Here is a 56,839-nt window from a genome sequence, read left to right as displayed (position 1 = left end):
AACAGGGCTTTCACGCGAAGACGCCTTCCTGCTCTTCGTCCACAACGTCCAGGGCGATCTGGCCGTCAACCGCCTGCTCGGCTGGAGACGAGGCCCCGAGTTCGCCCATGCCCAGGAGCTGCTCAACGCCTATTCCGAAGGGGGCTTACTGGCGGTATCCGCTCTTCGCGATTCCGATAACCCATCGTGACCTGCGATTCAGGAATACCAGCCTCCGAGCCCTCTCGTTCGGAGGCTGCGGCTAAAACCTCATTGCGCGTCTACCGCTCCGCGTTACTCGCCACCTGCCCGCGCCACCGAGAGCAGCGCGCCCAAATCTGCCTGAATCGCCCCTGCCTTGCTTCCGAGCTGCAGCGGAGCCGAGCCGTTCGAGATGTTGACGCTCAACAGGTGCGCATCCGGCAGCTTCGCGGTCATGCTCCAGAACGGGAGCGTGATGATGCCGGGGGTCATCTCGCCCACGCCGAGCTCCAGCAACAGCACGCGGCGATCGCTGCGCTCGCGCACGAAGCGCTCGTATCGTCCGAGGCTCTCGCGCCAGGCCGCACCCTGCAGAAACGTGTCGTCGCGCACCCACGGCACAAGCTGCCAGCCGCAGTGCGGGCATCGGGGGACATCCTCGCTGAGGACCTCGAACCCCGCCATGCCCGCGAGCATGCGCTCGACGTAGGGGCTCGCGTCGAAGAGCTCGTCGCAGCATGGCTGCTTGCACTGAAGGTGCGCGAAGCTTCCCTGATAGTTGCAGATCCTCTCGGTGGGAAACGTCTTCTCGACTTGGGTGTCCACATTGGTGCTCAGGATGAAGTAGTCCTTATGGCCGATGAGGGACCGTAGGTCGAGATAGGGCTGCGAGGTCGGCTCGCGCAGCATGAAGTCGATGTATCGCGCATAGTATGCCCATCGCTGCTCGAGGCTGGGGTAGAGGTGGTAGAAGCCGTCGAAAAGGCTCTTGAAGCCAAAGGCTTGCTGCCAGTCCGTCATTCCGGCGCGCGCCATGCCTGCGCGGTTGTAATGGTTGAACCCGGCGGCGCTTGACATGCCCGAGCCGATGCCGACGATGATGGCGTCGGCATCGTCGATAAGGCTTCGAAGCCTATACGCTTCCCTCTCTAGAGACGGCATTGGGCAATCTCCTCGAAAGCCGGGGCCATATCGCCGTCAACGAGAATCGTCTCGCACGATGCATCGGGCGCCATAGCCTGGCTGTAGTTGAACACGATGTAGGTGGCGTGCTCGCAGACGTTCGCGATCTGGGCGAGCATGTGCTTTATGATGCCGTTGCGCAGTCCCACGCCAAGTTCGAGGATGGCGACCCTGCCGTTGCGATGGGCTTGCACAAGGCGCTCGAGCTCCTCGAGCTGGGCCGTGGCGAGGGCGTCTGGATGGGCGAGACGCCGCTCGTCGATCGACGTGCGTATGCCCCCCTCCGTCTCGAGCACGCGGTTCTCGTCGAACCCGGCGCGCGCGAAGTGCCCGTCGATGTTGCATGTGACCACGAAGGTGTCGGCGTGCTCCGTAAGACGCCGCAGCCCGTTCATGAGCGAGCCGGGCTCATATTCGAGATACTCCTTTTGATGGAACCGCTCGGCCCATCGGCGTCGCACGCTGGCATCCGGGGAAGCGAGCCCCTGCAGTATGCAGCCGATGCCGTCTGCCTGGGCGAGGTCCCCGTACGCCTCTTGGAAATGAGCATCGGCGCAGAAAAGGTTGAGCCCCTCCGCCATGTCGAGTCCGTTGCTAGCGCCGATGATGACAAGATCCGCTTCGGCTAGCGCCCTGCCTATGCGAACTGCTTTCGCCGTCTCCATGCGCTACCTCCCCAGCGTCTTGCGCACGTCGGCAAGCACGTCGGCGATGTCGGCGCGAACGGCGAGCCCCCGATCCTCGATCGCGCGGGGGAGAAACTGCGTCTTGTTGTTTACGGCGATGTAGCTGGCCTGCGGTAACTGCGCCGTGAGGGCCCAGAACGGCTCCTGGATAAACGCGGGCGTCATGCGGCCCACACCCAGCTCGAGGAAGAGGATCCTCTGCCGTGCGTGCGCGTCGAGCCATTCGGACACCTTGCGGTACTGCTCCTCGTAGAGTTCGCCCTGCAGGAAGTTGCCGTAGCCGCGAACCCAGGGGAACGCCTCTGCCCCGCAGTGCGGGCAGCGCGGCACGAGCTCTGTCGGAACCTCAAGGCCGTCTCCCATGGCCTCTACCATGTTGGAGACCGGCTCGACCGCATCCCACACCGCGTCGGTGCAACAGCGGGAGCACTGAAAGAAGCGGTGGTCGCCTTGGATCTCTGCCACTTTCTCCCAGGGATAGAGCTTCACAAACTGCGTGTCCTGGTTGGTGGTGAGCACGAAGAAATCCTTCTCGGCGAGAATGGCGTCGAGGTCCCTGTAGGGCTTGCGCAGCGGGGCGTTGAGCGTGGTGTCGAGGAAGGTGGCGAGGTATCCCCAGCGCGCCTCGGCGGTGGGCCAGCGGTAGAACGACCCCTCGAAAGCGCCCTTGAAACCGTAGCGCTCGGCGAATTTGCCGAAATGCTTGCGATAGGTCGCGTTGTCCTCGTAGTAGAAGTCGCCGCCGCCCGCCGCGGAGAGCCCGGAGGCCCCGCCCACCAGCACGCAATCGGCTTCTTCGATCATACGGGCGAAGTCCTCGATTTGCTGGTCGTAGGGCTCGGGCTCGCGGTCACTCAGCTCATAGGGCGTGCTGCCGCTGCGGTAGGCGGCATGAAGGGAAAACGATCGGTTGGTGAGCTCGATAACGAGCTGCTCGTACAGGGTCACTGGATACCTTCTTTCAGCTATTATAAACAGGTGTCTATAAAAAGTATCCATGTCGATTTGCTTAAGAGCAATGAACAGCTTCGGCCTGCTGTCGATAAACGAGCGTTTGCCGGGCATTGTCGAGCGTTGCAATTGGAGGGGTAATGGAAGCGGGGAAGATCGATCGTCGCCGACGCTATACACTCTCGGTCATACGGGAGGCGTTCTTCGCGCTGCTGGCCGAGGTCGGCTTCGCGAAGATGACGGTAGCGGATATTTGCCGCCGCGCCGATATCAACCGTGGCACGTTCTATCTGCACTACGAGGACAAGTTCGCCCTGCTCGACGCGCTTATCGACGAGGCCTTGGCGGCGGTGCCGCCGCTCGAGGGAACGGAGGCGGGTGCCCTCTGCCAGCGTCCGCCGGCAAACGATGACTATTATCTGCTCTACTCGGATGACGACGCGTACGCCCGGGTGGCACAGCGCGTCGTCGAGCGCGGCGCCGAGCAGATGGTTCCCTCGATCATGGAGGAGACTGGGCTTTCGCGCGAGGACGCCTATCTGCTCTTCGTCCACAACGTCCAGGGAAATCTCGCGGTCAACCGCCTGCTCGGTTGGAGGCGAGGGCCCGAGTTTGCTCACGCTCAGGAGCTGCTCAGCGCCTATTCCGAAGGGGGCATGCGGGCGGTATCGGCTCGTCACGATCCTCGTAGCTCGTCTTGACCGCATGTCATTTCAGGTAGGTGGCGTTGCTATGGGCCCTCTTTGATTTTCGACGTTGTATAAGGCAATCGCAATCGTCTTGAGCTTCTTTAGGGAACTTGAACAAGAGATATGGCCTGCTGGCGATTGATTAACACCATTCGTTTTGGTTACAAGAAAGCATGCTGCGCGCCTGCAGCATGAGGGAGAGGGAATCCTATGAATATCGTTGTATTGAGCGGCAGCCCGCGTAAGGGCGCTAATACCGATACCATGGTCGAGGCGTTTGCCGAGACCGCGCGTGAGGGCGGCCATACGGTCGAGGTCATCCGCGTTGCCAGCAAGAAGATCGCCGGCTGCTTGGGATGCCAGTACTGCTTCGCCCATGAGGGCGTCTGCGTGCAGAAGGATGACATGGCCAACGTGATTGAGTCGCTGAAAGACACCGACATGGTTGTCTTCGCTTCGCCTATCTACTGGTTTGATATCACTGCGCAGGAAAAGACCGCCATCGACCGCCTGTACGCCTTCGGTGCCACGGGATTCCCGTTCACCAAGACGGCCCTTTTACTCGATAGCCACAGCGAGGGTGTCTATGATGCGGCGATCGCTATGTACAAGTCAACCTGCGCGTACTGCAAGTGGGAGGACCAGGGCATTGTCACCATCAGCGGTATGACCGAGCGCGACAGCATGGCATCCTCGCCCAAGTTGAAAGAGGTGCGAGAGCTCGCTCGCAAGCTTGCCTAAGGACAAGAAGAACGCATGGCAATCAGCGTTGGTGGAAATGCTTGCTGTCCTTACCGAGAGATAGGGGCGAATTCCCTCAAGTGCCGTATAGAACAATTTTTAAACGCAGAAAAATAACTGAAAACAAATTAATCCGCGTTAAAATATTGTCAAATAGAAGTTCATGAGGGAAGGTTACGTATGCGTCGCAAGGCAGACGAGCTCCTTAGGGAATGGCGAGACAGAGCTGATAGAAAACCTTTGCTGGTCAAAGGCGTGCGCCAGTGTGGCAAGACCTATTTGCTCAGAACGTACGCCCAGGATCTTTTCGAATCGGTTGTCTACGTTAATCTTGAGAACGACCGGTCGGCGCGAGCGGATTTTTCGGGCGGTCTTGACCCTCATTCGATCGTACGTGCGATCGAGGCTCGTACGGGACAGCGTATCGTGCCTGGCAAAACCTTACTGTTCATTGACGAGATCCAGGCATGCGAGGAAGCGCTCACTTCCCTTAAATACTTTTGCGAAGATGCTCCCGAGTATTACGTTGCGGCTGCCGGGTCGCTTCTTGGGGTTGCCATTAACCATCAGTCGTATTCGTTCCCCGTCGGAAAGACCGACTTGATTGAGATGGCTCCACTCGATTTCGAGGAGTTTCTCTGGGCGATGGGGCACGATCAGCTGGTCGACGAGATACGCTCATCATTCGAGATAATGGGTCCTCTTGCGCCAAGCCTTCATGAAAAGGCGCTTGGGCTCTATCGACAGTATCTTGTTGTTGGCGGAATGCCCGAGGCGGTCCAAACGTACATCGATGATCAGTCAATCATTGATGTGGCCGAAAAGCATCGGATTATTCTCGACGGATATTCCGCCGACACCAATAAATATGCTGATGAACGCTTGAGCACAAAGACGCGTGCGTGCTTCGATTCCATTCCACAGCAGCTTGCCAAAGAGAATCGTAAATTTCAATACAAGGTAGTGCGAGCGGGGGGCAATGCGTCTCTCTTTGGAGATGCTCTCGATTGGCTTGTATTGTCGGGTACGGTGGCGCGCTGCAGCCTAGTCGGGCAGATCGAAAGCCCCTTAGAGGCCTTCGTTAACCCTTCTGCTTTTAAAATCTATCAGGCGGATACAGGGCTGCTGGTCTCCAAGGCCGGTGCTCAACGCGCCGATATTCTTGCCGGTATCGGCGGCACATTCATGGGTGCACTTACCGAAAACTACGTTGCCCAACAGCTTTCAGCCATGGGTTATCCACTGCATTATTGGGCGCGAGATAATCGTGCGGAAATCGACTTTGTAGTAGAGAAGCAGGGATGCTTGTCTGCGATTGAAGTCAAGGCGGGGGAGAACACAAGATCTCGAAGTCTGTCCTCACTTAAAAAGACCCATCCGGGCGTGCGCCTTATCAGGCTATCGACTAAGCCCTTTGGAATGAATGATGGGCTTATGTCTGTTCCGCTTTATGCGGCATTTTGTCTATAGGGATGATGCTGGTGTAATGCATGGGGCCCGGGGCGCAGCGTTTACTGCGCTCCGGGCCCCGCTGCTTTGTAAAACCATGACGGTTTAGTCGCCGTTGTTTTAGTCAAACAAACTCGGCATGTCATTTTCCTTCATGAGGGCGCCGGCGGAGGGCAGGCTCTGCGCGGTGAACTTCTCGGCCGAGACGCCGGCGCCAAGGATTTCCTCGGTCGTGCCGACGGTGGTGACCGAGCGGCCCTTCTTGGCCGTAAAGGCCTGGACGCCCTGCGTGTTGGTGGTCGTCTTGGTCTTGAGCAGCGACGTGTTGAAGTTCATCAGGCGGTAGTCGCTCGAGACCAGCGCGAGGTCGCGGTCCTCCTTGAGCACCTGCGCATACAGCAGCTTGCTGCCGCCGTAGATGGCGTTCTTAAGGCGCTTGCGGTTGGTCTTGGTAGCGTATCCAGAAAGCGCGACACGCACCACGCGGCCGTTCTCAAAGACGAACAGCACGTCGGCCTTGTAGTCCTCGGGGTCGATGACCCAGATGACGCTCTCGTCGGGTTCCATCTCAAGATCGGTCGGAAGGTACGAGCCCAGCTGGGCCGACTTGGTGTCCTCAAACGCCGCGACCTTGCACTTGTACACCTGGCTCTTGTTGGTAAAGACCAGCAGCTCGTGGGTGTTGGAGGACGGGAACTCGATAAAGGGTTTGTCGCCGTCCTTGTACTTGAGCGTGGTCGCCTTCTTGAGCACGCGGTCCGTCATCTTCTTTAGGTAGCCATCGCGCGAGAGCATGATGGTGACCGGGTACTCCTCGACCTCGGGCTCCAAGCTTACCTCGATAACCTCATGGGGCTCGATCCTGCCCGTGCGGCGCGGCATCACGTACTTCTTGTTGACCGCTGCTAGCTCGTCGCTGATGACCTTCTTGACGTTCTCCTCGCTGGAGAGGATCTCCTCAAGCTCGGCAATCTCGCCCTCGAGCTTGGCGATGTCCTTGGTGCGGTTGAGGATGTACTCCTCGTTGATGTTGCGGAGCTTAAGCTCGGCGACAAACTCGGCCTGGGTCTCGTCGATGTCGAAACCCTTCATAAGGTTGGGTACAACCTCTGCCTCGAGCTTAGTGCCGCGGATGATGGCGATGGCCTTGTCGATGTCGAGCAGAATTGCCTCAAGGCCGTGCAGCAGGTGCAGGCGCTCGGACTTTTTGCCCAGGTCAAAGTTAATGCGGCGACGCGTGGACGCAATACGCCACTTGACCCACTCGTGCAGAATCTGGCGCACGCCCATAACACGGGGATAGCCGTCGACGAGCACGTTGAAGTTGCACGAGAACGAATCCTGCAGCGTGGTCGAGCGATAGAGCTTGGCCATGAGCTTGTCGGGGTCGACGCCGCGCTTAAGGTCGATGGCGATGCGCAGACCCGAAAGGTCGGTCTCGTCGCGGATGTCGGCGATCTCCTTGACCTTGCCCTCCTTGGAGAGCTTGACGATGCGTTCGATGATGACATCGGTCTTGGTGGTGTAGGGGATCTCGTACACCTCGATGATGCGCTCTTCGGGAATCCAGCGCCAGCGGGAGCGAATCTGGAAGCTGCCAAGACCGGTCTCGATGATCTTCTCCATCTCCTCGCGGCGGTAGATAATCTCGCCGCCGGTCGAGAAATCGGGCATGGGCATGTACTCGAGCAGGTCGCAGTCGGGGTCCTTCAGGTAGTGCATCGTGGCGGTGCAGACCTCGTTGAGGTTGAAGCCGCAGATATCGGACGCCATAGCGACGCCGATGCCCTTGTTGGCCGAGACGAGGATGTTGGGGAACGTGGTGGGCAGCAGACGCGGCTCCTTCATGGCACCGTCGTAGCTGTCAACGAAGTCGACCGGGTCCTTGTCGATGTCTTTGAAGATCTCGGCGCTGATGGGGGAGAGCTTGGCCTCGGTATAACGCGAGGCGGCGTAGCTCAGGTCGCCCGAATAGTACTTGCCAAAGTTGCCCTTCGACTCCACGAAAGGAGCAAGCAGCGCCTCGTTGCCCGTGGCCAGGCGCACCATCGTCTCGTAGATGGCGGCGTCGCCGTGTGGGTTGAGCTTCATGGTCTGGCCCACGATGTTGGCGCTCTTTTGGCGCTCGCCCTTGAGCAGGCCCATCTTGTACATAGTGTAGAGCAGCTTGCGGTGCGAGGGCTTAAAGCCGTCGATCTCGGGGAATGCACGCGAGACGTTGACGCTCATAGCGTAGGGCATGTAGTTGACCTCGAGCGTCTGCGTAATCGGCTGGTCGGTGACCTCGGAGTGCAGGCCGATGACGTTCTCGGCGTTGACCTGCTTTTTCTTGGGCTGGTTCTTCGTCTTCTTCTTTGCCACGATTTCCTCTTGAACTTCTTATGGGCCGTCGTTATCGATTTGCTGCTACTGCAGGTCCAGCTGGTCCAGGTATTCCTTGCCGTGCTCGGAGATGTGACGCTTGCGGCCCGTCTCGTCGTTGCCCAGCAACAGGTTGAACATGGTCTCCATCTTGGTGACGTCCTCGGGTTCTACCTTGATCAGGCGGCGCGTCTCGGGGTTCATGGTGGTGAGCCACATCATGTCCGGATCGTTCTCACCAAGACCCTTGGAGCGGTTGATCGAGCACTTCTGGTCGCCAATCTCCTTGAGGATGCCGTTCTTCTCGAGCTCGGTGTAGGCAAAGTAGGTCTTCTCTTTGCAGTTGATCTCGTAGAGCGGCGACTCGGCGATATACACGTAGCCCTCGTCGATAAGCGTGGGCACCAGGCGATAGAGCATGGTGAGCACAAGCGTGCGGATGTGATAACCGTCGACGTCGGCGTCCGTACAGATGATGACCTTGTTCCAGTTGAGGTTGTCCAGGTCAAAGGCGCCAAGGTTCTTGATGCGCTTGTCCTTGATCTCCACACCGCAGCCCAGCACGCGCATGAGGTCCATGATGATGTCGGACTTAAAGATGCGCGGGTAGTCCTCTTTCAGACAGTTGAGGATCTTGCCTCGGACGGGCATAACACCCTGGAACTCGGCATCGCGCGAGGTGCGGATGGCGCCTGCTGCCGAGTCGCCCTCTACGATGTAGATCTCGCGACGGCTCTTGTCCTTGGAGCGGCAGTCGATGAACTTCTGCACGCGGTTGGCCATGTCGGTCTTCTGCTGCAGATTGGTCTTGATGCTCTGGCGCGTCTTCTCGGCGTTCTCGCGCGAGCGCTTGTTGATGAGCACCTGCTCCATGATCTTGTTGGCGGCGTCTTTGTTCTCGATCAGATAGGTCGAGAGGCGCTCCTTAAAGAATGCCGTCATCGCCTGCTGGATAAAGCGGTTATTGATGGCCTTCTTAGTCTGGTTTTCGTAGGACGTCTGGGTGGAGAAGCAGTTGGTCACCAGCACCAGACAGTCCTGGACGTCCTGCCACTTAATGCCGCTCTCGTTTTTGTTGTACTTGCCCTGTTGCTTGATGTAGGCATCGATGGCGCTGGTCAGAGCACTACGGGCGGCCTTTTCGGGCGAACCGCCGTTCTCGAGCCATGACGAGTTGTGGTAGTACTCCTGCATCATGAAGGTGCGCGAGAAGCACATGCACGCGGTGATCTTGACGTTGTAATCGGGCAGGTCCTCGCGGTCGCGACCGCGACGGTCAGCCTCGATAAAGAAGGGCTCGGTAAGGTAGTCGGTACCGACCTTCTCGAGCACGTAGTCCTCGATGCCCTTGGGATAGCAAAAATCCTCTTCGGAAAACTCGCCATCGTCGCCCTCAATGCGCAGGCGGAAGGTCACGTTGGCGTTGACCACGGCCTGGCGGCGCATGGTCTCGCGATACCAGTCGTGGGGAATGCTGATCGAGGTAAAGACCTCAAGATCGGGGCGCCACTTGATGGTGGTGCCGGTGCGGTCCTCGTCGCTGGGCTCGATCTCAAGCGCTTTCTTTTTGGCGCCAACGACCTTGCCTTTCTTAAAGTGCAGGGAGTACTTGTTGCCGTCGCGCCAAACCGTGACGTCCATGTACTCGGATGCGTACTGGGTCGCGCACGAGCCCAGGCCGTTGGTACCGAGCGAGAAGTCGTAGTCGCCGCCCTGGTTGTTGTTGTATTTGCCACCTGCGTAGAGCTCGCAAAAGACGAGCTCCCAGTTAAAGCGCTTCTCGGAGGGGTTCCAGTCGAGCGGGCAGCCGCGGCCGTTGTCCTCTACCTGAATGGAACCATCGCGAAAGGCGGTAAGGGTGATGAGCTTGCCGTAGCCCTGGCGCGCCTCGTCAACGGCGTTGGACAGGATCTCGAAGGCGGCATGCGCGCAGCCGTCGAGTCCGTCCGAGCCAAAGATAACGGCGGGGCGCAGGCGTACGCGCTCCTCGTCCTTGAGCTGACGAATACTGTCGTTACCATAGTTTGCGGTGTTTTTTGCCATGCTCGCTCTCTCGATGCTCCTTTGCTGCGTTGTAGTCATATAGATAGTCAAGGTAGCATAGCCCAGGCCTCGGACGATTCCAACTAACACGAATTCCATCGAACGCGCGTTCGGAGTCGGTGACCTTTAGCTTCTGCGGTCATTCCCTGCGCGGCGTGGTGCTCGTGTTAAAACCGTGGCTTATCGGCTGGTAGAATTGCCGCATCAAGACTGCATGTTGTTTGAGGGGGCGCAATGACTGAGAAAGAGAAGATGGAGCGCGGGGAGTGGCATGATGCCAACTTTGACGAGGAGCTCCTGGCGCAACGCGCAAAGGCGGAGGCGCTCTGCTATGACTTTAATATGGCAAAACCCGGAAGCGACGCGCAGCTTGACGCTTTGAAATCCTTGCTCGATACCGATCTTCCGCAAGGGCTGACGGTCCTTTCGCCTGCCTACTTTGACTACGGGAGCAAGACGAGCTTTGGTGAGGGCTGCTTTGTAAACCATGGCTGCTACTTTATGGACGGCGGCTCTATCACCTTTGGTGGCAACGTGTTTATCGGGCCGTTTTGCGGCTTCTACACCGCTTCGCACCCCCTAAAGGCAAAGGACCGCAACTTGGGTCTCGAGAAGGCTCTGCCTATTGTTGTAGGCGATAACTGCTGGTTTGGCGCGAACGTATCCGTGTTGCAGGGGGTTACCATCGGCAGCGGTTGCGTAATTGCCGCGGGCAGCGTCGTGACGGAAGACCTTCCGGACAACGTGGTGGCGGCAGGCGTCCCCGCAGTCGTAAAGAAGGCCATCGAGCAATAACGAAGCCCTTAAACGATAGTGCCCCACTGTCCTCGGTGGAATGCGGGGCGAGGAAGCCGAGCTCGACTCCGCTGGCGACATCTAATGCGCAATGGGCTGGCTCTGGGCATCCAGAACCAGCCCATTTTGATGTTCGATGAGCCGAGTCGGCGCCTCTCACAAAAGTAACTAGGAGCTAGCGAGGCTTATCCGAATTGACCTCATTGGCGGTGTCGGTTTCGAGCGCCGTGCGGCGGGCACTGTAGGCGACGAGGCCGGCGCCTGCCGCGGCGAGTGCTGCAGCGGCTGCCGTAAGGGGAGCGTTGACATCGCCCGTGCCCGCAAGCGCACCCGCTTTTCCGGAGCGCTTGTTATTGCCGTGGTCCTTGCCACTGCCGGAGCTGCTTCCGCCGGAGCCGCCGCCCTCGTCAGCACCGCCGCCACTCGAACCACCATCGCCGTCTGCTGTCATCGGGGCGTCGTGAAGTCCTGTCGTATCCGCGCTGTCGCATACACCGACCTGAGCTTCTGAGCGTTCGCATGCCGCGTCGGGCACATGAAGCTCGTGCAGTACGGCGCCCAGCGCCGAGTTTGCGCCCGGTCGAATTTCCTCGAGCGTTATGGGATCGAGCGCCACCAGATTACGTGCCTTCGCATACAGCGTTACGCGTTTGCCAACTTCGTCGCTCCAACTCTCGGGGATGGCGAAGCTCATGCGGAACTGTGCCGTGCAGCCCGGTGCCAGCACGGCGTTGCCGTTGTCGGCTACCAGCGGGTGCGTCGCAAAACGTGCGCCCAGCGTCTCGAGTGCGTACTTCGCGTGTGCCATGTCGTTGGCCGAAGCGTCCTCGGCAAGCTCCGGATCGTAGATCGATGCCATACGTGCGTTCACTCCGAATCCGATGGATGCGCTGGAGAACGGCTGGCTGGAGCCCTCTCGGTACAGATCGATCGTGCCGGCGGTCAGCAAGGTGTTGCCGTCGTTTCGCACCGTGACCATGAAGGATTCACCTGCTGCTCCGGGCACCACCGCGCCCGAGGTAGCGACCGCCCCCGTCGGAGTGGCACACGCCACCAAGGGCACTTCGATGCCGTGCAGCTCTGCCTCGCTCTGCTCCGCGCTCACAACGTGCGTGGCGAGCGCGGAGAGCATACCTCCCGACGTCAAAAATGTCGTTATCTGATCGACGGGATGGTCCAGCTCGCACATCACGAACGGCTCCGTGAACAGATCACCTGCCAAGGTGCTGGCGAAGATGCGGAAGTGCTTGCCCATCACTGCTACCGGGTTGCCTTCTTCGTCGTAGGTTTGTCCCACCTTGCCATCGGTGTTCTCTACATAGAGCGCGCACCTGCCGTTGTTGCTTACGCTAAACGATGCCGGGCCACAGCCTGCGGCACCCACGGGCTGCGTTGCAAATGCCGATGCGCCTCGCGTCCAAGTAATATGCTGCAGCTGCTCGTTGACGGTGGCCAAAAAGCCCGAATGTTGTGGCCACGGCACCGCATGGGGCACCGTGGCGTCTGGTGGCATAACGCCCCAGCCCGCAATGGACTGGCCGATCACGGCGTACGATGCGCAGCCGCAACCGTCTGCGGTCTCGTACGCAACGGGCACCACCATTTTGCCGTTGATATTCTCGGGCTCGCTCAGCTCGATACTCGACGGTGCCTGCGGAAAGCGAAGAACTTGGCGGAACGTCAGGCTGTCGCCCAAATCATCCGACCACAGGGTAAAGCATTCCAGCGCAACCTCGGCCTCGCTGCCGAGCGCCTTCTCTGCGGTGGTTCCGCGGCGGTGGAGGTAGGCACCCGACAGGCGTCCGTCGACCAGCGTCTTGCCTACCGTGATGCGCGGGCACTGCAGGCAATGGTAGCCATCCTCTTGCAGGCGGCCGCGCGAGATGCTGCGCCATGACGTATGCGACACCACATGAACTCCGTCGTTGCTTATGCGCAGGCGCACAACGGACAGTATGCCGGCTGTGCTTGCCGTATCGAACCGGGTTGCGTCGCCTTCGGGGCGCTCGCCCGAGACCAGCAACACGTAGGCGTCCTGGTTTTCTCTTCCGTTCGTATATTCCACCACGTCGAAGTCGTAATCGTATATGCCGTCGCGCTCCACGTCGTTCTCGCCAAACCCAAGGGGAAAGTCCACGGGCGTGGGAGCGGACCACGTGCCGTTTGCCTTTGTGTGCACCACCAGGCGCGAGCGGCCATTGTCGCCGTAGCGCACCGAGGCGATACGGAACAGGCATTCTGCGCCGGCAATCATCGTTAGCTTCATGTGGGCTTCGCTGAGCACGCCGGAAAACAGCACGTTGTCGCTCGAGGGTTTTATGCCGCCACGCTCGTCCTCCGACACGCCGGCAGAATTGGTGTTGGGGTCCGCAACGGCGTTCGTTGACTGACCGATGTAGGTGTACTCATACATCGGTGCGGCATTTTCGTCGTTCTCCATCAGCGCGTGGACGAAATGTTCGACCTGTCCCGTGTCGTCGCTCTCCGCGTTCGCCTCGAGCTCAATGCGCGTGACCGCTTGATCCCAATCGCGCACAACGGGCGCGGCGTTTACGGCAGTGGCCTTAACCTCGGCGCGTGCGAGCAGCTCGGCGTTGGTGACGATGGTGGCCGATGCGATAAATTGCGGCACGCCGCACGCCTCGATGTTGCCGGGCGTGCCGAAGCGGGCATCCAGCGTGTAAGGCGTATCTCCACCCAATGCCAGCTCAGAGCGTTGGAGCACATACTGGTCGCCATTGTTCACCGACATATTCCACGAATCGATGAGTGTGGGCCACGACCCCGACCAAGCCTTGGTGGTCCACTTGAACATTACGAACTGGAGTATCACGTCGACATCGACGTCTGCACCTACGCGCAGCCGCGGAAGCTGGTGTCCATCTGCCTTCTCGTACCCAATGAACAGCGTGAGGGATGCGGCGCCGCGCACGGCAGACGAAGCGACGCCTGCAACGCCGGCGCCAAAGGTGACGGCAAGTCCGATCTGGATGGTGAACGAGCCCGACGTGTTGGAATAGTCGAGCGAAATGTTTTTAAAAAACGCCGCGCCGCTGCCGTGCGTGTGGGCACCCACGGCGAGCGCCAGCTTCGCCAGCACCCAGGGGTTGACGTTTAGGAAAAATGGCACCGGTCCTAGGGTAAACTGCTCGGTCCAATTGAGGTCGGTTCTTACCTGGAAGAGGGCCTTAATATTGCCGTATGCGGGGTCGTTGTTGTTACCCCAGGTTTTGCCCACCCAATCGTAGGCGAGCGAGCCGTACAGCTGTGTGGCGATATCCATCGTGAACAGCGGCGTGCAATGGTGGCGAAGGAGCTTGGTGTTTCTTGGATCGGTGCCCGAACCGGCACTCATACTCTTGTACTGATTCCACTTCCCCTCCATCTCGTCGAGATAGCGGTTTGCCTGCTTGGTGCCCGACTCGCGTGGCGATTTCTTCCAGTATTCCGGATCAGGGTTGCCCGAATCGTTCATATAGCTGGCTGGTTTGTATCCTCCGCCAAACAGCACGTATCCAGCAAACGAGAAATCGAAGAGGATCGGAAATGTGGGCATCCAACACGTGAACTTATTGCCGCCGATGCCGGGAAACGCCGCGGGGAAATCAAACGGAGTGACCTCTTGGTCCATGGTAGTGGGGACGATAGTGGTCGAGCCCGATTCTGCCTTTGCGGCCGGCGCAGTGACAACGGCCATGGGGGAGGAGAGCGTGTAGGTTTTGCCCTGATAGTCGAGAACAAAGCGCAGCTTGCACCCTTCCTCCAGAAGGCCCGATGCCGCGTCGAGAAACTTGTCTTCGAGTGTGAACGTCGCCAGATTATCCGCGCCTGATGCGCTGGCCTTGATCTGGCCAATCTGCGTGACGGTTTCGGTTGAGCTGCCCGCAGCGGGCATCACTTTATTGATATGCAATGTTGCCTGCCCGCCCTGCGGCAGATGAGTCTGCACGGTAAAGGCGTGCGTATCGGGCTGCTCGTTTGCCGTGTCGTCCTTCGGCAATGCCATGAACGTGGCTTCAGCGTACTGGATGTCCCATTCGTCGAATGTGAGCTGTCGAAAGTACGGCTCGCCATCGGAGAGCGGACGTGTGGGTGCGGTAATGGCGGTGCCGCCCTGGATACGCGCAAGGGGAATCTCGACATCACGGTAGCCCGCCATGCTAATGGAGATGCCGCCGTTAAAGTCGTACGCGTCGAGAAGCGTTGCCTCGTCCACGTAGCCTTCCGAAAGAGGGGCGACCTCAAAGATGGCCGTGCCTTCTTCATCGGTCGTGGCGGCGAGCTGCTTGCCTGCGACGTAGCGCGACGTGAGCGTGACCTGCGCTCCCTTGATGGGCATATTCTTGTTGGCGACGTCGACCACGACCACACCAAACATGGTGCGCGAGAGAACGAGCACCCTGAAGGGATCTTTTTCGTCGGCATAGGCTTCGGTGGGCGCGAACGGCAGCAGGAAGGCATTTTCGCTTCCCGGCACGCGAGGCAACATGATGCTCGCTAGCGAGGACGCTCCGGCAACAAGTAACGAACGGCGATCAAGCATCTTGGGCTCCCATCCCGCAAATATCGGTGGAAATAATCCAATTGTGCGAGAAGGCGCCCCGTGGCGGTAGTGCCGTTCAAGGGTCAAAATGTCCAAATTGATCGAGCGAAGCGTCGGGTTCCGGAACGCGTTCGATGCGCTTGGCAGCCCGGTCGCTAACGCAACATATGCGCGACCAGCTCGGCGCGTGTGCCGATGCCAAGCTTTGCGTATACGCCGGATAGGCGGTTTTTGACGGTGCCCGGCGATACTCCCATATGGCGTGCGATTTCGGCGTTGGTCCACCCACGACAGGCGAGCATGGCCATGGTGAATTCCGTGGTCGTTAAATCGTCAGCAACGTCCTCGCCCGAATCGGGGTTGTGGATGCGCCGCCAGCCGTAGCTGAAGCGGTACGTGATCTCGATGATGTGCGCGAAGTCGTCAGGGTATTGCGTTTTTAGGCACGCCTCGATAAGCCCCTGCAAAAGGCCGTGGTGCTCGCCGATGAGCTCGATAAGGCCGTCGGGGCGCGCAATGTCCCAAGCGGCTCCAAAATGCGCTTTTGCGGCGTCGATGTCCTTGAGGCTCATGCATGCCATGGAAGCTGCCAGGTGCAGGAACAGTTCCGAGATGGGATAGCTTCCCTGTTTCATAATTAGGGCGTTTTCCGCCATGCCCAGGCTGCGGCCGTATTCGCCGCGCAGATACAAGGCGTGCGCCATCACGTAGCTGGCGAACAGTCGCAGGCCTTCGGGTAGGTGCGCCGCAAGTGGATAAAACTCTTCGGCAGAATACGGGGAAGGCAAGTGCAGCAGGACGCTCGCGGCCGAGGCGAACAGGATATGCGTGGCGTGGACGGCGGGCGATTCCTCGTCGGCCGGCGTATCGAGGATGCCCGCAAGGCACCGGCGGGCGTCGGCGATACGGTTGAGCGACAGACTGGCGTATCCGCAGATAAAGCATGCGGAATAGCGCAGCGCGGGATCGGTGACGTCAAGATAGGGGCGCGCCGTCTTGGCAGCGAGGGTGGCCTGTCCGCGAAAGTACAGCGCTTCTGCCGTGGCAATGGCGCGCGAATCGGGGTCGGAAATGCCTGCAACCGCAGCGTCAATCTGCCCCGGCACAAAGGCAGTGCACATCAACGGCATGGGAACGCATGGGTAGCCATCGCAGTCCATCTTCCATCTCCCAACAGCTGACAACAATAGCTGCAATTGTACTCCTGTTGCCCGGAACTGGAATTTGTGGGTATCGCCTGCGATTATGCCGAACGTATAAAGGAAGAGTCTATTGGCGATGCTCCCAAGGTGGCTACCGAAGCCTAGCTGACCTCGACATTAGGAAAAATTGCCACCCTTGCAAAAAGCTCTGTCGCAGCGATGGGAAACGCATCTCGTTCTGCATATAATGAGGTCATATGACGGTGCGTCTGCATACGCGCGGCGCATTTCCATCGAACCGAAAAGGAGCTCTGCATGGATCCCAACAAGCGTCCCGACGACATGGTGCGTATCACCACTCCCGAACTTGCCCAGGTGTTCATCGATGAGCAGGTCGCTGCAATCCGCGAGCAGATTGGCGACAAGAAGGTCCTGCTGGCTCTTTCCGGCGGCGTCGACAGTTCGGTTGTCGCGGCCCTGCTCATCAAGGCCATCGGCAAGCAACTCATCTGCGTGCACGTGAACCACGGCCTGATGCGCAAGGGCGAGAGCGAGCAGGTCGTCGACGTCTTCAAAAATCAGATGGATGCCAACCTGGTTTACGTTGACGCCACCGACCGCTTCCTGGACAAGCTCGTGGACGTCGAGGAGCCCGAGGCCAAGCGTAAGATTATCGGCGCCGAGTTCATTCGCGTGTTCGAGGAGGAGGCTCGCAAGGTTGGCGACGAGGTCAGCTTCCTCGCCCAGGGTACCATCTATCCCGATATTCTTGAGTCCCAAGACGGCGTGAAGGCTCACCACAACGTGGGCGGTCTGCCCGAGGATCTGCAGTTTGAGCTCTGCGAGCCCGTCAAACTGCTGTACAAGGACGAGGTCCGCGTGGTCGGTCGCGAGCTCGGCCTGCCCGAGAACATGGTCGAACGTCAGCCGTTCCCCGGCCCCGGCCTGGGTGTTCGCTGCCTGGGTGCCATCACCCGCGACCGTCTTGAGGCGCTGCGCGAAGCCGACGCCATCGTGCGCGAGGAGATCGACAAGGCAGGTCTTACCATCTGGCAGTACTTTGCCGTGGTACCCGACTTCCGCGCCACCGGTGTGCGCGAGGGCAAGCGCGCCTACGACTGGCCCTGCATCATTCGCTGCATCAACACCGTCGACGTCATGACCGCCGAGGTGCCTGAGCTCGACTGGGCGCTGCTCAAGCGCATTACCGCTCGCGTGACTGCCGAGGTCCCCGGTATTTGCCGCGTTTGCTACGACCTCACGCCGAAGCCCGTCGGCACGGTCGAGTTTGAGTAAACTAACTCACCTAGCCCCCGTTTCCGTTTGGAAGCGGGGGCTTTTTGCTGGCGCTTCGCCTAATTTCGTGCATCTTCAGATGTGACAAAGGGACTGTCCCTTTGTCACATCTTCGATGTTGTGTGCAGGAAGGGTTACGAGCATGGTCGTTCCGCGCTCCGAGCTCTCTTCGACCTCGATGGAGCCGCCGTGGAGTGCGGCAATCTCCCAGACCAGTGCAAGCCCCAGCCCCACGCCGCCATATGCCCTGCTGCGCGATTTGTCGACGCGAAAGAAGGGCTGGAAGATGCTCGTCTGGTATTGCTCGGGAATGCCCGGTCCCTGGTCGCGCACGCGTAGCAGCACGCGGTCGCCTTCGGCGCAGGCGTTGATTTGCACGGTCGAGTTGGGCGCGCTGTAACGTATGGCGTTTTCGGCCAAGTTGAACAGCAGCCGATAGATTAGCGTATCGCTGCCGATCGTTTGCGCGTCGCCCTCACTTGTAAGCGTGATGTCTTTTTGCTCGGCAAGGGGCGCCAGGTCCGTGAGTACTTCTTCGATCATCGGCGCAAGGTCAATCGCATCGTTGCAAGGGACACTGCGCAGCTCGCTCATCTCGAGCAGGGTCTTTGTCATGTGCGTCATTCGCTCGGTCTGCTCCTGCAGCAGCCCGAGCAGGCTCGCTGTATCGGCGTCGACGTCGGGGTGCTCGGCGCAAAACAGCTCAACCTGGGCCTGCATGAGCGCAAGCGGCGTGCGCAGCTCGTGCGCCGCATTGCCCGTAAACTGTCTTTGTGCGGAAAATCCCTCGTCAAGGCGGGCAATCATGTCGTTAAACGACGCGCTGCAGCGCCTGAGTTCAGAGGGCACGTCCTCGCTGATTTTTGTGTCGGCGAGGTTGTCGGGCCGCACGCTCTCGACTTGCGTCGCAAAGAAGCGCAACGGCCGCAGCGCATGTCCGCTTACAAAGTAGGCCAGCACGCCGCCGAGCAGCGTCACCGCCGCAGTTATATACCAGCTCGTCGCGCCAAACGATTCTTGGGCGTCGTTCACGACGATGGTCAGCGCGTCGTCGAGCTCTTTGTTTGTCGGGTCAAATGAGCTGGGCGAGGCCGCCTCCACCTTGCTGTGCGCCGATAGTTCATTGCCGATCGAGTCCATGTAGCGCATGCCGGAGTAGCCAACCAGGCAATTCATAAGTACGCAGGTTGAACATATCAGCAGTGCCGTCATCAGCGTGATGCGCCACTGCAGAGACAGCCGCTTCATTTGCCGTCCTCCATAACGTAGCCTTCGCCGATTCGGTTGCGGATGGGGTCGTGCCCCAACGCGCCGCGCAGCTTTTTGCGCAGCGACGAGATGTGCACGCGGGTCGCGTTGCTAAAGCTGTTGACGCTGCTGTCCCATACATGCTCGATAAGCTCTTCCTGGCTCACCGGCCGCCCCTGGTTAAGCATCAGGTATTCCAAGATGCCGGTCTCCTTGCGCGTGAGGGATAGGGTCTCGCCGCCCACGGAGGCGAGGCGCGCCTTGGTGTCAAAGCTCAACAATCCACAGGCTAGAACAACGTCGTTTTGCGTAAAGCGCCTGAGCGTGAGACTGCGTATGCGTGCCGCCAGCTCGTCAAGATGGAACGGCTTGGTGAGGTAGTCGTTGGCGCCCGCATCGAGCCCCGCTACCTTGTCGGAGACCTCGCCACGTGCCGAGAGCACAAGCACCTTGGTCTCACAATCAGTTGTCCTGAGTTGCCTGAGCACGGTCATGCCGTCAACATGGGGGAGATTGAGGTCGAGCACGACAAGATCAAAGGTCTCGACATCGAGTAGATCGAGGGCCTGCTGCCCGTCGTAGCAGCAGTCGACGCTATAGGCCAAGTTGCGCAGGCTGCGTGCGATCGCATCGCACAGCGCCCGCTCGTCCTCGACGACCAAGATGCGCATAACGTTCTCCTTGCATAGTCATTCACGCTTAACACGGATTTTATAGTCGGTATGGTCCAATGGGTCGCGAAACGAAAGGAGTGGTCAGATTGTTCAAAGCGATTAAGCCTGTGGCGCAGGTGGCTTTGCTGATCGTTGGGGTAGCCATGGTTGGCTTTGGAATTATGCGCGGCGAGGCAGATGCCGTGCTGGCCAAGGCAATCAGGCTGTGCTTGGAGTGTATCGGAATTGGATAAAAGAAAAAACACTGCATCGCATCTTTTAGCGCGATTTCGTGGATTGATTCAGGCGGCGGCGACGCTTGCGACCAATATTCACCTGCCTAACTTTGCCAAGGGCGGTATCTACCAGGGAGCCGGCAAAGCCGTCTGCGTGCCGGGGCTTAACTGCTACTCGTGTCCAGCGGCCTCGGGTGCGTGCCCCATCGGGTCGTTTCAGTCGGTGGTGGGATCGTCTAAGTTCAGCTTTTCGTATTACGTCACCGGAACGCTCATTCTGATCGGCGTGCTACTGGGACGTTTTGTATGCGGCTTTTTGTGTCCGTTTGGATGGCTGCAAGAGCTTCTGCATAAGATTCCCAGCAAAAAGCTCTCCACGAAAAAGCTCAAGCCGCTCACGTACATCAAGTATGCCGTGCTACTGTTTGCCGTGGTGCTGCTGCCCGTCTTGGTGGTTAACGATGTGGGTATGGGCGACCCGTTCTTTTGCAAGTACATCTGCCCGCAGGGTGTGCTCGAGGGCGCGATTCCGCTGTCCATCATGAACGTGGGAATCCGCTCCGCGCTGGGAAAGCTCTTTACCTGGAAGCTCGCGATCCTCATTGCGGTTGCGGTGCTGAGCGTGCTGTTCTACCGCCCCTTCTGCAAATGGATTTGCCCCCTCGGTGCGTTTTATGCGCTCATGAACAAGGTGTCTTTGCTGGGGATCCAGGTTGACCAGTGCAAATGCGTCTCGTGCGGCAAGTGCGCCAAGGTGTGTCAAATGGACGTGGACGTTACGCGTACGCCCAACCATGCCGAATGCATTCGTTGCGGCAAATGCGTGGGCGCGTGCCCCGTCGATGCTATTAGCTTTCGCTATGGGCTGGGTGTGACGGGCGACAAACCCGCGCAGTCCACGCAAGCCTGCGAAAACAAATAGGTACCTATATAAGTTTCGATATAAACGGAGGAACCATGAAACTGTCAAAAATTGCGGCTCTGTTGATGCTGCCCGTGCTGGCGCTGACTCTCGCGGCGTGCTCTGCCCCCAAGGGCGACGCGAAGGATGCTACGAGCGGCGATGCGCAGATTGCCGAGCTCATAGCGCAAAAGCCGTCGAGCGCCGAGGAGGCGGCCAAGCTGTACCAGCAGCTGCTGCAAAAGGAAAACGAGATCTTTGCGAGCGATAACGCCCTATGGGAAAAGGTGTTCCTTGCGGCCAACAAAGACACTCCCATGATTGAGGACGGCAAGAACTACGGTGACTTCTTGCTCGATACCATCGAGGGCGCCAAGGATCAGTTTGCGGCTGACGAGCTTAAGACGCTTAAGGCCGGCGCGCAGCAGGTCAAGGAGATCGAGGACAAGCTCATGGCGCTGGAGAAGGAGTTCCCCGGATGTGGCAGCACGCCCGGCGAGGGGGAGAGCGTTGATGCCTCGACCGCGGGTATGACCAACGGCGAGAGCGGGGAGACGAAGTTCCCCAGCTTTAAGGGCAAGGACTTGGACGGCAACGATGTAAACAGCGACGAGCTGTTCTCCAAGAACAAGGTCACCGTCATGAACTTCTGGTTTACCACCTGCAAGCCGTGCGTGGGAGAGCTGGGCGATCTGGAGAAGCTCAACAAGGAGCTTGCCGAGAAGGGCGGCCAGGTCGTGGGCGTTAATTCCTTTACACTCGATGGCAACAAAGACGCGGTGGCCGATGCTAAGGACGTGCTTTCCAAGAAGGGCGTGACGTATAAGAACATCTGGTTTAAGTCGGACAGCGAGGCCGGAAAGTTCACCTCCAACCTGTACTCGTTCCCGACCACCTACGTGATCGACCAGAACGGTAACATTGTGGGAGAGCCGATTATGGGCGGCATCAACTCCGCTGAGCAGCGCGAGGCGCTCAACAAACTGATCGATCAGGCACTCGCGAAGAGCGAACAGTAAGTCCGTGGGACAGACAACTGAAGGGGAGTCGCTGGAAACAGCGACTCTTTTTTCTGCTTCGGGGTAGCATCATGGGTATACGTCGAAAGGGCACGCAGCTTTTCGTGCATTGCCTGAGCGGTGCGCGAAGCAACCAAGCTGTGAGTTTTCTTAAGCGTTCTGGGTATGGCAATGTCAAGAATATCGGCGGCATAAGCGGCTACACGGGAAAGGTGGTGCGTTAGCTATGAAGGTGGTTATCGTTGGAGGCGTCGCGGGCGGCGCATCGGCGGCGGCACGTTTGCGCAGACTCGACGAGCAGGCCCAAATTGTCATCTTTGAGCGCACGGGTTTTGTATCGTATGCCAACTGTGGGCTTCCGTACTACATTGGCGGCGTGATAGAAGAAGAGAGCGCATTGACGCTGCAGTCTCCCAAGGGCTTTTGGGATCGCTTTCGCATTGCGGTCAAGACGAGTCACGAGGTGTTTGCCATCCATCCCGATTCGCATACGGTCGAGGTTCGCAATATGCTGACGGGCGAGGAATTTGTCGAGACGTATGACAAGCTCATCCTGTCGCCGGGTGCAAAGCCGATCCGCCCTGCGTTGCCGGGCATCGACTCGGATAAAATCTTTAGCCTACGCACCGTTGAGGACACGCTGCGTATTCACAGCTATGTTCGAGAGCGGCGACCGAGCAGTGCCGTCGTGATCGGCGGCGGCTTCATTGGCGTCGAGACGGCGGAGAATCTGTGCGAGCTGGGGCTCCAGGTGACCCTTCTGCAGCGTCCCGTCCAACTTATGAACAACCTGGATTACGACATGGCGACCCTTTTGCATACCGAGGTGCGTGAGCACGGTATCGATCTGCGCCTCAAGGCCGATGTGACAGGTTTTGAGGAAGTTGATGGCCGCGTTGTCACCCATGTTGCGGGCGATGACCCTATCGGAGCCGATATGGTGCTGCTTGCCATTGGCGTGGCACCTGAGAGCCATCTGGCGCAAGAGGCGGGGCTCGAACTGGGCATCAAGGGGGCTATTGTGGTCAACGACCGCATGGAGACCTCTGCTGCCGACGTGTATGCCGTGGGCGATGCCGTGCAGGTCACGCATCAGGTGACCGGCGAGGACGCGGTCATTTCGCTCGCCGGCCCCGCCAACAAGCAGGGGCGTGTCGTCGCCGATGTCATAGCCGGCATGGACAGCTGCTACCGCGGATCGTTGGGCTCATCGGTTATCAAGGTATTCGACTTGACGGCGGCAAGCACGGGGCTATCCGAAAAGGCGGCACACGCGGCAGGAATTGACTGCGACAGCGTGGTCCTGTCGCCCGGTTCGCATGCGGGTTATTATCCGGGTGCAACGCCCATGACCATGAAGGTCGTCTTCGAGAAGCAGGGATTGCGCCTGCTGGGTGCGCAAATCGTGGGCATCGATGGTGTGGACAAGCGTATCGACGTTCTGGCGACTGCCATCCAGGCAGGCATGCGCGGCGATAGGCTTAAGGATTTGGACCTAGCATACGCGCCGCCGTATTCATCGGCGAAGGATCCCGTCAATATGGCGGGCTTTATGATCGAGAACCTCAATCGCGGCATACTGGCGCAGTGGCATTGGGAGGATGAGCCCAACTTGCAACGCGATGGCAGCGTGCAGCTGCTCGATGTTCGTACGGAAGGGGAGTATGAGCGCGGGCATATCGATGGTTTCGTAAACATTCCCGTCGATGATCTGCGCAATCGCCTGGGCGAGCTCGACCGGGCCAAGCCGGTTTACGTGATTTGCCAGAGCGGCATTCGCAGCTACATTGCTTGCCGCATTTTGGCGCAGCATGGCTTTGAGTGCTTTAACTTCTCGGGCGGCTATCGCTTCTTTGCAGCCGTGACTGAGGCTCGCCGCGGCAGCGCTAACGTTATGCCGTGCGGGCTCGAAAAGTAGCGCGCATTGGAATGTGACAAAGTGACAGCCTCTTTGTCGCATCGGGGATGTTATATGCGGGATGGTGCGCCATGCGGCGTGCTGTCCCGTTCGTTTTTTGGCGCGGTTCGTTACATTCCTCACTGGTATCGGCCAAAAATGAGGATAGAGTAGGACAAACGCGCCGAACGTGAACGGCGGGGGAGCGGGCGAGCGCGCCCGCGCGAGAGAGGTTGCCGTCCATGCTGGATCTCAAAGATATTTGCAAAAGGTACGTTACGCAGTCGTTTACGCAGGTGGCGCTCGACAACGTAAGCCTGTCTTTTCGCGATAACGAGTTCGTGGCCATCCTAGGTCCCTCGGGCTCGGGTAAAACTACGATGCTCAACGTCATCGGCGGACTCGACCATTTCGATTCCGGCGACCTGCTGATCGACGGCATCTCGACCAAGGGCTTCAGCGATCGCGATTGGGATGCCTACAGAAACAATCGCATCGGCTTTGTGTTCCAGAGCTACAACCTCATTCCGCATCAGACCATTTTGGAAAACGTGGAGCTGGCGCTTACGCTCACGGGCGTAGGGCGTGCTGAGCGCCGCCAGCGTGCGCGTAAGGCGCTCGAGGCAGTTGGTCTGGGCGAGCACGCTAACAAGCGCCCGAGCCAGCTTTCGGGCGGCCAGATGCAGCGCGTGGCCATTGCTCGCGCCCTGATCAACGATCCCGAGATTGTGCTGGCAGACGAGCCGACCGGCGCCTTGGACTCAACGACATCCGTACAGGTCATGGATTTGCTCAAGGACGTTGCGCGCGACCGTCTGGTCATCATGGTCACGCACAATCCCGAGTTGGCGTACCAGTACGCCACGCGCATCGTTACCCTGGCTGACGGCAAGATCACCGACGATTCCGATCCCTTTGATGTTGCCAAAGCAGCGCGTCGCGAGGCCAAGCCCACGCGCAAAACCTCGATGGGCTTTGTGACGGCGCTGGGGCTTTCTGCCCGCAACCTCATGACCAAGAAGGGCCGTACGGCCATGACGGCCTTTGCGGGCTCGATTGGCATTATCGGTATCGCGGCGATTCTGGCGCTGTCCAACGGCGTAAACGGCTACATCAAAAAGGTCGAGGAGGATACGCTCTCGAGTTACCCGCTTACGATCTCCAAGCAGGACTACGACCTGTCGTCCATGATGGGCGGACATGGGGCTACCGATGAGGAGGTATCCAAGGGCGAGAGCTCGTCCGATGGCGCCACCGGTGGCAAAGCTAAGGGAACCGATAAGATTCCCGTGGTCACGGCCGTAAAAGATATGTTCGCAAGTGTTAAATCTAACGATATGACGAGCTTTAAGGCATGGCTTGACGGCGGCGGCGACGGTATCGACAAAGAGGTCAACGCCATCCAGTACGGCTACGGCGTGACGCCGGTTGTCTATCGTTCGAGCAAGGGCGACGAGAGACCCGTTCGGCTTGTTCCCAACGCTATGACCGAGGCCATGAGCGGAGGCGCGAGCTCGGCGGCAACGGTGAGCATGGATTCCATGGGGACCTCGGTCTTTAACGAGATGATTGACGACCAGAGCCTGCTCGACAGCCAGTACGATGTCGTTGCCGGCCATTGGCCCACGTCCGCCAACGAGGCCGTGATGGTGCTTTCGAGCCGCGGCACGGTGGGCGACTACACCCTCTATAGCATCGGCGCGCTGGATATCGATGAGCTCAACGACCTGGTCAACAGCGCCATGACGGCCGACGGCAAGGTCGAGACGCCCGAGACCGGCACCGACTTTACCTACGACGATGCGCTGTCCACGACGTTTAAGGTGTTGTCGCCGGCCGATGCCTATCGCAAAAACGAAGAGACCGGCATGTGGACTGACATGTCCGGCGATGCCGACTTTATGGCGTCCAAGGTTGCTGACGGTATCGACGTGCGCATTGTGGGCGTGGTACGACCCAACGAGACGGCTAACGCGAGCGCATTGTCCCCGGGCATTGCCTATACGCATGCGCTGACTCGCCAGCTTATGGAGCGCGCTGCCGATTCTCAGATCGTGCAGGAGCAGCTTGCCCACCCCGAGACGGATGTCTTTACGGGCAAAACCTTCGATGAGTTGCAAGGCGAGGCCAAGCAAGGCGTTGATCTGGGTAGCATGTTCAGCGTGGACGAGGCGGCGCTGAAGAGCGCGTTCTCGTTCGATACGTCTGCGCTTTCGGGCGCGGCCAGCGGTATGGACCTTTCCGGTATCGACCTGCCCGGGCTGGACATTGACCTTTCGGGCGTTGGAAAGGATATCGACTTCAGCGACATCATGGCCAAAGCGCCGGCCCCAGATTTCTCGGGCATCTTTGAGGGCCTGGAACTCACACCCGAGCAAATGCAGCAGGTGGGAACGCTTGCCAACCAGCTGTTTGAGGGCTTTATGCGGTCCGATCAGTTTAAGGCGCTGTCGCCCGAAGATCTTAAGAACGCGTCAAAGCTCGCCGCCGCATTCTCGGCGTATCTTGAGCATGATGCTGACGCCCAGCAAATCCTGGCCCAGCTCAAAGCGCTAGGCGGCGATGCCCTGTCCGAGCGCCTGCAGCAGGCGATGACCGACTATGTGCAAAAACAGCTGGCTCCGTATCTGCAGCAGGCTATGGATCAGGTGATGCAGACAATTAGCGAGCAGATTGCGACAACGGTGTCAGCTCAGCTCAAGGCGGGCGCGGCGGGGCTCATGGGCCAGATGGCGATGCAGATGTCTTCGAGTTTTGCCAACCTGGCGAGCGCTATGCGTGTGGATGCGAGTGCCTTTGCTCGCGCCATCCATTTCAACATGGACGCCGAGGACCTGAGCTCGCTCATGATGAGCTATGCCAAGGCGTCAAAGCTCACCTACGACAACAATCTGGCCACGTTGGGCTATGCGGATGAGGCAGACCCTATCTCGGTCAAGATTTTCCCGCGTGACTTTGAGGCCAAGGAGCGCGTACTCGATCACATCGATGCGTACAACAAGCAGGTCAAAGCCGATGGCCGTGATGATCGGGCAATTTCGTACACCGACTACATGGGCATCATCATGGGTTCGGTGACCGATATCGTGAACACCATCAGCTTGGTACTCATCGCATTCGTGAGTATCAGCCTAGTGGTGAGCTCCATCATGATCGGCATCATCACCTACATCAGCGTACTGGAGCGCAAAAAGGAGATTGGCATCCTGCGCGCGATCGGCGCGTCGAAGCGCAACGTGGCCAACGTATTCAATGCCGAGACCTTTATCGAAGGTCTCATTGCCGGCGTCTTTGCCATTGTCGTCGTGGTGGCCGTGAGCTTTCCGGTCAATGCCTGGGCGCTTGCGGCCAAACAGGTACCCAATCTGATGAGCCTGCCCGTGCAGGATGCGCTGATGCTCATTGCAATTTCTGTGTTGCTGACGGTCGTTGCCGGCCTGCTGCCTGCCCGTAGTGCATCCAAAAAGGATCCTGTGGAAGCTCTGCGTTCCGAATAATGCGACAAAGGGACAGTCCCTTTGTCGCATTGGGGGCCCAATTACCGTTCGGCACGTTAAGGGTCCCCGCTCCCCGCTTAACACTTGACGAAGAATCTCCATCTTTATATACCTATCGGTAGGCATATAGGTTGCATTGCCGATAGAAACGGAGTAACCATGACTCTCATCGCACCAGCCGAAAAGGACCGCCCCCGTGAGAGCGGCGCATTTGCTTGGATTGTCGTTATTGCGCTCGGTTTAATGTCTGCGGGAACAACCGGCACCTACAGCATCATTGCCGGCTCATTCATCGCTCCTGTATGTGAAGACCTGGGCTTTGACTACACTTCTTTCTCTTTCTATTTCACCGCGATTCTTCTTGGCCTTGCGCTTGGGCTTCCGCTTTTGAGTCGTTTCATTCCAAAAGTAATCGGCAAACCATGGCATATTTGCGTTGAACTCGTCCTTATTGCCGCCGGCGCCGCAATGGCGTTCTACACCGAGGTCTGGATGTTCATCGTCTCAGCCGCAGTGATCGGCATCTGCTTTTCGTTCACAACGGGTGTCTGCATGTCCGATGTCATTGACCAATGGTTCAGTAAATCGTCTGGTCTTGCCATCGGCCTTGCGTGGGGCGTTAATTCTCTCTGCACGCTGCTATTGAGTCCTGTCATTACACTGGTCATCGAGCAGCAAGGCTGGCGTACGGGTTACATCGTACTTGCGGCCGTTTCTGCAGCCATGATATTGCCCACAAGCGCATTTATCATTCGCCTTAAGCCTTCTGATCGCAATATGCTTCCGTACGGAGAGACTACCTCCGAAACCCATGAGAGCTACAGCGCCGATGAAAAGGAAGATGTCTCTTCGGGCATGGCGCTCCGCGATGCCGCGAAAACGCCATCTTTTATTCTCTGCGCCCTTCTGCTCTGCGTGGCGCAACTCACCTGCTGCATGAACCAGCTGTTCCCGACCTATGCAAGCGAGGTCGGCTTCAATCCCATCGTGGGAAGCCTAATGGTTTCGGCGGCTTCGCTCTCCGATATTTTCCTAAATCCCTTCGTAGGCAAAACATGCGACAAGCTCGGTGCTATTAAAGCAACGGTCGCATGGACGGGAGTCAGCATTCTTTCATTCCTACTTCTCATCTTTGGCGGAAGCAACGAGACCGTTTCCATCATCGCGGCCGGCGTAAACGACGTCATGTTCGCCATCGTTGGAACTGCAATGCCGATGATTCTCCTCTCGCTCTTCGGATCACGCGATTTTGGAAGGATCTATTCGATTATTTGCTCAGCGGGCTATGTTGTCGGAGCTTTCGGAATGCCAGTCATGATGAAGGTTTACGGTATGGCAGGGTCTTTCCAAGGAGTATTCGTCTTCTGTATCATCTGCAACCTTCTGATTGCGACATTTGCTTTAGTTTCCGGTCTCCTCAATAAGACTACCGCGAAATAACCTGACCAACGAACTGCCCTTCAGCCCTGTCATTTGTCTCCGCAAGTTATAACGAAATTGGGGCCGATTCCAACATAGCTGGAATCGGCCCCAATTTCTATTCAACAACTTTTGCAATCATCGCGAACACGGGTTTCGAACCATTCCGCGACCCCGCAAGTCGTCGCATCGCGCTTGCCAAGGTGCCTCTGTTATTACGCGCCTATTTAAACATGAGTTCGACGATCCCTGCCCAAACAGCCTTTTCATCGATGTCTTCATCTTGGGCAACGGTATTGCTCGCTCCCTCAAGTACGGTGTAAAGAATCTGCACGTACAGCATGACGTCTGTTTCATCGGAAAACGCGCCAATTTCTAGGCCATGGAGAAGGATGTCTTTAAGCGCGTCCATAGTTCGGTTGATCGCCGTTGCCTGACGTTCCTGAACTGCAGGGATTCGATTTGCCTGAATACTGACCTCGGCCAGCACGCGACGGCGCTTTTCATCACTACGATAGCCACCTATAACCGAATTGCCGAGCTCGATAAGCGCCGCCTTGAATCCGTCCCTATCGACTATTAGCGAGTAGTCGCGCTGATAGTCGATAGTCGGAAACATACTATCTAAGAGCGTGGTGAAAATATCCTCTTTAGAGGGAAAGTAGTAGTACACCGATGGCTTGGATATACCGACACGGTCGCAGATTTTTCCAATGGACGCCTTGTCGTAACCGACTTCTGCCACAAGATCATACATTGCGTCCAATATTTTTCCCTTTGTGCTCACGCTTCACTTCTCCATTGCAAATCACTTCCGCATTGCCAACATTATTAAGAATGGCAACGGAACATCAATTCGTGTCCAAACACGACCACTATAAACGGTGAACGGTAGGTATCGACAGGCGAATGGCAATTATACAAAAACACCTACCGAACGGTAGGTATAGTAGTACTATAGCTGGTGTAACCCCGTTATTGTCGCGGCCGGACAGCATTGCGGGAAACCCGACGGAAGGACCAACCATGTACGAGAACTATCGTATGCCGGGCGAGTTTGAGAAGCGCTCCAACGTCTATGTGACATGGCTTCCCGATTACATTCGCGCAGAGGGCTTCGATAATCGCCAGCCCTGCGTTGACGTAATTAAAGCTTTGCTTGAGTATGGCGACGTTACGGTCAACCTCAACTGTGGCACCCCCGGCTCCTACGAGGAAGCCTGCTCGCGCCTTAAAGAAGAAGGGGTGGATCTCGACCGTATCCAGATTACGCAGTTCGAAGACTCCAACTTCTACGTTCGCGACAACGGCCCCAGCATCATGGTCGACGACGAAGGCCATTCCTATATGGTCAACCCCGCTTGGACCTATTACGGCGTGTGGGACAAGAACTCCCCAGAGTGCCAGTCCGCACGCAGGGCGGCTGTTCACATGGCGGTTGCGCTCGGGTGCTTCGATATCGTCAATTCCGAAATGGTTTCGGAGGGCGGCGACCGCGAGTTTGACGGTCACGGCACCCTGATCGCCATCGAGGACACGGAATGTCGCAAGCGAAACCCCGAGTTCTCAAAAGAGGAAGTGGAGGCCGAGTACAAGCGTATCTACAACCTCAACAAGGTTATATGGCTGCCGCAGCCTATGCTTGAGGACGACGACTATCGGCTGGGCATCCTCGACGAGAAGGAAGATGGAACTCCTGTCTTCGGCATGAGCTTCGCCGCCCACATCGATGAGATGTGCCGCTTTATCACCCCGAACAAGATTCTTCTTGCCGAGGTATCCGATGAGGAGGCCGCCTCGAGCAAGGCGGGCGCGGAGTCGCGTCGTCGCATCGACGCCGCCTACGAGATCCTGCGCGCCGAGACGGACTGGGAGGGCAAGCCCTTCGAAATCGTCCGCATGCCCACTGCCGAGCCGATCGAGGTTGTCATCGCCCCCGGCGATGAGGACTACGAGCTGTATAAGAGCTTCATTGACGAAATGGGCGGCAAGTTCATGGATGGCACCCCTTGGCCCGAAGGCCCCGTTCACTTTTATGCCGCAGCAAGCTACTGCAACTTCCTCATCTGCAACGGCGTCGTTCTTGGCCAGCGTTATTACCACGAAGGCATGAGCGAAGTCGTGAAGGAGAAGGATGAGCAGGCCAAGGCGGTTCTTGAGAGCTGCTTCCCCGATCGCAAGGTCATCATGATCGACTCTCTCGCGCTTAACCTGTCCGGCGGCGGCGTGCACTGCTGGACCAAGGACGTGGCCGCCAGCTGCTAGCAAGTTCTTAAACTTGCGCTGCCTGATCAAAGCGCCACAGTTACAGTCCCCGAGGGATATCCGTGTTTCCCTCGGGGGCACATTCGACACTTACCCATCAAACAATTGAAAGGAAATAGGCATGAACAACAGCCTTCGCGGTCGCGACTACCTCAACATCCACGATCTTTCCTCTGAGGATTTCCGTTACCTCATCGATCTTGCCTGGAACCTCAAGGCCCAGAAAAAGTCCGGTGTCGACCAGCGCTACTTCCCCGGCAAGAACGTTCTCGCCAACTTTGAGTGGGGCTCGACCCGCACTCGCTGCGCCTTTGAGACCTCTTGCAACGACCTGGGCATGGGCTTCACCTATCTGACCAACTCCCACATGGGTGATTGCGAGACCATCGAGGATGCCATGCGCGTCTTCAACGGCATGTATGATCTCATTGTCTATCGTGCACAAAAGGACGAGCAGTTCCTCTATGATGTCGCCGACTTGGTCGATATTCCAGTCATCAATGCCCTCACCCTCGGCGATCACCCGACCCAGATGCTCGCTGACGCTCTCACGATGGAGGAGCAGTGGGGTGGCCTGCGCACGAGCCGTGGCAAGAAGATGGCCTTCGTTGGCAACTGCGCCGGCGCCCCCGTGTGGTATGGCCGTCTGTGCGCGATGCTCGACATGGACTTCCTCGCTATCGGCCCCGACGACCTCCGTCACCAGATGTGCAAGGAAATGATCGAGGAGGTCGAGGCCTGCTACGCCAAGTACGCGCCCAACAGGACCTTCACCATCACCTCTGACCTTGATGCTCTGGACGGTGTCGACGTAATCGTTACCGAGGAGTGGCGCTACATCAACCCCGAGTGCGGCGATGAGGTTCTGGACCCCGACGACTACAACTCTTGGCTTGGCGACGCCGAGTCCCTGTACCCCTATCGCGTCACCAGTGAGCTGTGCAAGCGCACCAACAACCCCGACATCTTCTGCATGCACGAGCTCCCCTCTGTTCACAACGCAAATCACCGCGTTGGCAAGATGTTGCTCGACCAGTGCGAGAACGACCTGCATCGTGAAATCATCACCGAGGGCTTTGAGATTGCGGACGAGTGCTTTGAGGCCAACGCGTCGGTCATCTTCCGTGAGGCAGAGAACCGTCAGCACACCATCAAGGCCGTTATGTGCGCCCTTCTGGGTCTCTAGGAGCTGTATCAATGGAAAATGCAAAGTTAAAGAGCAGCAAGGTTTACGCATGGGTTCTCGTGATCGCGCTCGGCCTCATGTCTGCCGGTACGACCGGTTCCTATAGCGTAATCGCTGGCTCCTTCGTCGCGCCCGTGTGCGAGGAGTTCGGATTTGACTACTCCATCTTCTCGTATTACTTCACTGCAACGCTCATTGGTCTTGCAGCGGCTCTTCCGTTTGTCGGAAAACTCATCCCCAAGGTTGTTGGCAAGTTTTGGCTCCCCGTCGTCGAGCTTATTCTGCTCGCCGCTGGTGCAGGCATGGCTTTCTACACCGAAGTCTGGATGTTCATCGCAGCTGGCGCCTTGATTGGCGTTTGCTTCGCCTTCACTACCGGTGTTGCCATGTCCGATGTTATTGACCAGTGGTTCAAAAAATCTGGCGGCCTGGCAATTGGTCTCGCTTGGGCAGTGAACTCGATTTACATGCTCATCATGAGCCCCGTCATCACCTCTGTCATTGAGGCTGCTGGCTGGAGGACTGGTTATCTGGTGCTCGCTGGCGTCTCCGCCGTGCTCATTCTCCCCGCTTCCATCCTGATTATCCGCTATAAGCCCCAGGACAAGGGCATGCTGCCATATGGCTATGTCGAAGGCGAGACGGTCGCCGAGACCGAGGAGACGACCGAGGATGGTGCACGTGGCGTCAGCTATGCACGCGCTATTAAGTCGCCTGCATTCTTCTTCTGCATCGGCTTCCTCTGCCTCGTTCAGCTTACTTGCTGCATGAACCAGCTGTTCCCCACCTATGCCGCCGAGGTCGGCTTTAGCCCCATGGTGGGTGGTTTCATGGTTTCCGCCGCATCGCTGTTCGACCTGTTCCTCAATCCGATCGTCGGTACCACCTGCGATAAGTTTGGCAGCACCAAGGCCATTCTGAGCTGGCTCGCCGTCTCGATTCTCTCCTTTGTCATGCTCATGATGAGCAGCGGCAACTCGACGCTCAGCATTCTTGCTGCCGGTGTTAACGACGTCATGTACGTCATCGCCGGCACCGCTCTGACCGTTTTGGTGATGGACGTCTTTGGCTCCCGTGACTTTGGTCGCATCTTCGCGCTCATCTGCTCCGTGGGCTATATCGTCGGCGCCTTTGGCATGCCCGTCATGATGAAGGTGTACGAGCTTGTCGGCTCCTTCCAGGGCGTTTTCATCTTCTGTATTGCATGCAACGTCATCATCGGTCTGTTCTTGCTGCTGGCAAAGAAGACTGGTAAGAGCCTCTCTTGGGACGAGTAGTTCGATTCGTCTTAGTCATACGCTGTAGGAGTTAATCTGTAGCAGCTTTAGGGCATCGGCTAACGCCGGTGCCCTTTTTCATGGAATGTGACAAAGGGACAGTCCCTTTGTCACATTGGGCGCCTAGCTCGTTTTGCCCATCAACGTGATGCGGATGCTTGGATGGGTGTACTCGTCAAATTCATCCTCGGGCTCCGTGTCAAACGAGTAATACGCTTTGATGGGGTCGTCGCTCGTCCTGATAGAGATTCTCTCGTAGAGCGAACCGTTCAAAAAAGCTTGCCTAAACTCTTCGGGGAGCTTTTGCGGTGCTAGGAGCTCGGGGCTCACGGTCTTGACGTCTATGGTATGGACAGCGGAGGAAAGCTCGTCAAGCTCGCGTTCGATGCGGGCAAGGTTATCCTCGAGGCTCGCGCTGGGGTCGACCTCTGCCGCGTAGCTCACTTCCTTGAGCGTCCCCTTGTTGTCAAAGTCCAGATACGTATAGGTCTTCTGGGCGTCGGAGTCGCCTTCGTGCAGATAGCCGCGGACATGATAGCCGTAATCTTGATATCGCTCGTAGGGGTCATCGGCGGACACGTACTCGCATGCGGGCTCTAGCGTCTTGCGGGCGATGGCGATCTGCTCGGCCGCGGCCGCGGCATTCTCCTGCATCTCGATGTTTCCCTGTGCCAGCTGCGGGATATAAGCACCGCACACGATTGCGAGGGGCAGCGCCACAAGTGCGATGATCCACTTTTTTGCACGGGGGATAGGCACGCTATAGGCCTCCGCCATGGCCTTTGCGTTGGCATAGCTTTCGGTAAGTACGTCCGCTGCGGTGGCGACGGCGCCTACGGCAGCGGCGACTTCTGCCGCGCCGCCCAGGTTGCGCGCGGTCTCGTTATCGCTGTTCTTAAGCAGGCGCGCGGCAGCCTGCGTACCGATAACGCCTGCGATTTGTGCCGAGCGGTCTTTCTCGGTCTGCTCGACGACGAGTCGGTGCTGCATTTCCTTCCACTGCTTGCCGCGCATGCCAAAGCGCGGCGCGAGCGCGCAGTAGCAGAATATGACGAGTTCGATGGCAGTGAGCGCCAAGGCGGTCATCATGCCCGTCTCTTGGAAGCCTTCGTGATGGAAGACGATATCGTCGATCATTTCGAAGGGAATGATCAAAAAAGGCAGCACGAACGCCATGGCAAGCGCTGCACCGGCAATCTTGGGATAGATGCAGTATCGCTGGATACGCTTGCGTTCTTGTTCGGAAATTGTTGCCATGGCTGGTCCTTGTTGTCGTGGCGATCGTTGCTGCACGCGGGGGTGCGGGGTGCGACAGTCTAAGCTAGCGCTGGATAAGAACATAGAGCAAGATGCCCACCGCGATGAGCGAGAAACCTGCGATGTTGAACATCAGTGTGGCAAAGTTGCCTACGATAGGGCGTTCGACATAGCTTTTGTCTGGGTTGCTGGGGTTGTAGTACACGGTCATTTGGCTACCGAGGGGCCAAAGCTGCTCCGCGAGGGTGCCTAGGCGGGCGATGGGGGCTGTCTGCACGTGCAGCCAGCCCTTGGCGTCTTCGTAGGCGGTGGCTTGCGTGCGGATGGGGAGTCCCGACAAGCTTTTGATCTTTATGCCACGGAATTGTTTTTTCGCGCGGTATTGCGTGCCGTCGACGGTGTATTCCAAAACGGGATACATCCTGCCTTCGCCCGTAAAACGGTGATCAACGACCGTTCCCCTGGTCGCAGCGGTGCAGGCTTCGGCTTTCCTGCGAGCGGCGGCTTTCATGAGCGCGCTCACTCCGATAAGCAGGATGCCGCTGCCCCCAACCAAGATGAGCGCGAGCAGGGATATCTGCGACGTGGTCATAGCGTTCTCCTTTGGCGCGATACCGTTATATGTGACTCAGTATAGAGAACCCCCGCCCTCGATGGGCGCTCGTTCATACAGCAAAAGTGCGATGACAGGGGCGTATTATGTGACAAAGGGACAGTCCCTTTGTCACATTGATCTGAGAGTGGATGTTGATGTATTTATCGCTGGCCCCTATGGAGGGCATTACCGGGCATGTGTTTCGTCGCGTGCATGCGGAGTGCTTCGGCGCGCTCGATTGTTATTACACGCCGTTTTTGCCGCCGCCGCGGGTGGGCAACCGCTTTGGCGGCAAGGCGTTTAAAGAGGTCGACCCTGCCAATAACCAGGGACTTAACGTGGTGCCCCAGCTGATGTCCAAGAATGCGGACGAGTTTGTGTGGGCGGCGCAGGTGCTTGCCGATATGGGCTACCGCGAGGTCAACCTCAACCTTGGCTGCCCCTCGGGTACGGTTGTCGCCAAAGGCAAGGGTTCGGGCTTTCTGCGCAACCTGGATGAGCTCGAGGTGTTCTTGAGCGACGTGTGCGAACGCTCGCCCTTGCCGGTGTCGGTTAAGACCAGGTTGGGGCTCGAGCACGATGACGAGTACGAGCGCGTGCTCGACCTCTATTGCCGCATGCCGCTGGCAGAGCTGATCGTGCATCCGCGCGTGCAAAAGGACCGCTATACGGGCTCGCCGCGCAAAGAGTTTTACGGCGAGACGCTGGAGCGGGCGCCGTTCCCCGTGGCCTATAACGGCGACATCTTTGATCTTGAGGACATGGATGCGCTGGTGGAAGCCTATCCCGGAACACGCCACGTAATGTTGGGGCGCGGCTTGCTTGCGAATCCCGCGCTGGCTAGCATGGTTAAGGGCGGCCCTGCCGCCACCGCCGCTGAGCTGCAACGCTTCCACGACATGCTGTTTTCGGCTTATACGGACGAGATTGGGGGCAACGCGGTCTTTCGCATGAAAGAGTGGTGGTTCTACGCCAAATGCGCCTTCGCCGATCCCGCGACCGTTCACAAGCTCGTACGCAAGACCAAAAAGATCGATGAATACCGCGCCGCTGTTGAGCGCGTCTTTCGTGAACAGCCGCTTGCGCCCGCTGCCCGCTTTTGCGGCTAAATGTAGTCGCCTGCGACGTTCTTTAGCGACTAGACGCCTGCGACGTTCTTTAGCGACTAGTCATTTAAGAACGTCCCCAATGACTACCTGTGCCGGGCTCATGCAAAAAGCTGTACGCCAGCATCCAAAGATGTCGAAAAATGTCGACTTTGGATGCTGGCGTGCATGTTTGGTTCGGCAGGGGACTAGGCAATCATTGCATCGAGTGTAATGAGTTCCCTGAGTCGCTCCGTGCGCGTTTGCCCATGGCGTTCTGCCTTAGCGTCAAATGCTTCAAGAACTGATTCGCCCACACGTGCCGATAAAACAACGCTTGGTTCATCGGAAATCGGCGGCCTTCCCAACTTGACGGTGTGGCCCTTCGGCCACTCATCTTTTTCGTATGCCGCTGCGACTTTCTCTAGCTCACCGGGAGCAAACCCCATCATCTTTTCGAGCTGCTTAGCGTCCATAGCGCCTCCTATCGATCGATTCCGATTTCCCTGAGCACCTTGCGCGTGGGAGGGACAAGGGCGTGGTAAATGATGTAACCATCTCGGTCGGGGCAACATCGGGCGATGAGCTCCATGAGGCGACTTCTTCCATCAAGTCCAACGAGAACGTAATCGATGCCTCCATTTTCAAGATCACGTCTAAACCATGCGAAAGCGGAGTTCCAGGCGCATATAATATCCGCCTCTGTCAGCCCGTGTTTGAGGGCATGGGGGTGGATTGCGATGAGCTCCATAAGGACCTCTCTTTATGTATACAGTTTTGTAGACAAAAATACAAGCAGTTAATACGGTTAAGCAGCCTGTTTTGGCTAGCATGCCATTGGGGATTCAGGATTGAGAACAGGTGGGTTGATGAATTCTTCAGGAAGCTGGATGGGGTGTTCGCCTCGCATGACACGGCTATAGCTTTGGTTCAGGCTCCTTCTCATGAATATTTCTGCCTTTTTTGCCTCTTCTGGATGGATGATTGCCTCTTGCCGTGGGATATCGAGCGGAAAGTCCTCCATGAGCTCCTCGTATCCTGGATCGGAGATTCCTGCGATGCAGTCGATCCAGAGAAAAGGTTGGTACAGCCTTGCGCCTGCGACGACGGCAAATAGATCCCCAGCCCTTATAATCGGTTCCTCGTTGGGTTTGATGTCGCTAAGGGGGCGAGAACCCATGAAGGTGTTGTCGCAGTAAAGGTCGCCCTTGGCTTTGGCCCCGCAAACGCATATGAGATATTCTAAGGTTTGGAGTTCTTCGGATTCGGCAATGGCCTTCTCTATACCGGCGATTTCTGCCAAGCTGTTTACTCGAATCAGTGATTCCTGGTATCCCATGTCTAATTCCCCTCGTATTGCTCATAATAAAGTGACCGACTGCCTTTTTCGTTGATGTCCTGCGTGTGGTTCTAGGGCGTCGGTGAACTCGTCTTCATCAGTTTTCGATGGCGAGACCAACTCAATTCATGACACGGTGTGTCGAGAATTAGGAATGTCTGATAGAAGAGCCCGTATTGTCCTCATATGCCTCGACCATCGTCGAGTTGGTGGCACGTTCAACGTGGGAACGAGCGTGTTCGAGGACGTCTCTGGCAGACGCACAGACGTATCCTTCGTCTGATGGCGCGGGCTCGATGAGATTTTGGGCTGATAATTGTTTTGCCATAACGATGCACTCCTGTGTGACTCACGGATAACGGGAACGTTTGGTTGTGAGTGTCGTTCTTTGCTGGCGACGACGAACAGGAGCGCGGCCTGTCTGAGATGGACGAGTGCGATAACCACCGATCTTACTTACCGAGCTCGCTCCAGCGTGTCATTGGGGACCTCCGCAGGAACTCTCGACTCATCTCATGCCTTGAAGTGAGTATAGCATAGATCGCAAACATATGTTCTATAAATATGATAACTAGTCATTAGGTAGTCATTTAAGAACGTCCCCGATGACTATGTTGCAAAAAAATGTACGCCAGCATCCAAAGATGTCGAAAAAATGTCGACTTTGGATGCTAGCGTACGTGTTTGGCCGTATGGGTTGGGGTGGTCGGTTGCAATGCGCGTACTAGAGCAGGTTCTTCTGTGCCCACGCGATGATGTCGCTCGACTCGTAGAGTGGTTTGCCGTCGATGAACAGGCAGGGAACCTGGCGCTTTCCGCCGACGGCGATGAGCGTCTGCTCGGCATCGGGGTCGGTCGAGATATCGCGTTCGGGAATGGTCACGCCGTTATCGGCCAAAAAGCGCTTGACCTTTATGCAATACGGGCAGCCGGTCATAACGTACAGCGCGAGCTCATGATCGGTAGTCATAGGTCTCCAATCGGTTGAGGTTTCGATTGAAATACCCAAAGTCGTCGCGGTCTATGCACGCGTCAACGACGACTCGATGGCCTGTACCAGAAACGCCGTGGCTCCGGTGCCGCAGGGCTTGTCGTAGTAGTCAACAAAGCGCTGGTCGGCAAGATAACCATTGGCGAGGCCCAGGTATGCTTCGTCCTGGGGCTCGTGTCCCCAGTTAAGGCCAATCCATCGGCGGTGCATTGCGACAAGCTTGCGGGCTTCGTTACTCTTTGGATCGCCGTCGCCCATGGCAATCGAGAGCTGGCCCAGAATAGCGCGTTCAAGTTCCTTCATGTCGTTCCATGTCTCGGGATCCATATCCAGCAGTGCTTCGTTTGCGGCGTCGATCGCTTCGTCGCCATAGCGCGCCCGCGCCTCGGCACCGTAGCGCTCCTCGTTTTCGTGCACGGAGCGCCAGCGCTCCAGTTGCGGCAGCACGGCGCCCATGAGCGAGACGGCTTCGTCGAGCGACATGCCGGTGTTATGTGCCAGCCGCGGGGCACAATCCTCTATCATCGCCTCCATCGTGGTGTCGTAGGTGTACTTACCATGGTCGTAGCACCACTTGCAGTAATGATCGGTCCTGGCGCCCACGGCATCGGTGCCGCAGTCATCGGGTGTGAGCACCATGCCGCAGCTCTGGCAATAGTGCTCGGGCATTTCGAGCAGGTGGAACAGTGGCTCTCCGGTCACGGCGGCAATGAGCTTCATCATGTCGATGCCTGGGATGACTTCGCCACGCTCCCAGCGACTCACAGCTTGGCGCGTGACGTAGAGCTTGGCGGCGAGCTGCTCTTGGGTAAGGTGATGGGCGCGACGGACAGCAATGAGCTTTTCTGCAAAGGCCATAATGGCTCCTTTCTGCTGGTTGATGGCTTAAGCATACGCGGCGGCAGGCGCCCTTCCAAGCAACCGTTGGTTGCACGACGGGGGACCGCGACAAAGAATTGCGCACAACGCTCCACACCTCCATGCCGTACAATGACCGGCATGGAACCTATTGCACACATACATACCGACCTGCCGCAGAAGTTCGGCATCCCGCGCAACAGCTTTTTGGCGCCCCATCTGCAGGGACGCATCGTCTTTGAGCCGGAATTTGCCTCTAGCGCGGCAGCTGAGGGTCTGGACTCCTTCTCTCACCTGTGGCTGCTCTGGCGCTTTGAAAACGGAACACCCGGCGGCACGGCCGAAGACATCGCCGCCGATGCCAAGGCGCAGGACAGGTCCGGCACCAACGCAAAATGGTCGAAAACCGTGCGCCCGCCGCGCCTGGGTGGAGCCGAGCGCGTGGGCGTATTTGCCACGCGTAGTCCGTTCCGCCCCAATCCCATCGGTCTCACCTGCGTCAAACTCGATCATGTCGAGCTTACCGACGATGGCCCCATCATTCATGTGCTAGGGGCCGATCTGCGCGACGGCACGCCCATCTACGACATTAAGCCCTACATTCCGTTTGCGGATTGCCACCCGGATGCGACCGGCGGCTGGATTGAGGATGCGCCGTGGCAAGAGCTCGACGTTGACTTCCCGCAAGCGCTGCAGGAGATGGTCCCGTCCACAAAGCTCCCCGGGTTGGTTGAGGTTCTTCGCCAAGATCCGCGCCGCGCGGGTAGCAAGCACGAGCCAAACCGCATTTACCACTTGGCTTACGCTGGGCTCGACATATCGTTTACGGTTGACGGATCCAAGTTGACGGTAACCGCCGTCAACGACGCGCGGGGCTAGCCAGCCATTCGATGGCGCTCGCCAAATTCAACGCCAAACCCCGTGCCAAAATCGCCCACGCTGGTGGACAATAACGCCTACCAAAACAATCCGCTTTGCACGGGAGCTCAGCATGAAATACGACTTTACTTCTCTTATCGACCGCCACGGCATGGACGCCATCGCCGTTGACTCCTGGGGCGAGATCCCTGGCATGGCTCCGAACGCGCCCGACGAGGGCTTCGACCGCATCCCCATGTGGGTGGCGGACATGAACTTTGCCACGGTGCCCACGGTCCAGGAGCACATCATTCAGCGCGCCCAGCATCCCATGTTTGGCTATTTCGATCCGCGCGACGAGTACTTCGACCGCATCATCGAATGGCAGAGCCGCCGTAATGGCGTCGAGGGCCTGCTCCCGGAGCATATCGGCTACGAGAACGGCGTGCTGGGCGGTGTCGTGTCGACCCTGCGGGCGTATGTCCAGCCGGGCGATGCGGTGCTGGTCCACAGCCCTACCTACATCGGCTTTACCAAGTCCATCGAAGCCGCGGGCTATCGCATTGTCCACAGCCCGCTTAAGCTCGACGACCGGGGCGTGTGGCGCATGGACTTTGAGGACATGGAACGCAAACTCACCCAAAACCACGTCCATGCCGCGGTGTTCTGCTCGCCACATAACCCCTGCGGCCGCGTATGGGAGCACGATGAGATTGAGCGCGCCATGGACATCTATCGCCAGCACGATTGCGTGGTGATCTCGGACGAGATCTGGTCCGACATTATCTTGCCCGGCCACAAGCATATCCCGACGCAGTCGGTGAGCGAGGATGCCCGCATGCGCACGGTCGCCCTCTATGCGCCGAGCAAGACGTTTAACCTGGCGGGTCTGGTCGGAAGCTACCACATCATCTATAACGAGACGCTGCGCGACCGCGTGTGCGCCGTGTCCAATAAGACCCACTACAACGAGATGAATGTCCTTTCGATGCACGCGCTTATCGGTGCCTACCAGCCGCAGGGCTACGAGTGGCTCGATGAGCTCAACGAGGTTATCGAGGGCAACATTGACTACTTCTGCGATTACGTGGACGAGCATTTTGAGGGCGTGTCCTATTCGCGCCCGCAGGGCACGTACATGGTATTCCTGGACTGCACGGAGTGGTGCCGCGTGCATGGGCGCGATATTCAGTGGCTGCTCGACGAGGGCGCGCGTGTGGGCGTGGGCTATCAGGACGGCCGTCCGTTCCACGGGTCTTGCCACATTCGCGTGAATCTGGCGCTGCCGCTTTCGCGCGTAAGGGAGGCGTGCGACCGCCTGAACCGTTATGTTTTTGGGGCATAGGGGGCAAGCGATTCGGCCGCCGCGGTCTGCGCCCACGCCGTCAGCGTGCGTGGGCGCATTAGAGCACAGAGGGCTGCGAGCACGTTTTCCGCGTTTGCTACTTTTCTTGAATCTGCTTGCCGCAAAGGTGCTCAACCGTAATTTCATATTGCTGGACGCCCCTTATGCTTTGTTTGATTTCCTCTTCGGCCTCCTCGGCGGAAGGGTAGTATTTGAGGGCGAGCTGGCGGATTTTATCTTCGACAAATGCCGGGTTATCGTTCACGAGGCGACAACGGCCAAAAACCACGGTGCTCTGAACATAGGGTGCCCAGTCGTCATCCTCGAACCAAACATTGCCATAGACGGTAAAGCAGACTTTGTCGTTTCGTTTGAGTGCGTCGACCTTGTGTCCTGCCTTGGCACCATGAAAGTAAATTTTGTCGTGTTCGGTGTCAAAGAAGTAGTTGACGGGAATGGCATAGGGATAACCATCGTCGCCGTTGACGGCAAAAACGCCGCGCTTGCAATCGGCGAGCAGCTCTCGCGCCTGTTTATCGGTGATGGCGCGCTTTTTTCTGCGAAGAGGCCTAAACATTGTGGACTCCCTTTCTTTTTGCGTGCTGCGGGCACGGTGGTGGGCGGGATGCCTATATCAAGATACTCGTTCGGGCCGTGAGGCCTGTGGGGATGTCCTATTTGTCGCAGATTGAAACGTATCTCGTTTTGCCACGGGGGCGGTCCTTCATAACCCGTCGTCCAGAAGCGTCCCCGATGACTGGTTCCGTTTGCGGGGAAGGCGTGGGACAATACCGACCAAATGCGATTGCTATTTGCGGAAGGGGCTGCGATGAAAAGACTGAGGACGCTTGCCGACGTGTTGCGCCAAGCTGGCTTTGCGCGCATCACGGGCCTGTTTCTTATCTTCTATCTGCTGTGCTCGACGGCTGTCTGGCTGTCCGAGCCCACGACCCTTACGTTTGGCGATGGCCTCTGGTTTAGCTTTGAGACCGTATCGACGATCGGCTTTGGCGATATTCCGGCCGAAACACCGGTTGTCCGCGCTATTACCGTCGTCTTGAGCGTTATTAGCATCTTCTACATCGCCATGCTCACGGGCGTGGCGGTGAACTACTGCAATACGCTCATTAAACTGCGCCAAAAGGACACCATGGCGCGCTTTATGGACGATCTTGAGCATTTGGAAGAACTCGATCGTGACGAGCTCGCTGACCTGTCGCGCCGCGTGCGCGAATATCGGCGCCGCCAACGCTAGAGCGGGCGCCGCGCGTCACAATGAGGGGGACTGAATATGAATATCACCGTGTACCTGGGTGCCAGCGCCGGCAATGATCCGGCGTTTCTGCCCGCGGTGCAGGAGCTGGGCAACTGGATCGGCGCCAACGGACACGCGCTTGTGTACGGCGGGTCCAAGTCGGGCCTGATGGGCGCGCTTGCCGATAGCGTGCTCGATGCCGGCGGACACGTGACCGGCGTGGAGCCAAGCTTTTTTATCGAGGCGGAGTATCAGCACGATGGTATCGACGACCTTATCGTGACGAGCGACATGGCCGAGCGCAAGGCCAAGATGATCGGGCTCGGCGATGCATTCATCGCCTTTCCGGGCGGTACGGGCACGCTCGAGGAAATTGCCGAGGTCATGTCTGCCGTGTCGCTGGGACATCTGAGCGCGCCGTGCATTTTGTACAACCTGGATGGGTACTACAACGACCTCAAAGCCCTGCTCGGGCACATGATCGAAAAGGGATTGTCGAGTCCGCAGCGCCAGCAAGGCATCTACTTTGCCGATGACATGCACGAGATTGCATCGATTATCGGCAGTTAAGTCTTAGGCTTAGCGCGCGTGCGGCGCCCAACGGCGCCGTTCGCAGCGCAGATGGTTGGCCCGCCCGCGCTGCGCCCGTCTTACAATAAAAGTTATCTTTGTCGCTTTTGACCAACGGGAGGCCCCGATGGATAACCTTGCAAGACCCAAAAACCGTGCGCTGTTTTTAGTGAGCGTGGCTGTGACCGGTGCGTTTGCGGGCGCCGCGGTCTGGCTGTTCTTCTTTGCGATGGAGCACGGCATCGACTATCTATGGACCGAGATTCCGCACGCGCTGGGCGTCGCTTCGCCCGAGCTCGCGAGTGGTCCGTTCGGTTTTTTGCCCTACCCGTTTTTCGTCTGCTTGCTGGGCGGCCTGCTGATCGGTCTGTACGAAAAGCTTACGGGCACCAAGACCGACGACCTCAACCAGGTGATGGCCAAGGTCAAGCAAGATGGACGCTACCCGTACGACAATCTGGGCAAGCTTTCGCTCGCGGCATTGCTACCGTTACTGTTTGGCGGAAGTATTGGACCGGAAGCCGGCCTGACCGGCGTCATCGCGGGCCTGTGCAGCTGGGTCGGTGACCGCATGCGCCGCTTTGGCGCCGAGTTTAGGGAGCTCACGCTGCTGGGTACCCAGGCTGCCCTGACGGCGCTCTTTACCGCGCCCGTCTTTGGCTTTGTGGCGCCGCTTGCCGGTAGCGCCGACGGCCAGGGCGCTAATGACGATGAGTCCGCGTCCGACGAGATCACCATCAGGCTGCCCAAGGCGCAAAAGACCGTGGTCTACGGCATTGCGATTGCCGGCGGCCTGGGCATCTACCTGCTGCTTGGCCAGCTTGTGGGCGGCGGCATGGGTATGCCCAGGTTCGAGGCCGCCGTGGTGGGCAACCTGGAGCTTACCTGGCTCATTCCTCTGTCGCTGATCGGAACAATCTGCGGCTGGCTGTACTTTGTCTCTGAGCACGCGAGCGAGACGCTGTCCCATGCCATAGGGGAGCGTCCTGTCGTCAAGGCCATGCTAGCCGGTCTGGCGCTCGCCATCTGCGGAACGGTCTTGCCCTACACCATGTTTGCCGGTGAGACCCAGGCCGACGTGCTCATGGAAACCTACCTGACCATTCCCGCCGGCGTGCTTATTTTGACCGGTCTGGTCAAGGCCATGCTGACGCCCGCCCTCATCAACCTTGGTTGGCGTGGCGGCCACTTCTTCCCGGTTATCTTCTCGGGTGTGAGCCTGGGCTATGGCCTTGCCATTCTCACCGGCGCCGATCCGGTCTTTTGCGTCGCCGTCTGTACCGCCTCGACGATGGGTGCCGTCATGCGCCAGCCCGTTATGGTCGTGGGCTTGCTGCTCATGTGCTTCCCGCTCAAGGGCATCGTCTGCATGATCATCGCCGCCGTTATCGCTGCTGGCATTCCGCTGCCCAAGCCGCTGCGCAAGTAGCGCGGCGGTGCACGGTCAATACAAACATCTCAAGCCCGGTGTGAGGGTGTTCAACTTGAGCTTGTGCCCCTGACGGGTCGTTATTTCCAAAATGCTGCTGTAACCCACGACACGGGTTGAGCGCCTCCCAAAAAGACCGCGCCAGACCTACGGCGCATGCCCGATGATACCGCGCCTGCCTACAGGTCGCGCGCTCGATAGACCTTGGTGCTGATGGCGCAGCTCAGTGCAAAGAGCACGAGGGCCAGGACGGCAATTCCTGCGCACAGGCAGCCGAGGACGGCGGGATCGGGATTTGCCCCGGCAATCGACATGAGCCAGTTGCTGATGGGGTTGGAGGAGCTCAGCGTGGCTATGGCAAGGCATCCGAGCAAGGCAAACAGACCAACGGACAGGCGCAGCGCCTCCATGTGTCCAAATCGAAAGAACAACGGTTGCGCCAAAAACACCATCATGAGGGAGATGAGCATCGAGGCTGCCGAGGCAATTGTAATCTCAAAGACGGCCTGTCCCGTCGGGGGGATGCCTGCATTATTGAACAGTGGGATGGTGACGATGTTCAACAGTGCAGCCGCACATGCCATGATGGCCGAGAAAGAAACGATACACAGGTAACGTGCGCAGATGATGTCTTTGCGCGAGATGGGCAGCGTTGCCCGATAGCGCTCCCATCCGTTTTGATTGTCGAAGCCGGCCAGCGAGCTCATGACCATGATGGGCGACATGGCGCTGACCGCGCAGGCGCCGGCACTCATGCCGGAATCAACATCCGATGCGTTGGCGAGGGTCAGCACGACGAATATGAATAGGCCGACGCCCGCGATGCTCGGGACGAGCGTGCGAACGATGGCGAGCTCGGACATAAAGGCGCGTTTCATTTCGAAGCCCCTTTCAGCATGAGGCGAAGATAGTTATCAATGGTTGCCCGATCGCAGGGAATCTCGGGGAAGGCCTCGAGCGTTTCGCGACGGTTGGGCACGAGCACGTCCACGCTATAGGCGTGGCGGGCGGCACGGGCGCCTTCGACGCAAGCCATGAGCTCTGCGGCCTGTGCTTGCGTGCAGTGGGCGATGCCGGCGCGGTCGGTAATGTCCTCGCGTGGCAGGTCAAATACAATCGAGCCTTTATCGATGCAGATGACGCGATCGGCGGCGCGATCGAGGTCGGACGTAATGTGGCTCGAGAGCAGTACGCTGCGCTGGCCGTCGGAAACAAAGGCGAGCAGCTCATCGAGTAGTTCCTCACGCGCCATGGGATCGAGGCCCGCGGTGGCTTCGTCCAAAACGAGCAGCTTGGCATTGTGGCTGAGCGCACAGGCGAGCTGCAGCTTCATGCCCATGCCGCGGGAGAGGTCTTTGACCTTGGCTTTGGGGTCAAGGCCAAATCGGCTGATGAGGTCGGCAAAGGTGCCATGGCTCCAGGTGGGGTACGCTGGACTTACGAGTGCTTCAACTTTGGACACCTTAAGTGTGGAAGGGAAGGGGCATGTGTCCAGCACGAGGCCGACACGAGCGCGCAGACAACACTGCGTCTCATCGGGCGCGTCGGCGTCGCAGCGCTGCCCAAACAGGTGCACCTCGCCGGCATCGAGCTTTATGAGCCCGAGCGCGGCGCGAATGGTCGTTGTTTTGCCGGCGCCGTTTGCGCCCACAAAGCCGACGATCTGGCCGGGCTCCACGGTGAGTGTGACATCGCGTAGGGAAAAGCGGTCGCTTACGCGGCGTGAGACGCCTTTGAGTTCTAGTAAGTTTTGCATGGTATAGCCTTTCTTGCAGATGGCTACTGCATGGTTTCGGGGGCTACAAGGTCGAGCATCTCGTGCAATTTGTCGCGCGTGACGCCCAAGGTTTCGGCCTGCGTAGCGGCCTGCGCAAGCAACTCTTCGATATGGCAGAGCTGGTTTTCGCGCAAGAGTTCCCGGTTGCCCTCGGCGACAAAGCAGCCCTTGCCCTGCACGGTGCAGATAAACCCGAGTTGCTCCAGGTCGGCGTAGGCGCGCTTGGTCGTGATGACACTCACGCCCAGGTCGCTCGCGAGTGCGCGGATGCTGGGGAGTTTGGCTCCCGCAGCGAGTGTGCCCGAAAGGATTTGGGCTTTGACCTGCGAGGATATCTGCTCGTAGATGGGCTTGTCGCTCGAATTGGATAGGATGATGTCCACAGCGGCTCCTTAGCTGTTGGGCTACACGTGTATATAACCGGTAAGCACAGTATATATACACTATGTACAGTTCTACAAGAGCTAAATGTGGAATAGCCTGCCGGTGTCGCGCTTATTCCAAAACAATCTCAATCTGTAACACCTAGGTTCGTTTTGGGTCGTTTGCTGTTACAGATTGAGTTGTTATTTGTCCGCCTGCCTATTTGTCTCAAGCTGTAACAGTAAGAGTCGATTTGCGCGGCTAGATGTTACAGAACGAGACATTGGCTGCCTGCCTTTCCGTTTATCTCGATTTGTAACAGTTAGACCCGATTTGGGCGGCTAAATGTTACAGATTGAGATTGTGTTGGCGGGCCTGTCCGTTTGTCTCAATCTGTAACAGGTGGAGCCTCAAAACCCGTCTTTCTGTTACAGATCGAGACAGTCCGTAAGGCGGCTGCCCACTACACAGCGAGCATGGCTGATGAATTTGTCCTGACAGGTGCTCTATGGCGGGATTTCGCGGCTACAATGGTGCGGTTACATCGATGTAATGCACTCAATGCAAGAAAGGATCCGCATGGCAAGCCTGTCGGATGAAATCTCGTCGCGCCGCACATTCGCGATCATCAGCCACCCGGACGCCGGTAAGACCACGCTTACCGAGAAGCTGCTGCTCTATACCGGCAGCATCCAGACTGCCGGCTCGGTTAAGGGCAAGAGCTCGGCCAAGCATGCCGTCTCGGACTGGATGGACATCGAGAAGGAGCGCGGTATCTCCGTTACTTCCTCGGTACTGCAGTTCACCTATAACGGCGCCTGCGTCAACATTCTCGATACCCCCGGCCACCAGGACTTCTCGGAGGATACCTACCGTACCCTTATGGCCGCCGACGCCGCAGTCATGGTCATCGACGGCGCTAAGGGCGTCGAGGCCCAGACCAAAAAGCTCTTTAAGGTCTGTACGCTGCGCCATATTCCCATCTTTACCTTTGTGAACAAGCTCGACCACGAGGCTCGCGATCCCTTTGAGCTCATGGAAGAGATCGAGAATGTTCTGGGGATCAATACGTATCCCATGAACTGGCCGATCGGCAGCGGGCGCAACTTCCGCGGCGTGTTCGATCGTCAGACCCGTCGCGTCATTGCCTTTGAAGGCGACGGCCACGCCAACGCCACCAAGAAGGTCGCCGAGGTCGAGGCCGAGCTGGGCGATCCGGCCATGGATGAGCTTATTGGCGAAGAGAACCACAAGAACCTGATGGACGACATCGAGCTGCTCGATGGCGCCGGCGACGAGCTCGACTTGGATGCCGTGGCCTGCGGCAAGCTGAGCCCGGCGTTCTTTGGCTCGGCGCTCACCAACTTTGGCGTGGAGCCCTTCCTTAAAGAGTTCCTGCGTCTGGCCCCGACGCCGCGTGCCTATACCGATACGCTCACCAGCGAGCCGGTCGCGCCCGCCGAGAACGACTTTAGCGGCTTCGTGTTTAAGATCCAGGCCAACATGGACAAGAACCACCGCGACCGCATCGCCTTTGTGCGCATTTGTTCGGGCAAGTTCGAGCGCGGCATGGACGCCTTCCATATGCAGGGCAACCGCAAGCTCAAGCTGGCGACGGGCACCTCGATGATGGCCGACGACCGCGCCATCGTGGACGAGGCCTATGCGGGCGATATCGTGGGCCTGTTCGACCCGGGCATCTTTAGCATCGGCGACACCGTGTGCTCCGGCAAGCGCCACGTGCAGTATCCGCAGATCCCGACGTTTGCCCCCGAGATGTTCGCCCGTATCACGCAGGTCGACACGCTCAAGCGCAAGCAGTTCGTAAAGGGCATGGAGGAGCTTGCCCAGGAGGGTGCCATCCAGATCTTCCGCGAGCTGGGCGCCGGTATGGAGAGCGTCATCGTGGGCGTGGTCGGCGTACTGCAGTTTGAGGTGCTCGAGCGCCGCCTCAAGGCCGAATACCGTGTTGAGGTTCGTCGCCAGCCGCTGCCCTATACGGACATCCGCTGGATTCAGAACGACCCCGACACCATCGACATCCCGGGCCTTTCGCTCACGCGCGACACGCTGCGCGTCGAGGACATGCGCGGCGGTAAGCTGTTGCTGTTCACGAGCCCGTGGAACGTGGACTGGGCAACCGACCACAATCCCGACCTTATCCTGTCGGAGTTTGGCAACGTAGCGTTTTAGTGTGCCGGCGCGGCAGCCTGGCGGGGCTGCCGCGCCGTTTGCTTGCCTGATGCCGTGTGAGCGGCTATCATACCCACCGTCGTCTCAAGACCGGGGCGTCCGAGCAGTTCGGGTCCGATATCCTGCTCGTTAAACCTAAAACCAAAGGAGTACATAATGATCAAGAAGGTCATGGAGGACTACAAGGTCCTGTTGCGGAGCATTCCCGCGGCAACGGTTTCGCTGTTTTTCGTGAGCGTCATCATGATGAACCTGCTGGCCAACAAAGAGCTTATCAGCCTGCCGTATCTGGCACTCGATTGCGGCTTTGTGGTGAGCTGGGTTTCGTTTTTGTGCCAGGACATGATTTGCAAGCGCTTTGGCGCCAAGGCATCCATCAAAATCTCTATCCTCGCGCTGCTGGTCAATCTGGCCGTGAGCCTGTGCTTTTGGGCATGCTCGCTCACGCCCGGCATGTGGGGCGCCTACTACGACACGGGTATGATCGAGGTCAACACCGCCCTTAACGCCACCATCGGCGGCACCTGGTACGTGGTGCTTGGCTCTTCGCTGGCAATGCTCGTCTCTGCCGTGGTTAACTCCACGCTCAACCAGTCGCTCGGCCGTATGCTCAAAAAGAATAACTTTGCGAGCTTTGCCTTCCGCTCCTATGTGTCCACGGGTGTTGGCCAGTTTATCGACAACCTGGTTTTTGCCATTGTGGTGAGCCACACGTTCTTTGGTTGGACCTGGGTGCAGGTTCTTATGTGCTCGCTGACCGGCGCTGTCGCCGAGCTGCTGTGCGAGGTCTTCCTGAGCCCCGTGGGCTACAAGGTCGTGCGTGGCTGGGAGCGTGAGAATGTGGGCGCCGAGTACCTCGAGCGCCACGCAACCGCCTAAGGAGCAAGTATGCGGGTTTTGATCACGGGCACTTCGGGCGGTATCGGAGCCGCGTGCGTGCAGCGCTTTTTGGACGAGGGCCACGAGGTCGTGGGCTTTGATCTGCTATCGGCGGCGATCGAACACGAGCGATACCGCCATCTGATCGTTGATGTCCGCGAGCCTAACTCGTTTCCAGGCGACCTTGAGCCACAGGTAATCGTGAACGTTGCCGGTGTGCAGGATTCGGCCGACGATATTGCCGCCAACCTGCGTGGCACCATCAACGTGACCGAGCGCTATGCCTTTGTGGGGGAGGGGCTTGCCGCCAAGCCGACACCGGCTATCAATTCCGTGGTCAATGTGGGGTCGGCAAGCGGGCATACGGGATCGGAGTTTCCCGACTATGCCGCCAGCAAGGGCGGCGTTATCGCCTACACCAAGAACCTTGCAAACCGCCTGGCGCCGCAGGCTATCGCCAACAGTGTGGACCCGGGTGGCGTTATTACGCCGCTCAACCGTTGCGTGATGGAAGACGAACACCTGTGGAGCCAGATTATGGAACTCACGCCGCTTAAGCGCTGGGCCACCGCCCAAGAGATCGCCGAGTGGATCTACTTTGTGGGCGTGACCAACCGGTTTATGACCGGGCAGAGCCTGCTGATCGATGGCGGCGAGGCCGGCCGCACGCAATTTATTTGGCCCGAATAGGAAACGCGCCCGATGGAAAGCTGTCGGGCGCGTTTTTGATGTATCGATTTTTAGCAGAGGCAAGTCCAGTTGACAGGGGTCGAGCCGTGCTGTTCGAGTAACCGATTGGCAGCGGAGAAGGGATGCGACCCCATAAAAGCGGCAAGTTCTGCCGTGGCACGGTTGGCCGAAAGCGGCGAGGGGTGCGTAGAGGCCAGGCAGAACTTGCCGCTTTCCTTGCCCGCGCCGGTCGCGGCGAGCTTGCCCTCGACCATCTGCTGGGCAAAGCGGCCCCATGCCAAAAAGACAACCGGCTGGGGCAGCTGACAGCAGCGTTCGATAACATAGTCGGTGAGCGTGCTCCAGCCCAGCTTGGCGTGCGAGTTCGCGGCATGCTCGCGCACGGTGAGCGTCGTGTTGAGAAGTAGGACGCCCTGTTGTGCCCAGGGGGTTAGATCTCCCGTGGCGGGAATGGGGCAGCCCAGATCGGCGTTGAGCTCCTTGTAGATGTTGCGCAGGCTCGGCGGCAACTTGGTTTGCGTCGCAGGTACCGAGAACGACAGACCCATGGCCTGGTTGGGTCCGTGATAGGGGTCTTGGCCCAAGATGACAGCCTTGACCTGGTCGGCCGGCGTGTAGGCGAGGGCATTGAGGATGTCGTCTTGTGCCGGGTAGATGGTCTGCTCGGCACGCAGAAGGGCGATGCGCTCGAGCAGCTGGTTCGTAGTGTCACGTACCGGTTGCGGCGCATCGTCCAACCAAGTTGCTATGTTGCGGTCGCGGGTTGCGGTGTCCATGGGGCTCCTTTATGGCAGATGCTCTGTTGGCATCTATTGTAAAGGAGCACCGGTTGCCTTTATGCCGCGGCTGTATGAGGAGTGGGGCCTACGAGACGTGCTCGGGCACTCCTGCCATACGAGCGTGTCCGTGTGCGCGAAGGCGCGGAAGCTCGACGGTTGCCACCATGACGCCGGTGAGGATGAGGGCGGCGCCAAAGAAGGCGATGGGGCTCAGGACCTCGCCGACCAGGAAGAACGAGAAGACGGCGGAGCAGACCGGCTCGAGCGAGAAGGCGAAGCCGGTGGTCTCGGCAGGTACGTGGGGCTGCACGAGTGTCTGGGTGATAAAGCCGTAGGCAGAGCAGATGAGTGCGAGCGCAACGATAACGACGATCTCGTTCGGTGTGCTGGGAAGCGTAAAGCCGCCAAAGGTGCATGCGGCGATGCCCGAGAACAGGCCGCCGAAGCCCAGCTGCCAAACGCCCAGAGCCAGCGGATCGACTTCCTCGACAAAGCGCTTGGCTACGATAATGTGGCCGGCATAGATAAAGGCCGAGAGCAGCATGATGATCGCGCCGGGATTCAGGCTGGTAAAGTCGGCGCCCGAGAGCAAAAGCATGCCGCAGGTGACGATGGCGGTGCCGATGAGCACCTTGCGCTCGGGGGCGCGACGCAGCAGGGCCGCGTTGGCAAACGGTGCGATCACGACCGTCAGGCTCTGCAAAAAGCCGGCGGTGGAGGCCGAGGTGAGGCTGGAGCCCAGGCACATGCAGGTGAGCTCGGTTGCCATGATGGCGCCGATGATGGCGGAACGAATCATCACGTCGCGGTTGATGCGCAGCGCGTGCTTGTGGAAGAGCAGCAGGCACGCTGCAAAGGCGATGATGCAGCGCAGCGCAACGATACTCGTGGCGTTCATGCTATCCATGCCGATCTTCATGAGGGGGTACGAAAAGCCCCATGCGACGGGAACGGAAAATGAGAGCGCGATTGCTTTTTTGCGATCCATGGGATTCCTTTTGTTACAAAACGGTTTCGCAAAAAGGATTCTGCGCCCAGATATGGATGTAGTAAAGCGAATGTATCTTCAGTATGATTAAGAAATACTAATGTAAGCAGAAAAGGTCCTGGCAAAACGTTTTACGGCTACATCGATGTGGAGGCACGATGGCATCGCGATATCAGATTGTATGTATGGTGGTCGATTGCGGCAGTCTTAAGGGCGCGGCCGACGAGCTGGGCTATACGCAAAGCGCGGTGAGCCAAGCCGTCAAGGCGCTCGAGCGCGAGCTGGGCACCACGCTTATCGAGCGCGGCAAGCAGGGCGTCTCGCTTACGCGCGACGGCAAACAGTATCTGCCGTATCTGCGCCAGATCGTAACGGCTGAGGCCGAGCTCGAGGGCAAGCGTCAGGAGTTGCTGGGGCTTTCGTCGACTGACATTCGCATCGCGACGTTTACCAACGTGAGTCGTACCGTGTTGCCGCGCGTGATCCGCGACTTTGGCGCCCTGCATCCGGGCGTGCGCTTTACCCTCAAGCAGGGCGATTACACGCGCAACGCCCAGTGGGTGCACGATGGCGTGGTTGACTTTTGCTTTACGGCGCGTGGATTTACCACAGGGCTCGAGAAGCGCGTGGTCTATCACGACGAGTTGGTGGCGCTGTTGCCGTCCGCCCATCCGCTGACGGCAAAGGAAAAGGTGACGCTTGCCGACCTGGCGTCCGAACCGTTTGTGCTGCTGGATGAGGGCGAGCAGAGCCTGGTGCTTGATGCATTCGCGACGCACGGGCTGTCGCCGCACGTGACAAGTGAGGTTACCGACGACTACACCATTATGGCGATGGTGGAGGAGGGCCTGGGCGTGAGCATGCTCTACCGTCGTACGGTCGAGGGCATGCAGGCCGATATTCGGGTGCGTCCCATCGTGCACGCTCCTTCGCGGGACGTGGTGGCGGCCTGGCGCAGCTGGGACACCATGCCTATCGCCACGAGGCGCTTTATCGACTATATGAGCTCGCATATCGTCAATTAGCTGCCGATGCGCCACCTTGTTGGATGTGTCTAGCGCGTCCCGGTCTTGGCTTGCGCAAGACGGTAGGTGCGTGCCGGGTGGCAGAACAATACCGCCACGACCATAAAGAACGCCGTGGTGCCCAGGCTGATGGGATAGACCATCATGATGTTCGCAAAGGTGCGGAAGTGCGGGAACACGCAGAATACCCAGTAGAAGCGGATGCCACAGACGCAGATCATGGTAATGAGGGCGGGCATGAGCGAGATGCCAAAGCCGCGCAGGTAGCCGGACATGTTTTCGTAGAACATGCTAAAGGCGTACGCCGGGAAGATCGAGCACACGCGGATATAGCCGATTGAGACGATGTTGGGATCGCTGTTGAACAGCGACAAGATTTCGCGCCCCAGGCCGACAATAACGATAATCGTGGTGAGCGCAACGATACCGCCTTCGACTAGACAGACCTTGAGTGTCTTGGTGCAGCGGTCAATCTGGCGGGCACCGTGGTTTTGTCCCACAAAGGTGGTGCAAGCCTGGCTAAAACTGTTGAGCAGGTTGTAGCACACGTACTCCAGGCTCATGGCGGCGCTGGATGCCGCCATGACCTCGGTGCCCAAGCTGTTGATGGCGGACTGGATGATGATGTTGGCGACGGCAAAGACGGCGCTTTGGATGCCGGCGGGCAGGCCGATCTTGACGATGCGCTTGAGGGCAACGGGGTCGATAGCCAAGTCGCGTGGGGTGACGCGGACGACGGAGTCGGTCTTGAGCAAGCGGATAAAGAGCGTCGCGGCGCTGACGGTGTAGGCGATGGCGGTGGCGATGGCGACGCCCGCGACGCCCCAGTGGAGTACGGGGACAAAGACGAGGTCCAGGCATATGTTGAGGACGGTGGACACGGCGAGCGCCTGCAGCGGCATGCGGGTGATGCCGACGGAGCGGAAGATTGCGGCCTCAAAGTTGTAGAGCAAGATCGAGGGCATGCTCAGCAAAAAGACGCGTAGGTAGAGTGAGGCGAGCGGCATGGTCTCGGCGGGAACGTTGAGCGCGGCGAGCATGGGCTCGGCAAAGATCTCGCCCAGGGCGATGACGACAAAGCCCACGAGCGCCATTAAAATCGAGGTATGGACGGCGCGTTTGACCATGTTCTGATCGTTGCGGCCGATAGCGTTGGCAATGACCACGTTGGAGCCAAGCGACATGCCGATAAACAGGTTGAGCATAAGACTGGTAAGCGGAACATTGGAGCCGACCGCCGCCATGGCGAGGGTTCCCTGGTCGCCCGAGAAGTTACCGATGATGACCGTGGCGATGAGGTTCGATAGCTGCTCCAAGATGCTCGTGGCGGCCACGGGGAAGGCGAACAGGGGAATATTGCGCCACAGTGAGCCGGTGGTCATGTCAATGTGCTTGGACGCGGTATCAGTCATACGCTCTCAATCTCTAATGTGCTTTTCTGTGCTTATTTGCGCAGACGATGATACTCCTAATCGACTAGTCGTTGGGGACGTTCTTAAACGACTAGTCATTCAAGAACGTCCCCAATGACTAGGTGGGGAAGGCGTGCGACAATGGTGGGCGTTGTGTTGTTCGCGCTAAGGAGTTGCCATGTTGTTGTGTCCCGTTTGCCATGAGCCGTTGGTGGACGACGAGCGCGGTGCTGCATGCGCGGGCGGACACCGGTTTGACCGTGCGCGCGAGGGCTATCTATATCTACTGCGTTCGTCCAAGAGCGGCGACTCCATGGGCGATCCCAAGTCACAGGCACGCAGCCGTCGCGACTTTTTGAACCGCGGTTACTATGCGCCGTTGCGCGATGCAATGGTCGAGTTGGTGCGCGCGCGGGCGGCAGAGCACGGGGTGTCTACGGACAAGCAGCTGACCTTGCTCGATATTTGCTGTGGCGAGGGCTATTACACGAGTGCCATGGGTGCGGTGCCGGGCGTGGATGTTTACGGGTTCGACTTGGGCAAAGAGATGGTGCGCCTGGCCGCCAAGCGCGGCGATGCGACCTACTTCGTGGCCAACATGAAGGACATCCCCGTGGCCGATGACGCCTTCGATATGGTGACCGAACTCTTTGCTCCCTTTAACGAGCGCGAGTTTGCCCGCGTGCTGGCACCCGAGGGCTCGCTCTACACCGTGGTGCCGGGTGCCCGTCATCTCTTTGGGCTTAAGGAAGTGCTCTACGATACGCCGTACCTTAACGACGAGAAGCTGCCGAAGACGACCGAACTCGAGTTGGTCGGAACGCAGCGGGTGTCTGCGAATATTACGCTTCGGACCCAGGCCGACATCGAGGCGGTGTTCCAGATGACGCCCTACTACTACCGCACGCGCCCTGCCGACAAAGAGCGCCTGGCAAACCTCGATACCCTTCAGACTGACATTGACTTCATCATCGTCGAGTACCGCCACGGCTAACAACCTGCCAAAAAGGGACAGGTTTATTTTGGCAGGTTTTATCTGGGCAAACGCAAAGGGCCGACCGCGGAGATGCGCGATCGGCCCTTTTAGTTACTTGGCTGCAGAGGCTATAAGAAGTGAGCGCTTACAGGCGGTCCTTGTTTTCGGCCTTAACGGCGTGTGCCTGCTGAACAAAGAACAGGTCGTACACCACGAGGACAAAGGCACCGATGTTGACGGCGCTGCCGCCGAGCGCGGGAAGCGTGAGCACCGCCTTGGCAAGCGTGGCGACCGCGGCAACAATACCGAGCTTAAACGCGCCGTCTACCTGAGAAGGTTTGTTGGCACCCTTGATGCCCGCAACGCCGGCGACCAGATCGACAACGCCCTTGGCGATAATCACGGCCGCGGCGAGCATGGCGTTCGATCCGTAGGTGGACTCGAGCTTGCCGGTCGCGATGCCGGCGATTCCCATGATGAGACTGGCGATGCCCAGAACAAAATAAATCAGGGCAAGGATTTTGAGTGTCTTGCGAGCGGCGCTCATAGCTGGTCCTTTCGATGCGGGCGCGGAGAATCTGTCGCACCCAGGTTGCGGCACATATCGTGAAGCACATTGTAGTTCAACGGGGCGATGCATGCGTTTGAAAGCGTTTCTTACCTGCACGGTCCAACCTTTCAAAAAGGAAAGCTGGGCGTAAGCCAAATCGATGGCAGCTCATGTACGGCGCTGCGATG

51 protein-coding genes (1 of these 51 only partly in view) are annotated in these 56,839 nt (G+C 58.3%); 26 read left to right on the top strand and 25 right to left on the bottom strand.

Features of this window, described 5'->3' with window-relative positions:
* A protein-coding gene (locus DXD48_RS00755; protein ID WP_117563598.1) for a TetR/AcrR family transcriptional regulator crosses the window boundary here: on the top strand, positions 1-190 show its 3' portion. The gene continues 371 nt to the left of window position 1, outside the view; 190 of the gene's 561 nt are visible here — the last part of the coding sequence; the start codon falls outside the window, past its left edge; the stop codon is at positions 188-190.
* 83 nt (positions 191-273) lie between these two features.
* Here the strand turns inward: DXD48_RS00755 and DXD48_RS00750 are convergent, their stop codons facing one another.
* The 3 genes from DXD48_RS00750 to DXD48_RS00740 are packed head-to-tail and all read right to left on the bottom strand — an operon-like array spanning position 274 to position 2,777.
* Entirely contained in the window at positions 274-1,122 is an 849-nt protein-coding gene (locus DXD48_RS00750) for an NAD-dependent protein deacetylase, SIR2 family (RefSeq protein WP_117563597.1), read from the bottom strand.
* Positions 1,110-1,808, bottom strand: coding sequence for a hypothetical protein (locus DXD48_RS00745; protein ID WP_055252414.1), 699 nt, complete (start codon positions 1,806-1,808; stop codon positions 1,110-1,112). Before DXD48_RS00745 ends, DXD48_RS00750 begins: the two co-directional genes overlap by 13 nt.
* A gap of 3 nt (positions 1,809-1,811) precedes the next feature.
* Positions 1,812-2,777: a Sir2 silent information regulator family NAD-dependent deacetylase gene (locus DXD48_RS00740; RefSeq protein WP_197032824.1), complete on the bottom strand. Its 966-nt coding sequence runs from the start codon at positions 2,775-2,777 to the stop codon at positions 1,812-1,814.
* 143 nt (positions 2,778-2,920) lie between these two features.
* On the opposite strand from DXD48_RS00740, the gene DXD48_RS00735 reads away from it, so the two are divergent.
* From DXD48_RS00735 to DXD48_RS00725, 3 genes are all read left to right on the top strand, one after another.
* Complete coding sequence (locus DXD48_RS00735; protein ID WP_089572815.1) at positions 2,921-3,481, top strand: TetR/AcrR family transcriptional regulator; 561 nt, start codon at positions 2,921-2,923, stop codon at positions 3,479-3,481.
* Positions 3,482-3,679: 198 nt separating this feature from the next.
* Positions 3,680-4,210, top strand: a complete 531-nt coding sequence (locus DXD48_RS00730; protein ID WP_055252412.1) for a flavodoxin family protein — start codon at positions 3,680-3,682, stop codon at positions 4,208-4,210.
* A gap of 180 nt (positions 4,211-4,390) precedes the next feature.
* A complete protein-coding gene (locus tag DXD48_RS00725) occupies positions 4,391-5,680 on the top strand; it encodes an ATP-binding protein (RefSeq protein WP_117563596.1) in 1,290 nt (429 codons plus the stop codon).
* 99 nt (positions 5,681-5,779) lie between these two features.
* On the opposite strand, the gene DXD48_RS00720 is transcribed toward DXD48_RS00725, so the two are convergent.
* Complete coding sequence (locus DXD48_RS00720; protein WP_117563595.1) at positions 5,780-8,020, bottom strand: DNA gyrase subunit A; 2,241 nt, start codon at positions 8,018-8,020, stop codon at positions 5,780-5,782.
* A 45-nt stretch (positions 8,021-8,065) separates the two neighbouring features.
* A complete protein-coding gene (locus DXD48_RS00715; RefSeq protein ID WP_055252409.1) occupies positions 8,066-10,063 on the bottom strand; it encodes a type IIA DNA topoisomerase subunit B in 1,998 nt (665 codons plus the stop codon).
* A gap of 234 nt (positions 10,064-10,297) precedes the next feature.
* Between DXD48_RS00715 and DXD48_RS00710 the strand changes: the two genes are divergently transcribed.
* A complete protein-coding gene (locus DXD48_RS00710; protein WP_117563594.1) occupies positions 10,298-10,858 on the top strand; it encodes a sugar O-acetyltransferase in 561 nt (186 codons plus the stop codon).
* Between the two features lie 175 nt (positions 10,859-11,033).
* On the opposite strand, the gene DXD48_RS00705 is transcribed toward DXD48_RS00710, so the two are convergent.
* Entirely contained in the window at positions 11,034-15,401 is a 4,368-nt protein-coding gene (locus tag DXD48_RS00705) for a hypothetical protein (RefSeq protein ID WP_117563593.1), read from the bottom strand.
* 155 nt (positions 15,402-15,556) lie between these two features.
* A complete protein-coding gene (locus tag DXD48_RS10145; protein WP_199407862.1) occupies positions 15,557-16,561 on the bottom strand; it encodes a helix-turn-helix transcriptional regulator in 1,005 nt (334 codons plus the stop codon).
* Positions 16,562-16,858: 297 nt separating this feature from the next.
* Here DXD48_RS10145 and guaA point away from each other — a divergent pair, with 297 nt between their 5' ends.
* Positions 16,859-17,839: a glutamine-hydrolyzing GMP synthase gene (gene guaA / locus DXD48_RS00695; RefSeq protein ID WP_117563592.1), complete on the top strand. Its 981-nt coding sequence runs from the start codon at positions 16,859-16,861 to the stop codon at positions 17,837-17,839.
* Between the two features lie 75 nt (positions 17,840-17,914).
* Here the strand turns inward: guaA and DXD48_RS00690 are convergent, their stop codons facing one another.
* On the bottom strand, positions 17,915-19,087 hold the full coding sequence (locus tag DXD48_RS00690) for a cell wall metabolism sensor histidine kinase WalK (RefSeq protein WP_117563591.1): 1,173 nt from the start codon (positions 19,085-19,087) through the stop codon (positions 17,915-17,917).
* Entirely contained in the window at positions 19,084-19,758 is a 675-nt protein-coding gene (locus tag DXD48_RS00685; RefSeq protein ID WP_117563590.1) for a response regulator transcription factor, read from the bottom strand. Before DXD48_RS00685 ends, DXD48_RS00690 begins: the two co-directional genes overlap by 4 nt.
* An 89-nt stretch (positions 19,759-19,847) precedes the next feature.
* Between DXD48_RS00685 and DXD48_RS00680 the strand changes: the two genes are divergently transcribed.
* The 6 genes from DXD48_RS00680 (at position 19,848) to DXD48_RS00655 (ending at position 28,730) form a co-directional block, all read left to right on the top strand.
* Entirely contained in the window at positions 19,848-19,994 is a 147-nt protein-coding gene (locus tag DXD48_RS00680) for a CD1871A family CXXC motif-containing protein (protein ID WP_197032826.1), read from the top strand.
* Positions 19,987-20,898, top strand: a complete 912-nt coding sequence (locus DXD48_RS00675; RefSeq protein WP_117563589.1) for a 4Fe-4S binding protein — start codon at positions 19,987-19,989, stop codon at positions 20,896-20,898. The genes DXD48_RS00680 and DXD48_RS00675 overlap by 8 nt, the downstream gene beginning before the upstream one ends.
* Before the next feature lie 35 nt (positions 20,899-20,933).
* Entirely contained in the window at positions 20,934-21,896 is a 963-nt protein-coding gene (locus DXD48_RS00670; protein ID WP_117563588.1) for a redoxin domain-containing protein, read from the top strand.
* Positions 21,897-22,122: 226 nt separating this feature from the next.
* Positions 22,123-23,814, top strand: coding sequence for an FAD-dependent oxidoreductase (locus DXD48_RS00665; protein ID WP_117563587.1), 1,692 nt, complete (start codon positions 22,123-22,125; stop codon positions 23,812-23,814).
* Between the two features lie 221 nt (positions 23,815-24,035).
* Positions 24,036-27,290, top strand: a complete 3,255-nt coding sequence (locus DXD48_RS00660; RefSeq protein ID WP_117563586.1) for an ATP-binding cassette domain-containing protein — start codon at positions 24,036-24,038, stop codon at positions 27,288-27,290.
* Positions 27,291-27,449: 159 nt separating this feature from the next.
* Positions 27,450-28,730: an MFS transporter gene (locus DXD48_RS00655; RefSeq protein WP_117563585.1), complete on the top strand. Its 1,281-nt coding sequence runs from the start codon at positions 27,450-27,452 to the stop codon at positions 28,728-28,730.
* Between the two features lie 202 nt (positions 28,731-28,932).
* Here the strand turns inward: DXD48_RS00655 and DXD48_RS00650 are convergent, their stop codons facing one another.
* The gene (locus tag DXD48_RS00650) at positions 28,933-29,496 is read right to left on the bottom strand and encodes a TetR/AcrR family transcriptional regulator (RefSeq protein WP_117563584.1); all 564 of its coding nucleotides are present in this window, start codon (positions 29,494-29,496) and stop codon (positions 28,933-28,935) included.
* A 239-nt stretch (positions 29,497-29,735) separates the two neighbouring features.
* On the opposite strand from DXD48_RS00650, the gene DXD48_RS00645 reads away from it, so the two are divergent.
* The 3 genes from DXD48_RS00645 (at position 29,736) to DXD48_RS00635 (ending at position 33,437) form a co-directional block, all read left to right on the top strand.
* Positions 29,736-30,974, top strand: a complete 1,239-nt coding sequence (locus DXD48_RS00645; protein WP_117563583.1) for an agmatine/peptidylarginine deiminase — start codon at positions 29,736-29,738, stop codon at positions 30,972-30,974.
* 121 nt (positions 30,975-31,095) lie between these two features.
* A complete protein-coding gene (locus DXD48_RS00640) occupies positions 31,096-32,160 on the top strand; it encodes an ornithine carbamoyltransferase (RefSeq protein WP_117563582.1) in 1,065 nt (354 codons plus the stop codon).
* Between the two features lie 11 nt (positions 32,161-32,171).
* The gene (locus tag DXD48_RS00635; protein ID WP_117563581.1) at positions 32,172-33,437 is read left to right on the top strand and encodes an MFS transporter; all 1,266 of its coding nucleotides are present in this window, start codon (positions 32,172-32,174) and stop codon (positions 33,435-33,437) included.
* Positions 33,438-33,560: 123 nt separating this feature from the next.
* On the opposite strand, the gene DXD48_RS00630 is transcribed toward DXD48_RS00635, so the two are convergent.
* Positions 33,561-34,694, bottom strand: a complete 1,134-nt coding sequence (locus DXD48_RS00630; protein ID WP_117563580.1) for a hypothetical protein — start codon at positions 34,692-34,694, stop codon at positions 33,561-33,563.
* Between the two features lie 64 nt (positions 34,695-34,758).
* The gene (locus DXD48_RS00625) at positions 34,759-35,286 is read right to left on the bottom strand and encodes a DUF3592 domain-containing protein (RefSeq protein WP_117563579.1); all 528 of its coding nucleotides are present in this window, start codon (positions 35,284-35,286) and stop codon (positions 34,759-34,761) included.
* A gap of 158 nt (positions 35,287-35,444) precedes the next feature.
* On the opposite strand from DXD48_RS00625, the gene DXD48_RS00620 reads away from it, so the two are divergent.
* Positions 35,445-36,398 (top strand): tRNA-dihydrouridine synthase, encoded by a 954-nt coding sequence (locus tag DXD48_RS00620; protein WP_117563741.1) that lies wholly within the window; start codon positions 35,445-35,447, stop codon positions 36,396-36,398.
* A 185-nt stretch (positions 36,399-36,583) separates the two neighbouring features.
* Here the strand turns inward: DXD48_RS00620 and DXD48_RS00615 are convergent, their stop codons facing one another.
* The 5 genes from DXD48_RS00615 to DXD48_RS10055 form a co-directional block, all read right to left on the bottom strand.
* The gene (locus tag DXD48_RS00615) at positions 36,584-36,850 is read right to left on the bottom strand and encodes a ribbon-helix-helix protein, CopG family (protein WP_117563578.1); all 267 of its coding nucleotides are present in this window, start codon (positions 36,848-36,850) and stop codon (positions 36,584-36,586) included.
* 8 nt (positions 36,851-36,858) lie between these two features.
* Positions 36,859-37,125 (bottom strand): hypothetical protein, encoded by a 267-nt coding sequence (locus DXD48_RS00610; RefSeq protein WP_117563577.1) that lies wholly within the window; start codon positions 37,123-37,125, stop codon positions 36,859-36,861.
* Positions 37,126-37,200: 75 nt separating this feature from the next.
* The gene (locus tag DXD48_RS00605; protein WP_117563576.1) at positions 37,201-37,713 is read right to left on the bottom strand and encodes a hypothetical protein; all 513 of its coding nucleotides are present in this window, start codon (positions 37,711-37,713) and stop codon (positions 37,201-37,203) included.
* Positions 37,714-38,437: 724 nt separating this feature from the next.
* Positions 38,438-38,683, bottom strand: coding sequence for a glutaredoxin (locus tag DXD48_RS00600; protein ID WP_117563575.1), 246 nt, complete (start codon positions 38,681-38,683; stop codon positions 38,438-38,440).
* A gap of 51 nt (positions 38,684-38,734) precedes the next feature.
* Positions 38,735-39,562, bottom strand: a complete 828-nt coding sequence (locus DXD48_RS10055; protein WP_158548893.1) for a TipAS antibiotic-recognition domain-containing protein — start codon at positions 39,560-39,562, stop codon at positions 38,735-38,737.
* Positions 39,563-39,703: 141 nt separating this feature from the next.
* Here DXD48_RS10055 and tsaA point away from each other — a divergent pair, with 141 nt between their 5' ends.
* Positions 39,704-40,441 (top strand): tRNA (N6-threonylcarbamoyladenosine(37)-N6)-methyltransferase TrmO, encoded by a 738-nt coding sequence (gene tsaA / locus DXD48_RS00590; RefSeq protein WP_233514949.1) that lies wholly within the window; start codon positions 39,704-39,706, stop codon positions 40,439-40,441.
* Positions 40,442-40,553: 112 nt separating this feature from the next.
* Positions 40,554-41,765, top strand: a complete 1,212-nt coding sequence (locus tag DXD48_RS00585; protein WP_117563573.1) for a MalY/PatB family protein — start codon at positions 40,554-40,556, stop codon at positions 41,763-41,765.
* Positions 41,766-41,862: 97 nt separating this feature from the next.
* On the opposite strand, the gene DXD48_RS00580 is transcribed toward DXD48_RS00585, so the two are convergent.
* Entirely contained in the window at positions 41,863-42,342 is a 480-nt protein-coding gene (locus DXD48_RS00580) for a pyridoxamine 5'-phosphate oxidase family protein (protein WP_117563572.1), read from the bottom strand.
* Positions 42,343-42,594: 252 nt separating this feature from the next.
* Between DXD48_RS00580 and DXD48_RS00575 the strand changes: the two genes are divergently transcribed.
* From DXD48_RS00575 to DXD48_RS00565, 3 genes are all read left to right on the top strand, one after another.
* Positions 42,595-43,020 (top strand): potassium channel family protein, encoded by a 426-nt coding sequence (locus tag DXD48_RS00575; protein ID WP_158548892.1) that lies wholly within the window; start codon positions 42,595-42,597, stop codon positions 43,018-43,020.
* A gap of 36 nt (positions 43,021-43,056) precedes the next feature.
* A complete protein-coding gene (locus tag DXD48_RS00570; RefSeq protein WP_117563570.1) occupies positions 43,057-43,590 on the top strand; it encodes a TIGR00730 family Rossman fold protein in 534 nt (177 codons plus the stop codon).
* A gap of 127 nt (positions 43,591-43,717) precedes the next feature.
* Positions 43,718-45,019: a chloride channel protein gene (locus DXD48_RS00565; RefSeq protein WP_117563569.1), complete on the top strand. Its 1,302-nt coding sequence runs from the start codon at positions 43,718-43,720 to the stop codon at positions 45,017-45,019.
* Positions 45,020-45,198: 179 nt separating this feature from the next.
* Here DXD48_RS00565 and DXD48_RS00560 read toward each other — a convergent pair whose 3' ends face one another.
* Genes DXD48_RS00560 through DXD48_RS00550 form a run of 3 tightly spaced genes read right to left on the bottom strand, consistent with a single transcriptional unit; the run spans position 45,199 to position 47,179 of the window.
* A complete protein-coding gene (locus tag DXD48_RS00560; RefSeq protein WP_117563568.1) occupies positions 45,199-45,897 on the bottom strand; it encodes an ABC-2 transporter permease in 699 nt (232 codons plus the stop codon).
* On the bottom strand, positions 45,894-46,775 hold the full coding sequence (locus DXD48_RS00555; protein ID WP_117563567.1) for an ABC transporter ATP-binding protein: 882 nt from the start codon (positions 46,773-46,775) through the stop codon (positions 45,894-45,896). The genes DXD48_RS00560 and DXD48_RS00555 overlap by 4 nt, the downstream gene beginning before the upstream one ends.
* A gap of 23 nt (positions 46,776-46,798) precedes the next feature.
* Positions 46,799-47,179 carry a GntR family transcriptional regulator gene (locus DXD48_RS00550; RefSeq protein ID WP_117563566.1) on the bottom strand — a complete coding sequence of 127 codons (381 nt, stop codon included), beginning with the start codon at positions 47,177-47,179 and terminating at the stop codon, positions 46,799-46,801.
* 559 nt (positions 47,180-47,738) lie between these two features.
* On the opposite strand from DXD48_RS00550, the gene DXD48_RS00545 reads away from it, so the two are divergent.
* The 3 genes from DXD48_RS00545 to DXD48_RS00535 all read left to right on the top strand — a co-directional run bounded on the left by DXD48_RS00545 (position 47,739) and on the right by DXD48_RS00535 (position 50,921).
* Entirely contained in the window at positions 47,739-49,352 is a 1,614-nt protein-coding gene (locus tag DXD48_RS00545; protein WP_117563565.1) for a peptide chain release factor 3, read from the top strand.
* A 156-nt stretch (positions 49,353-49,508) separates the two neighbouring features.
* The gene (locus DXD48_RS00540; RefSeq protein ID WP_226812554.1) at positions 49,509-50,231 is read left to right on the top strand and encodes a VUT family protein; all 723 of its coding nucleotides are present in this window, start codon (positions 49,509-49,511) and stop codon (positions 50,229-50,231) included.
* A gap of 9 nt (positions 50,232-50,240) precedes the next feature.
* Positions 50,241-50,921 (top strand): SDR family NAD(P)-dependent oxidoreductase, encoded by a 681-nt coding sequence (locus DXD48_RS00535; RefSeq protein ID WP_117563564.1) that lies wholly within the window; start codon positions 50,241-50,243, stop codon positions 50,919-50,921.
* A gap of 50 nt (positions 50,922-50,971) precedes the next feature.
* On the opposite strand, the gene DXD48_RS00530 is transcribed toward DXD48_RS00535, so the two are convergent.
* Both DXD48_RS00530 and DXD48_RS00525 read right to left on the bottom strand, forming a co-directional pair.
* Positions 50,972-51,697, bottom strand: a complete 726-nt coding sequence (locus tag DXD48_RS00530; RefSeq protein WP_117563563.1) for a uracil-DNA glycosylase — start codon at positions 51,695-51,697, stop codon at positions 50,972-50,974.
* Between the two features lie 88 nt (positions 51,698-51,785).
* Positions 51,786-52,688 carry a DMT family transporter gene (locus DXD48_RS00525; protein ID WP_117563562.1) on the bottom strand — a complete coding sequence of 301 codons (903 nt, stop codon included), beginning with the start codon at positions 52,686-52,688 and terminating at the stop codon, positions 51,786-51,788.
* 158 nt (positions 52,689-52,846) lie between these two features.
* Here DXD48_RS00525 and DXD48_RS00520 point away from each other — a divergent pair, with 158 nt between their 5' ends.
* Positions 52,847-53,713, top strand: coding sequence for a LysR family transcriptional regulator (locus DXD48_RS00520; RefSeq protein ID WP_117563561.1), 867 nt, complete (start codon positions 52,847-52,849; stop codon positions 53,711-53,713).
* A 29-nt stretch (positions 53,714-53,742) separates the two neighbouring features.
* On the opposite strand, the gene DXD48_RS00515 is transcribed toward DXD48_RS00520, so the two are convergent.
* On the bottom strand, positions 53,743-55,125 hold the full coding sequence (locus DXD48_RS00515; RefSeq protein WP_117563560.1) for an MATE family efflux transporter: 1,383 nt from the start codon (positions 55,123-55,125) through the stop codon (positions 53,743-53,745).
* Positions 55,126-55,303: 178 nt separating this feature from the next.
* On the opposite strand from DXD48_RS00515, the gene DXD48_RS00510 reads away from it, so the two are divergent.
* A complete protein-coding gene (locus tag DXD48_RS00510; RefSeq protein WP_117563559.1) occupies positions 55,304-56,119 on the top strand; it encodes a putative RNA methyltransferase in 816 nt (271 codons plus the stop codon).
* Between the two features lie 127 nt (positions 56,120-56,246).
* On the opposite strand, the gene DXD48_RS00505 is transcribed toward DXD48_RS00510, so the two are convergent.
* Complete coding sequence (locus tag DXD48_RS00505; RefSeq protein ID WP_117563558.1) at positions 56,247-56,648, bottom strand: hypothetical protein; 402 nt, start codon at positions 56,646-56,648, stop codon at positions 56,247-56,249.
* Positions 56,649-56,839 lie beyond the last annotated feature (191 nt).

This window comes from Collinsella sp. TM05-37 (assembly GCF_003436455.1).
Lineage (GTDB): Bacteria > Actinomycetota > Coriobacteriia > Coriobacteriales > Coriobacteriaceae > Collinsella.
Note: the sequence above shows the minus strand (reverse complement) of the source record. Positions and strands in the feature narration are given on the sequence as shown.

Bases quoted from the DNA above. Each gene is read 5' to 3' on its own strand.
- DXD48_RS00750 (WP_117563597.1), bottom strand. From the start codon at position 1,122: ATGCCGTCTCTAGAGAGGGAAGCGTATAGGCTTCGAAGCCTTATCGAC.
- DXD48_RS00745 (WP_055252414.1), bottom strand. From the start codon at position 1,808: ATGGAGACGGCGAAAGCAGTTCGCATAGGCAGGGCGCTAGCCGAAGCG.
- DXD48_RS00735 (WP_089572815.1), top strand. From the start codon at position 2,921: ATGGAAGCGGGGAAGATCGATCGTCGCCGACGCTATACACTCTCGGTC.
- DXD48_RS00730 (WP_055252412.1), top strand. From the start codon at position 3,680: ATGAATATCGTTGTATTGAGCGGCAGCCCGCGTAAGGGCGCTAATACC.
- DXD48_RS00725 (WP_117563596.1), top strand. From the start codon at position 4,391: ATGCGTCGCAAGGCAGACGAGCTCCTTAGGGAATGGCGAGACAGAGCT.
- DXD48_RS00715 (WP_055252409.1), bottom strand. From the start codon at position 10,063: ATGGCAAAAAACACCGCAAACTATGGTAACGACAGTATTCGTCAGCTC.
- DXD48_RS00710 (WP_117563594.1), top strand. From the start codon at position 10,298: ATGACTGAGAAAGAGAAGATGGAGCGCGGGGAGTGGCATGATGCCAAC.
- DXD48_RS00705 (WP_117563593.1), bottom strand. From the start codon at position 15,401: ATGCTTGATCGCCGTTCGTTACTTGTTGCCGGAGCGTCCTCGCTAGCG.
- DXD48_RS10145 (WP_199407862.1), bottom strand. From the start codon at position 16,561: ATGGACTGCGATGGCTACCCATGCGTTCCCATGCCGTTGATGTGCACT.
- guaA (WP_117563592.1), top strand. From the start codon at position 16,859: ATGGATCCCAACAAGCGTCCCGACGACATGGTGCGTATCACCACTCCC.
- DXD48_RS00690 (WP_117563591.1), bottom strand. From the start codon at position 19,087: ATGAAGCGGCTGTCTCTGCAGTGGCGCATCACGCTGATGACGGCACTG.
- DXD48_RS00685 (WP_117563590.1), bottom strand. From the start codon at position 19,758: ATGCGCATCTTGGTCGTCGAGGACGAGCGGGCGCTGTGCGATGCGATC.
- DXD48_RS00670 (WP_117563588.1), top strand. From the start codon at position 20,934: ATGAAACTGTCAAAAATTGCGGCTCTGTTGATGCTGCCCGTGCTGGCG.
- DXD48_RS00665 (WP_117563587.1), top strand. From the start codon at position 22,123: ATGAAGGTGGTTATCGTTGGAGGCGTCGCGGGCGGCGCATCGGCGGCG.
- DXD48_RS00660 (WP_117563586.1), top strand. From the start codon at position 24,036: ATGCTGGATCTCAAAGATATTTGCAAAAGGTACGTTACGCAGTCGTTT.
- DXD48_RS00655 (WP_117563585.1), top strand. From the start codon at position 27,450: ATGACTCTCATCGCACCAGCCGAAAAGGACCGCCCCCGTGAGAGCGGC.
- DXD48_RS00645 (WP_117563583.1), top strand. From the start codon at position 29,736: ATGTACGAGAACTATCGTATGCCGGGCGAGTTTGAGAAGCGCTCCAAC.
- DXD48_RS00640 (WP_117563582.1), top strand. From the start codon at position 31,096: ATGAACAACAGCCTTCGCGGTCGCGACTACCTCAACATCCACGATCTT.
- DXD48_RS00635 (WP_117563581.1), top strand. From the start codon at position 32,172: ATGGAAAATGCAAAGTTAAAGAGCAGCAAGGTTTACGCATGGGTTCTC.
- DXD48_RS00630 (WP_117563580.1), bottom strand. From the start codon at position 34,694: ATGGCAACAATTTCCGAACAAGAACGCAAGCGTATCCAGCGATACTGC.
- DXD48_RS00625 (WP_117563579.1), bottom strand. From the start codon at position 35,286: ATGACCACGTCGCAGATATCCCTGCTCGCGCTCATCTTGGTTGGGGGC.
- DXD48_RS00620 (WP_117563741.1), top strand. From the start codon at position 35,445: ATGTATTTATCGCTGGCCCCTATGGAGGGCATTACCGGGCATGTGTTT.
- DXD48_RS00615 (WP_117563578.1), bottom strand. From the start codon at position 36,850: ATGGACGCTAAGCAGCTCGAAAAGATGATGGGGTTTGCTCCCGGTGAG.
- DXD48_RS00610 (WP_117563577.1), bottom strand. From the start codon at position 37,125: ATGGAGCTCATCGCAATCCACCCCCATGCCCTCAAACACGGGCTGACA.
- DXD48_RS00605 (WP_117563576.1), bottom strand. From the start codon at position 37,713: ATGGGATACCAGGAATCACTGATTCGAGTAAACAGCTTGGCAGAAATC.
- DXD48_RS00600 (WP_117563575.1), bottom strand. From the start codon at position 38,683: ATGACTACCGATCATGAGCTCGCGCTGTACGTTATGACCGGCTGCCCG.
- DXD48_RS10055 (WP_158548893.1), bottom strand. From the start codon at position 39,562: ATGGCCTTTGCAGAAAAGCTCATTGCTGTCCGTCGCGCCCATCACCTT.
- tsaA (WP_233514949.1), top strand. From the start codon at position 39,704: ATGGAACCTATTGCACACATACATACCGACCTGCCGCAGAAGTTCGGC.
- DXD48_RS00585 (WP_117563573.1), top strand. From the start codon at position 40,554: ATGAAATACGACTTTACTTCTCTTATCGACCGCCACGGCATGGACGCC.
- DXD48_RS00580 (WP_117563572.1), bottom strand. From the start codon at position 42,342: ATGTTTAGGCCTCTTCGCAGAAAAAAGCGCGCCATCACCGATAAACAG.
- DXD48_RS00575 (WP_158548892.1), top strand. From the start codon at position 42,595: ATGAAAAGACTGAGGACGCTTGCCGACGTGTTGCGCCAAGCTGGCTTT.
- DXD48_RS00570 (WP_117563570.1), top strand. From the start codon at position 43,057: ATGAATATCACCGTGTACCTGGGTGCCAGCGCCGGCAATGATCCGGCG.
- DXD48_RS00565 (WP_117563569.1), top strand. From the start codon at position 43,718: ATGGATAACCTTGCAAGACCCAAAAACCGTGCGCTGTTTTTAGTGAGC.
- DXD48_RS00560 (WP_117563568.1), bottom strand. From the start codon at position 45,897: ATGAAACGCGCCTTTATGTCCGAGCTCGCCATCGTTCGCACGCTCGTC.
- DXD48_RS00555 (WP_117563567.1), bottom strand. From the start codon at position 46,775: ATGCAAAACTTACTAGAACTCAAAGGCGTCTCACGCCGCGTAAGCGAC.
- DXD48_RS00545 (WP_117563565.1), top strand. From the start codon at position 47,739: ATGGCAAGCCTGTCGGATGAAATCTCGTCGCGCCGCACATTCGCGATC.
- DXD48_RS00540 (WP_226812554.1), top strand. From the start codon at position 49,509: ATGATCAAGAAGGTCATGGAGGACTACAAGGTCCTGTTGCGGAGCATT.
- DXD48_RS00535 (WP_117563564.1), top strand. From the start codon at position 50,241: ATGCGGGTTTTGATCACGGGCACTTCGGGCGGTATCGGAGCCGCGTGC.
- DXD48_RS00530 (WP_117563563.1), bottom strand. From the start codon at position 51,697: ATGGACACCGCAACCCGCGACCGCAACATAGCAACTTGGTTGGACGAT.
- DXD48_RS00525 (WP_117563562.1), bottom strand. From the start codon at position 52,688: ATGGATCGCAAAAAAGCAATCGCGCTCTCATTTTCCGTTCCCGTCGCA.
- DXD48_RS00520 (WP_117563561.1), top strand. From the start codon at position 52,847: ATGGCATCGCGATATCAGATTGTATGTATGGTGGTCGATTGCGGCAGT.
- DXD48_RS00515 (WP_117563560.1), bottom strand. From the start codon at position 55,125: ATGACTGATACCGCGTCCAAGCACATTGACATGACCACCGGCTCACTG.
- DXD48_RS00510 (WP_117563559.1), top strand. From the start codon at position 55,304: ATGTTGTTGTGTCCCGTTTGCCATGAGCCGTTGGTGGACGACGAGCGC.
- DXD48_RS00505 (WP_117563558.1), bottom strand. From the start codon at position 56,648: ATGAGCGCCGCTCGCAAGACACTCAAAATCCTTGCCCTGATTTATTTT.